50 protein-coding genes and 1 pseudogene (2 of these 51 running past the window's edge) are annotated in these 56945 nt (G+C 65.0%); 25 read left to right on the top strand and 26 right to left on the bottom strand.

Going from position 1 to position 56945, the window contains the following annotated elements; all coding sequences use genetic code 11:
• On the top strand, nucleotides 1-399 hold the 3' end of the coding sequence (locus tag DAAJ005_RS16540) for a DUF4394 domain-containing protein (RefSeq protein WP_151848062.1). 504 nt of this gene lie to the left of the window's left edge; only the last 399 of its 903 coding nucleotides appear in the window; its start codon lies off the left edge, out of view; its stop codon occupies nucleotides 397-399.
• A gap of 270 nt (nucleotides 400-669) precedes the next feature.
• Nucleotides 670-1206 carry a 5-formyltetrahydrofolate cyclo-ligase gene (locus tag DAAJ005_RS16545; protein ID WP_151848063.1) on the top strand — a complete coding sequence of 179 codons (537 nt, stop codon included), beginning with the start codon at nucleotides 670-672 and terminating at the stop codon, nucleotides 1204-1206.
• 7 nt (nucleotides 1207-1213) lie between these two features.
• On the opposite strand, the gene DAAJ005_RS16550 is transcribed toward DAAJ005_RS16545, so the two are convergent.
• A complete protein-coding gene (locus tag DAAJ005_RS16550) occupies nucleotides 1214-1744 on the bottom strand; it encodes a GNAT family N-acetyltransferase (protein ID WP_226342492.1) in 531 nt (176 codons plus the stop codon).
• 42 nt (nucleotides 1745-1786) lie between these two features.
• Complete coding sequence (locus DAAJ005_RS16555; protein WP_083653221.1) at nucleotides 1787-2179, bottom strand: lysozyme inhibitor LprI family protein; 393 nt, start codon at nucleotides 2177-2179, stop codon at nucleotides 1787-1789.
• A 118-nt stretch (nucleotides 2180-2297) separates the two neighbouring features.
• Between DAAJ005_RS16555 and DAAJ005_RS16560 the strand changes: the two genes are divergently transcribed.
• A complete protein-coding gene (locus tag DAAJ005_RS16560) occupies nucleotides 2298-3344 on the top strand; it encodes a metallophosphoesterase (protein WP_226342493.1) in 1047 nt (348 codons plus the stop codon).
• Entirely contained in the window at nucleotides 3341-4012 is a 672-nt protein-coding gene (locus tag DAAJ005_RS16565; protein WP_151848064.1) for a hypothetical protein, read from the top strand. The genes DAAJ005_RS16560 and DAAJ005_RS16565 overlap by 4 nt, the downstream gene beginning before the upstream one ends.
• Before the next feature lie 75 nt (nucleotides 4013-4087).
• Here DAAJ005_RS16565 and DAAJ005_RS16570 read toward each other — a convergent pair whose 3' ends face one another.
• Entirely contained in the window at nucleotides 4088-4333 is a 246-nt protein-coding gene (locus DAAJ005_RS16570; RefSeq protein WP_075831457.1) for a glutaredoxin domain-containing protein, read from the bottom strand.
• A 168-nt stretch (nucleotides 4334-4501) separates the two neighbouring features.
• The gene (infC, locus tag DAAJ005_RS16575) at nucleotides 4502-5170 is read right to left on the bottom strand and encodes a translation initiation factor IF-3 (protein WP_151848065.1); all 669 of its coding nucleotides are present in this window, start codon (nucleotides 5168-5170) and stop codon (nucleotides 4502-4504) included.
• 198 nt (nucleotides 5171-5368) lie between these two features.
• Here infC and DAAJ005_RS16580 point away from each other — a divergent pair, with 198 nt between their 5' ends.
• Both DAAJ005_RS16580 and DAAJ005_RS16585 read left to right on the top strand, forming a co-directional pair.
• On the top strand, nucleotides 5369-7375 hold the full coding sequence (locus tag DAAJ005_RS16580; protein ID WP_192930809.1) for an amylo-alpha-1,6-glucosidase: 2007 nt from the start codon (nucleotides 5369-5371) through the stop codon (nucleotides 7373-7375).
• Between the two features lie 98 nt (nucleotides 7376-7473).
• Nucleotides 7474-8151, top strand: a complete 678-nt coding sequence (locus DAAJ005_RS16585; RefSeq protein WP_075831459.1) for an NUDIX domain-containing protein — start codon at nucleotides 7474-7476, stop codon at nucleotides 8149-8151.
• Between the two features lie 10 nt (nucleotides 8152-8161).
• Here the strand turns inward: DAAJ005_RS16585 and DAAJ005_RS16590 are convergent, their stop codons facing one another.
• On the bottom strand, nucleotides 8162-8812 hold the full coding sequence (locus DAAJ005_RS16590) for a polysaccharide deacetylase family protein (protein ID WP_151848634.1): 651 nt from the start codon (nucleotides 8810-8812) through the stop codon (nucleotides 8162-8164).
• Between the two features lie 123 nt (nucleotides 8813-8935).
• The gene (locus tag DAAJ005_RS16595) at nucleotides 8936-10177 is read right to left on the bottom strand and encodes an MFS transporter (protein ID WP_226342494.1); all 1242 of its coding nucleotides are present in this window, start codon (nucleotides 10175-10177) and stop codon (nucleotides 8936-8938) included.
• 62 nt (nucleotides 10178-10239) lie between these two features.
• Here DAAJ005_RS16595 and DAAJ005_RS16600 point away from each other — a divergent pair, with 62 nt between their 5' ends.
• Entirely contained in the window at nucleotides 10240-10929 is a 690-nt protein-coding gene (locus DAAJ005_RS16600; protein ID WP_151848067.1) for a glycosyltransferase family 2 protein, read from the top strand.
• Here the strand turns inward: DAAJ005_RS16600 and DAAJ005_RS16605 are convergent.
• Complete coding sequence (locus DAAJ005_RS16605) at nucleotides 10874-12076, bottom strand: glycosyltransferase (RefSeq protein WP_151848068.1); 1203 nt, start codon at nucleotides 12074-12076, stop codon at nucleotides 10874-10876. The genes DAAJ005_RS16600 and DAAJ005_RS16605 overlap by 56 nt on opposite strands.
• Before the next feature lie 197 nt (nucleotides 12077-12273).
• Here DAAJ005_RS16605 and DAAJ005_RS16610 point away from each other — a divergent pair, with 197 nt between their 5' ends.
• A complete protein-coding gene (locus DAAJ005_RS16610; RefSeq protein WP_151848069.1) occupies nucleotides 12274-13299 on the top strand; it encodes a Sectered polysaccharide deacetylase in 1026 nt (341 codons plus the stop codon).
• 68 nt (nucleotides 13300-13367) lie between these two features.
• Nucleotides 13368-14180, top strand: coding sequence for a nitroreductase family protein (locus tag DAAJ005_RS16615; RefSeq protein WP_151848070.1), 813 nt, complete (start codon nucleotides 13368-13370; stop codon nucleotides 14178-14180).
• 149 nt (nucleotides 14181-14329) lie between these two features.
• Here DAAJ005_RS16615 and DAAJ005_RS16620 read toward each other — a convergent pair whose 3' ends face one another.
• Both DAAJ005_RS16620 and DAAJ005_RS16625 read right to left on the bottom strand, forming a co-directional pair.
• On the bottom strand, nucleotides 14330-14977 hold the full coding sequence (locus tag DAAJ005_RS16620) for a GNAT family N-acetyltransferase (RefSeq protein WP_226342495.1): 648 nt from the start codon (nucleotides 14975-14977) through the stop codon (nucleotides 14330-14332).
• Between the two features lie 263 nt (nucleotides 14978-15240).
• The gene (locus DAAJ005_RS16625; protein ID WP_151848072.1) at nucleotides 15241-18126 is read right to left on the bottom strand and encodes a GAF domain-containing protein; all 2886 of its coding nucleotides are present in this window, start codon (nucleotides 18124-18126) and stop codon (nucleotides 15241-15243) included.
• 297 nt (nucleotides 18127-18423) lie between these two features.
• Between DAAJ005_RS16625 and DAAJ005_RS16630 the strand changes: the two genes are divergently transcribed.
• A complete protein-coding gene (locus DAAJ005_RS16630; protein ID WP_151848073.1) occupies nucleotides 18424-19443 on the top strand; it encodes an aspartate-semialdehyde dehydrogenase in 1020 nt (339 codons plus the stop codon).
• Nucleotides 19444-19810: 367 nt separating this feature from the next.
• Entirely contained in the window at nucleotides 19811-20752 is a 942-nt protein-coding gene (locus tag DAAJ005_RS16635; RefSeq protein ID WP_151848074.1) for a dienelactone hydrolase family protein, read from the top strand.
• A 49-nt stretch (nucleotides 20753-20801) separates the two neighbouring features.
• Here the strand turns inward: DAAJ005_RS16635 and DAAJ005_RS16640 are convergent, their stop codons facing one another.
• Nucleotides 20802-22844 carry a hypothetical protein gene (locus tag DAAJ005_RS16640; protein WP_151848075.1) on the bottom strand — a complete coding sequence of 681 codons (2043 nt, stop codon included), beginning with the start codon at nucleotides 22842-22844 and terminating at the stop codon, nucleotides 20802-20804.
• Nucleotides 22845-23087: 243 nt separating this feature from the next.
• On the opposite strand from DAAJ005_RS16640, the gene DAAJ005_RS16645 reads away from it, so the two are divergent.
• Complete coding sequence (locus tag DAAJ005_RS16645; RefSeq protein WP_151848076.1) at nucleotides 23088-24845, top strand: proline--tRNA ligase; 1758 nt, start codon at nucleotides 23088-23090, stop codon at nucleotides 24843-24845.
• 72 nt (nucleotides 24846-24917) lie between these two features.
• On the opposite strand, the gene DAAJ005_RS16650 is transcribed toward DAAJ005_RS16645, so the two are convergent.
• On the bottom strand, nucleotides 24918-26942 hold the full coding sequence (locus DAAJ005_RS16650; RefSeq protein WP_151848077.1) for a hypothetical protein: 2025 nt from the start codon (nucleotides 26940-26942) through the stop codon (nucleotides 24918-24920).
• A 454-nt stretch (nucleotides 26943-27396) separates the two neighbouring features.
• A complete protein-coding gene (locus DAAJ005_RS16655) occupies nucleotides 27397-28518 on the bottom strand; it encodes a GGDEF domain-containing protein (RefSeq protein ID WP_151848078.1) in 1122 nt (373 codons plus the stop codon).
• Nucleotides 28519-28658: 140 nt separating this feature from the next.
• Here DAAJ005_RS16655 and DAAJ005_RS16660 point away from each other — a divergent pair, with 140 nt between their 5' ends.
• The gene (locus DAAJ005_RS16660) at nucleotides 28659-29297 is read left to right on the top strand and encodes a rhomboid family intramembrane serine protease (RefSeq protein ID WP_151848079.1); all 639 of its coding nucleotides are present in this window, start codon (nucleotides 28659-28661) and stop codon (nucleotides 29295-29297) included.
• A 73-nt stretch (nucleotides 29298-29370) separates the two neighbouring features.
• Here DAAJ005_RS16660 and DAAJ005_RS16665 read toward each other — a convergent pair whose 3' ends face one another.
• Complete coding sequence (locus DAAJ005_RS16665; protein ID WP_151848080.1) at nucleotides 29371-29982, bottom strand: VOC family protein; 612 nt, start codon at nucleotides 29980-29982, stop codon at nucleotides 29371-29373.
• Between the two features lie 69 nt (nucleotides 29983-30051).
• Between DAAJ005_RS16665 and DAAJ005_RS16670 the strand changes: the two genes are divergently transcribed.
• The 4 genes from DAAJ005_RS16670 to DAAJ005_RS16685 all read left to right on the top strand — a co-directional run bounded on the left by DAAJ005_RS16670 (nucleotide 30052) and on the right by DAAJ005_RS16685 (nucleotide 34412).
• Nucleotides 30052-30231 carry a hypothetical protein gene (locus DAAJ005_RS16670; RefSeq protein WP_151848081.1) on the top strand — a complete coding sequence of 60 codons (180 nt, stop codon included), beginning with the start codon at nucleotides 30052-30054 and terminating at the stop codon, nucleotides 30229-30231.
• A gap of 204 nt (nucleotides 30232-30435) precedes the next feature.
• The gene (locus tag DAAJ005_RS16675; RefSeq protein WP_151848082.1) at nucleotides 30436-32124 is read left to right on the top strand and encodes a long-chain fatty acid--CoA ligase; all 1689 of its coding nucleotides are present in this window, start codon (nucleotides 30436-30438) and stop codon (nucleotides 32122-32124) included.
• Between the two features lie 167 nt (nucleotides 32125-32291).
• Entirely contained in the window at nucleotides 32292-33299 is a 1008-nt protein-coding gene (locus tag DAAJ005_RS16680; protein WP_151848083.1) for an esterase family protein, read from the top strand.
• Nucleotides 33300-33419: 120 nt separating this feature from the next.
• Nucleotides 33420-34412: a peptidase C39 family protein gene (locus DAAJ005_RS16685; RefSeq protein ID WP_226342496.1), complete on the top strand. Its 993-nt coding sequence runs from the start codon at nucleotides 33420-33422 to the stop codon at nucleotides 34410-34412.
• Nucleotides 34413-34522: 110 nt separating this feature from the next.
• On the opposite strand, the gene DAAJ005_RS19460 is transcribed toward DAAJ005_RS16685, so the two are convergent.
• Nucleotides 34523-34807, bottom strand: a complete 285-nt coding sequence (locus DAAJ005_RS19460) for an ATP-binding protein (RefSeq protein ID WP_370519830.1) — start codon at nucleotides 34805-34807, stop codon at nucleotides 34523-34525.
• Here DAAJ005_RS19460 and DAAJ005_RS16695 point away from each other — a divergent pair.
• From DAAJ005_RS16695 to DAAJ005_RS16705, 3 genes are all read left to right on the top strand, one after another.
• A complete protein-coding gene (locus DAAJ005_RS16695; RefSeq protein ID WP_151848086.1) occupies nucleotides 34806-35642 on the top strand; it encodes a hypothetical protein in 837 nt (278 codons plus the stop codon). The two genes, DAAJ005_RS19460 and DAAJ005_RS16695, sit on opposite strands and share 2 nt — an antisense overlap.
• Before the next feature lie 69 nt (nucleotides 35643-35711).
• Nucleotides 35712-37412, top strand: a complete 1701-nt coding sequence (locus tag DAAJ005_RS16700; protein WP_151848087.1) for an adenine deaminase — start codon at nucleotides 35712-35714, stop codon at nucleotides 37410-37412.
• 825 nt (nucleotides 37413-38237) lie between these two features.
• Nucleotides 38238-40457: an NPCBM/NEW2 domain-containing protein gene (locus DAAJ005_RS16705; RefSeq protein ID WP_151848088.1), complete on the top strand. Its 2220-nt coding sequence runs from the start codon at nucleotides 38238-38240 to the stop codon at nucleotides 40455-40457.
• Nucleotides 40458-40881: 424 nt separating this feature from the next.
• Here DAAJ005_RS16705 and DAAJ005_RS16710 read toward each other — a convergent pair whose 3' ends face one another.
• Genes DAAJ005_RS16710 through DAAJ005_RS16720 form a run of 3 tightly spaced genes read right to left on the bottom strand, consistent with a single transcriptional unit; the run spans nucleotide 40882 to nucleotide 44578 of the window.
• Nucleotides 40882-42129 (bottom strand): glycosyltransferase, encoded by a 1248-nt coding sequence (locus DAAJ005_RS16710; RefSeq protein ID WP_151848089.1) that lies wholly within the window; start codon nucleotides 42127-42129, stop codon nucleotides 40882-40884.
• Nucleotides 42129-43106, bottom strand: coding sequence for a UDP-glucuronic acid decarboxylase family protein (locus DAAJ005_RS16715; RefSeq protein WP_151848636.1), 978 nt, complete (start codon nucleotides 43104-43106; stop codon nucleotides 42129-42131). The genes DAAJ005_RS16710 and DAAJ005_RS16715 overlap by 1 nt, the downstream gene beginning before the upstream one ends.
• 2 nt (nucleotides 43107-43108) lie before the next feature.
• Nucleotides 43109-44578, bottom strand: a complete 1470-nt coding sequence (locus tag DAAJ005_RS16720; RefSeq protein ID WP_226342498.1) for a UDP-glucose/GDP-mannose dehydrogenase family protein — start codon at nucleotides 44576-44578, stop codon at nucleotides 43109-43111.
• A gap of 520 nt (nucleotides 44579-45098) precedes the next feature.
• Between DAAJ005_RS16720 and DAAJ005_RS16725 the strand changes: the two are divergent.
• Nucleotides 45099-45891: pseudogene (locus DAAJ005_RS16725) on the top strand (IS5 family transposase).
• A 109-nt stretch (nucleotides 45892-46000) separates the two neighbouring features.
• Here the strand turns inward: DAAJ005_RS16725 and DAAJ005_RS16730 are convergent.
• Nucleotides 46001-46957, bottom strand: a complete 957-nt coding sequence (locus DAAJ005_RS16730) for a hypothetical protein (RefSeq protein WP_192930811.1) — start codon at nucleotides 46955-46957, stop codon at nucleotides 46001-46003.
• 281 nt (nucleotides 46958-47238) lie between these two features.
• Nucleotides 47239-49623: an NPCBM/NEW2 domain-containing protein gene (locus DAAJ005_RS16735; RefSeq protein WP_226342499.1), complete on the bottom strand. Its 2385-nt coding sequence runs from the start codon at nucleotides 49621-49623 to the stop codon at nucleotides 47239-47241.
• A gap of 809 nt (nucleotides 49624-50432) precedes the next feature.
• Between DAAJ005_RS16735 and DAAJ005_RS16740 the strand changes: the two genes are divergently transcribed.
• The 3 genes from DAAJ005_RS16740 to DAAJ005_RS16750 all read left to right on the top strand — a co-directional run bounded on the left by DAAJ005_RS16740 (nucleotide 50433) and on the right by DAAJ005_RS16750 (nucleotide 53185).
• Nucleotides 50433-51710: a glycosyltransferase gene (locus DAAJ005_RS16740; RefSeq protein WP_151848093.1), complete on the top strand. Its 1278-nt coding sequence runs from the start codon at nucleotides 50433-50435 to the stop codon at nucleotides 51708-51710.
• Nucleotides 51711-51760: 50 nt separating this feature from the next.
• Nucleotides 51761-51925, top strand: a complete 165-nt coding sequence (locus DAAJ005_RS16745) for an oligosaccharide flippase family protein (RefSeq protein ID WP_151848094.1) — start codon at nucleotides 51761-51763, stop codon at nucleotides 51923-51925.
• Between the two features lie 153 nt (nucleotides 51926-52078).
• Complete coding sequence (locus tag DAAJ005_RS16750) at nucleotides 52079-53185, top strand: oligosaccharide flippase family protein (protein ID WP_192930812.1); 1107 nt, start codon at nucleotides 52079-52081, stop codon at nucleotides 53183-53185.
• Between the two features lie 9 nt (nucleotides 53186-53194).
• On the opposite strand, the gene DAAJ005_RS16755 is transcribed toward DAAJ005_RS16750, so the two are convergent.
• From DAAJ005_RS16755 to DAAJ005_RS16765, 3 genes are read right to left on the bottom strand one after another with little or no spacing between them, the layout of a single operon-like run.
• The gene (locus DAAJ005_RS16755; protein ID WP_151848096.1) at nucleotides 53195-53797 is read right to left on the bottom strand and encodes a YigZ family protein; all 603 of its coding nucleotides are present in this window, start codon (nucleotides 53795-53797) and stop codon (nucleotides 53195-53197) included.
• A 5-nt stretch (nucleotides 53798-53802) separates the two neighbouring features.
• Complete coding sequence (locus DAAJ005_RS16760; protein WP_151848097.1) at nucleotides 53803-54405, bottom strand: NUDIX hydrolase; 603 nt, start codon at nucleotides 54403-54405, stop codon at nucleotides 53803-53805.
• Nucleotides 54406-54414: 9 nt separating this feature from the next.
• Complete coding sequence (locus tag DAAJ005_RS16765; RefSeq protein WP_151848098.1) at nucleotides 54415-55035, bottom strand: DUF4403 family protein; 621 nt, start codon at nucleotides 55033-55035, stop codon at nucleotides 54415-54417.
• A gap of 59 nt (nucleotides 55036-55094) precedes the next feature.
• On the opposite strand from DAAJ005_RS16765, the gene DAAJ005_RS16770 reads away from it, so the two are divergent.
• Nucleotides 55095-55409 (top strand): hypothetical protein, encoded by a 315-nt coding sequence (locus tag DAAJ005_RS16770; RefSeq protein ID WP_151848099.1) that lies wholly within the window; start codon nucleotides 55095-55097, stop codon nucleotides 55407-55409.
• A gap of 75 nt (nucleotides 55410-55484) precedes the next feature.
• Here DAAJ005_RS16770 and DAAJ005_RS16775 read toward each other — a convergent pair whose 3' ends face one another.
• The 4 genes in view from DAAJ005_RS16775 to folP are tightly spaced (at most 55 nt apart) and all read right to left on the bottom strand, a layout consistent with a single transcriptional unit that may run on beyond the window.
• Complete coding sequence (locus tag DAAJ005_RS16775; protein ID WP_226342500.1) at nucleotides 55485-55976, bottom strand: hypothetical protein; 492 nt, start codon at nucleotides 55974-55976, stop codon at nucleotides 55485-55487.
• 55 nt (nucleotides 55977-56031) lie between these two features.
• Nucleotides 56032-56559 carry a 2-amino-4-hydroxy-6-hydroxymethyldihydropteridine diphosphokinase gene (gene folK / locus DAAJ005_RS16780; RefSeq protein WP_226342501.1) on the bottom strand — a complete coding sequence of 176 codons (528 nt, stop codon included), beginning with the start codon at nucleotides 56557-56559 and terminating at the stop codon, nucleotides 56032-56034.
• Nucleotides 56556-56918 carry a dihydroneopterin aldolase gene (folB, locus tag DAAJ005_RS16785; protein ID WP_151848101.1) on the bottom strand — a complete coding sequence of 121 codons (363 nt, stop codon included), beginning with the start codon at nucleotides 56916-56918 and terminating at the stop codon, nucleotides 56556-56558. The genes folK and folB overlap by 4 nt, the downstream gene beginning before the upstream one ends.
• Before the next feature lie 13 nt (nucleotides 56919-56931).
• Nucleotides 56932-56945: the end of a dihydropteroate synthase gene (folP, locus tag DAAJ005_RS16790; RefSeq protein WP_226342502.1), read on the bottom strand. The gene runs 805 nt beyond the window's last position; the window shows 14 of its 819 coding nt (coding positions 806-819); its start codon lies beyond the right edge, outside the window — the gene reads right to left on this strand; it ends in the stop codon at nucleotides 56932-56934.

The following is a 56945-nucleotide window of genomic DNA, read 5'->3' on the forward strand; positions in this document are numbered from 1 at the left end:
CTGACCTCTGACGGCAAGCTGGCCTACGTTGCTGGCGACGTCAACGCAGGCAAAAACCCCAATCTGGTGGCAGCGGCCTACACCAACTCGGTGAACGGCCAGAGGCCCGACGCCACCGCAACTGCGCTGTACAGCATGGATGCCGACACCGATCAGCTCGTGCTGCATACGGTTGGTGCGGCGTTCAGCACCCTGAACACCGTCGGCAAGCTGGGCTTCGACGCCGTGGCCGGAGCCACCGGTTTCGACATTGCAGGACTCACCGAAGCCTACGCCACGGTGAATGTCGGCAACACGGTCACGCTGTACACCGTCAACCTGACCAGCGGCGCGGCCACCGTCAAGACCACTTTCCCCGGCACCATCAAGAATCTGGCCGTGACCCTGCCCACCAACTAAACTTCCAGTCGGGCGGGCAGGCTGAATTGAACGTGAACACAGGACAGGTCATGGCTGAAAAGCGTGGCCTGTCCTGCTTCGCATTTCTGCTGGCGCCTGCACCATGAAAAACTGCGCCATGAAAAGAAGATGAAGCCCCGACATGATCCAAAGCCGCCGCCGCTGCATATGGCTGTTCAGGAGCGCGTGTCCACCTGGGGAGGCATGCGTTCCCCTTTTTTTGGCTCTGGTCCGCCGCGAGCTTAAAATAAATCCATCTTGTCTGCGTTGATGCCTTCCAACAAAGCCGGGTGGCGCACCTGGGCGCGTGAGGAGCGGCAGGCACTCCCAAATCATTCGGCAGCGGTCACCGCCCACCTCGGCGCATTTCTGCGGCAGACGGGCGCGCGGCGGGTGCTGGCTTACCGCGCCCTGCCCGGTGAACTAGACGTGTCCGCGCTGGCCCAAGGGTTCGAGCTGCTGGCCTCACGCGCCCGCTTTAAGCCCACGCCGCGCCTGACGCTGCACCCCTGGGACACCGCCACCGAGATGAGCCGCTTCGGGGCCTTGCAGCCGCCCGCCAACGCGCCCGAAGTCCCTCTGAGCGATGTGGACGCCATTTTGCTTCCTGGCCTTGCCTTCGACATACAGGGTGTCCGACTGGGGTACGGCGGCGGGTTCTATGACCGTCTCCTTCCTGGTTTCGGTGGCCTGACCGTGGGCGTTATTCAGCGCGCCCTGATTGTCCCCCGCCTGCCTGCCGATGCCCACGACTGCCCGGTGGCGTGGCTGGCAACAGAGGACGGACTGGAGCGCACGCGGTGCTAGCCGCCTTTCACGAACCGCGCTGCGGGTGAGGCAGACGGTCTGCCGGGTTTCCAAAGTCGATCTCGAAGAACAGGAAGCCCTCCTGTCCGGCGTCGTCGGGGCGGTAGCCCATGCGGACGTAGGCGGGGCCAGCCTCGTGGGTGTTGGCATACCAGAAGACGTGACGTAGGGGCCGCGCCCGCGCCCAGTCCTCCACGGCACGCATCAATAGACGGGCCACGCCGCGCCGCCGCCATGCCGGAGCGGTGTACAGGTCCTCAAGCTTGGCCGTGCGGTGCGACTGGCCGGAACGCAGGTGCGGGCCATAATCGTGCAGCAGGGCGTAACCGATCACCTCTCCGCCGTCCGTCTCGGCCACCAGCAGGGGCCGCAGCGGATCGCCGCAAAACGAGGGAAAACGGGCTTCCAGCGCCACCTCATCCTCCACGAAGCCCATGTCCACCAGCATGGGTTTCAGGGCTGGGAAGTCGGCGGGGACGGCGGGGCGCACATGCATGGCCGTAGCTTGACGTGCGGTGGCCTGGGGCGCGTCGGTCAACTAGCTTACCGGAAGGGACGGGCTTATTGCAAAGTGGCGCGCTCAGCGCAGGCGGCTGGGCTGGCACCCACTGCTGTTGCATTCGCGCAGGCGGTCATTCAGGAAATTCAGGCGCTCGGTGGTGGTGTCCACGGCACAGCCGGTATACACCACGTCGCCCCGACTGGCGTCGTACTCCACACAGTCACGGTCTCGACGGACCAGCCATGCCCGCTGGGTTTCGCGCAGCCGTCCCTGCGCCGCCGGGGCCAGTTTCTTCAGCAACAGCGTGTAGGCCACGTTCAGATCGGCGTCGGCCCGCGTCAGCACCTTCATCTGACAGTAGACCTGATCGAAGGAGCCATTCGGGCGGTCACAGTTGTTCTGAGCGCCCGCCTGGGATGTCAGGGCCAGCGCAGTGCCGAGAAAGAGCGCGACTTTCAGGATGGGTTGCATGGGAACCTCCAGCCCAAGCGTACCGCAAGGGGTGAGGCAAACCCACCTCTTGAAACTTTGACGCCACACCGTAACGCCGCGCCCGCCCACACGCATCCGCCATCTGTAGCATGCGGGCATGTCACGCCGCCTTCTGCCCCTCCTGGGCCTGCTCCTGTCTGCCTGCGCTCCCGCTATCAGCGGCCCGGTGGGTCTCCTCCCAGACGTGACCGCCACGCTGGGCGTCCCCGATCCCGAACACCTGCGGGTGGTGGTCATGGGCGATCAGGGTACCGGGGACGGGGTTCAGCGGCGGGTGGGGGCGGCCATGCAGGCGGTCTGTAAACAGCAGGGCTGCGATCTGGGCGTGGGCCTGGGCGACAACTTCTACCCGGCAGGGCCGAGGGAGGCCAGCTCTCCCCTGTTTAAAACTAGATTTGCGGACATCTACGGCCCGCTGAATATTCCCTTTCTGATGGTGCCCGGCAACCACGACGAGAGCGGTCTTTTGGGCGGCGACGGCACCGACGCACGCGGCGCGGAGGCCGAAGTCGCTTACAGCAAACTGAACCCGCAGTGGGTCATGCCGGGGCGCACCTACCGCGCGCCCGTGGGTGCGGGACAGGGGGGAATGCTGGCCGAGTTCTTCGCGGTGGACACCACGCCGCTGGCCGCCTACCTACCTGTGCGCCGTGCCAATGAGCGGCCCGGAGGCCCGTGGGACGCCGCCCAGCGCGCGTGGCTGACCGGGGCGATCCAGAACAGTTCCGCGCGCTGGAAACTGGTACTGGGCCATCACCCGCTGTTCTCCAACGGCAAGCATGGGGACGCCGGGCGCTACGACGGTCTGCCCTTCGCCTTCCAGCGCGGGGACGCGGTGCGGGACCTGTACGGACTGGCCTGCGGCAAGGTGGACGTGCTGCTCAGCGGCCATGTCCACGCGCTGGAGGTCTTCGCGCCGCAACCCGAATGCCCCGGCACCTGGACCGCCGTTTCAGGGGCGGCGGGTGAGATCGGGGGCGGCAAAATCGGCACCCGGAAAGCCGTCGCCGAATTCTTCGGACAGCCCGGTTTTATGTGGCTGGACATGACACCACAGATGCTCACGATCAACATTTACACGGTGGCCACCGATGGCGTGCCGACACTGGCCGCGATGCAGGAGATCAGGAAGAAGGCCAATTGAGCCGCCCCCTCTTCAGACCGGGCTGGAAACCAGCCTTCTGCGGCCTGCTGATCTGGAGTTGTGGCGCAGCGTGGGCAGCCCCCGCCGCCACCTGCGACAACGCACTGAATCCGGTGCAGGCGGGCTGGGTCTGGACCTACCGGGTCACGCCGGGCGACATCAAAAAGCCCACCTCCAGTTATGCCCTGAGCCGGACAGGGGCGGGCGCGGAGTTTCAGGAACAGTCCATGAGCGCTGGAAAGCCAGTCAACACCACCAGATTCAGTTGCGCTGCAGGCGCGCAGACCAGCCTGACGCCCCCGCAACTGGGCGATATTAAACTGACCCGAGCAGCGGTCAGGGGGCTGGGCATCGCCGCTGCGCCGGACTGGAAACCGGGCGCGACATGGAGTCTGATCTGGGATCTGGAAGGACGGCAGAGCCTGTTGAGTGGCAAGGCCACCATCACGGTGCGGCGGCAGGTGATCAACCGCGAGAAGGTCACGGTTCCTGCCGGAACATTCGATGCCTGGAAGGTCAGGGGCAACCTGCGCGTGGTGGGCAAGCTGGGACCCGTGCCCCTCAACCGCGATCTGGGCGAGTTCGAAGAATGGTACGCCGAGGGCGTGGGGCTGGTGAAATCCAGCAGCAGCTACAGCGTCACGGAGCTGATGACCCTCAAAAAGTAGCGCCCAACAGCAGTGCCCAGCAAAAACGGTGCGGCCCTGCAATAGGCCGCACCGTTCGTTTTGCGAGGGTTGAGCTTACAGTCCGGCTTCCGCCAGGAACGCGTCCAGCTTCTGCGGGCGAAAGCCGCTCAGGCTGTGGGCCACGTCGCCGCTGACCAGGGTGGGCACGCTGCGGCGGCCACCGTTGACGCTCATGACGTACTCGGCGGCCTTGTCGTCCTGCTCGATGTTGATTTCCTCGAAGTCCAGGCCCTTGCTGGTCAGGGCGCGCTTGGTAGCGGTGCAATCGGGGCACCAACTGGTGGTGTACATCTTGATCATGGAAGATTCCTCCTGTGAGTGATGCGGACGAGAGGCAGGAATCACCTCTGCCCGGTACTGTAGTTTACAAAATAAAGCGGAAACGAAAAGTAGGCCAGTTCAGTAAAGGCGAACGGCCCACCGCAGGGGCAGGCCGCCTTTCGCCTTTGGAATCAGATGCCGCCAGCGTTACGCCGGAGTGGAGGCTTCGGCGGGAGCGTCTGCTTTGGGGGCCTGTGCTTCTGGCTGAGCAACAGCCTCGGCAGGAACAGCCGCAGCGCCGGAAGGTGCAGACGCGGCCATCTCGCCGTCGTCTTCACGCTCTTTCTTGGGGGCGGGCGCAACTCGGGGGGTCATGATCATGTTCATGTCCATGCCCATCATGCTGGGGTTGCTTTCCGGCACACCGATGTCGGCCAGCGTCTCGGCCACGCGCACCAGAATGCGTTCGCCCAGTTCCGGGTGGGTGCGTTCACGGCCACGGAACATGATGGTGACCTTGACCTTGTGGCCCTCTTCCAGAAAGCGGCGCACATGCCCGGTCTTGGTGTTGAAATCGTGCCCGTCGATCTTGACCCGGAACTTGATGGCCTTGACTTCCTGACCACGCGCCCGCTTGCGGTTTTCTCGTTCGTTCTGCTGCTGCTCGAAGCGGAAGCGGCCATAGTCGAGCAGACGGCAGACGGGCGGCACGGCCTGGGGACTGACCATGACCAGATCCAGCCCCGCCTCACGCGCCATGTTCATCGCGTCGCGCGTGTCGATAATGCCCACCTGCTCACCTTCCCCGCCAATCAGACGAATCTGACGGACGCGAATCTGCTCGTTGACCTTATGATCTTTCGCTATATTCATCACCTCCGCGCGCCCCCTGCACGCTGGCAGCGTCATTTCTGACGGGTTAGGGCGGCTGAACCCGCATTCACGTTGAAAGCTGTGACGGGTAAACATGTCAGTTTACCACGCAGGTCTGCCGTCTCTTTGTGGGGATGAACTTTCTGTCAACAGCAGCGCCACATGTGCCGGACAGCCCGCATCTTCTGCCATGCTTCGCCTATGGACCGTTCCTTCCCCCCTGTGGCCCCCGCCCACATCCACCGTTACGGCCCCCTGTCTGCCCGCAATCCCGATCTGGAAGTCCTCCTGACCGATGGCCTGGGCGGCTTTGCCCTCAGCAGTGCGGCCGGAGTGCCGACGCGCTGCTACTCGGGTCTGGTGGTGAGTCAGTCGCCGCCGGTGCAGCGCTTCACGCATTTGGTCTCGCCGCTGGAGATTCTGCAAGTGGGCAGCCAGAGGCACAGTCTGCACGCCCTGGAACTCGCGCCGGGCGTCTTTGAGGGACGCGGACTGGAGATCCTGGGCGGCGCGACCCTGCATGACCTGCTGCCCGAACGGGTGCAGATGGTGGGCGGCGTGCGGATTTCCCGGAGAACCGTCAGCCCGGCCCACGCGGGCGCGGCTGTTTACCTGTACTCGGTGGACTCGCGCGAGTCAGTGACGCTGACGCTGGGCGGCTATTTTGTGGACCGCGACATGCACCACGTCCACATGCAGGCCCCCGAACTGAAATTTGAGGCGAACGGTGAGAACGTGCTGGTGCGCGGCGAACGGACCACGCGGGTCAGGCTGCACGCATCGGGGGTGGAGGTCACAGGACTTGACCCAGACCCTTTCCCCCAGCGCGTCTACTACCGCCACGACGCGGCGCGCGGCGAACCCGATCACGAGTACGTGCGCGGCGCGGCGTTGTGGGAGGTCCGCTTTCCAGCGGGCGGCGGTCAGGTGGCGCTGGTGGTCCAGGGTCTGACCGACACCACCCCCGACATTCCCGATCCCTGGCTGGCCTACGAGCAGGAGGCCACGCGGCGACGTGAACTCGCAACGCTGGCCCAGCAGACGTGTGGAGTGACCGACGATCTGGTGGCGACGCTGGCGGTGGCAGCGGACGCCTATCTGGTCCGGCGCAACAGTCCAGCGGGAACCAGCGTCATCGCGGGCTATCCGTGGTTTGCCGACTGGGGCCGCGACGCCATGATCTCGCTGACCGGCCTGACCCTGTTGACCGGGCGTTTTGCTGAGGCCCGCGACTTGCTGCACACCTTTTTAAGCACCCTGCAACGTGGCCTGATCCCCAACCACTTCCACGAAGACGGGCAGGGCGCGGGCTACAACACGGTGGATGGGGCTTTGTGGCTGGCGGCGGCGCTTGAACGCTACGTGACTGCCAGCAACGATCTGGACTTCGCGCGGGGAGCCTTGCCGCAGTTGCGCAGGCTTTTGCAGTGGCATCTGCGCGGCACCGATCATGGCATCCGCGCCGATCCGGTGGACGGCCTGCTACTGGCTGGGGAAGCAGGCGTGCAACTGACCTGGATGGACGTGAAGATCGAGGACTGGGTGGTCACGCCGCGCCACGGTAAACCGATTGAGATTCAGGGCCTATGGATCGCGGCGCTGGGAGCGGAAACACGGCTCTCGGAGGCGCTGGGAGAGCCGCCAGAACTTGCGGAGGCATGGGCGCAGGCGCGCGGCAGCTTCGGGCAGTTCTGGGATGGGCAGGCGTTCGCCGACGTTCTGGACACGGACGGCGTTCTGGACCTCAGCGTGCGCCCCAACGCCGCGCTGGCGCTGGCCCTGCCCGACACCCCTGCCACGCCTGAACAGGTGGAGGCCGCCGTCCGCCAGACCGAAAACGAACTGCTGACGCCACTGGGGCTGCACACCCTCTCGCCGCATGACCCGCGTTACCGGGGCAACTATGGCGGCCCACAGGTGCTGCGCGACGCGGCCTACCACCAGGGAACCGTGTGGCCCTGGCCGCTGACCGCGTACCTGGAACTGCTGCTCTCACGCGGCGAGGTCACCCAGGCCCGCGCAGCACTGGACGGCCTGAGCGGTCATGTCTGGGAGGCGGGCGTCGGCCACGTTTCGGAGGTGTTTAGTGGGGATGCGCTGCTGCCCGGCGGCTGCCCCTTCCAGGCGTGGAGCGTGGCCGAACTGCTGCGCGGGCAGGTGCTGGTGTCGCGGGCCGAGAAGAAAGAGGCCGCCCAAAAGTCAGGTTAAAACGTGTCTCAGAGCTGATTTCTCCCGAGACCACATCACACTTATGGCTAGACACCCCCACTTGACGTACACCTGACACTAACCCTAGGATCACGGCTATGACTGGCCTCGCCCTTCCACCTCAGGCCACACAGGTGGGGCTGGCGGTGGACATCGCGGCCTTTGCCATGCACGGCGGCGAATTGAATGTTCTGCTGGTGCAGCGTGGCCAGTTGCCGCACGCCCGCGACTGGGCGCTGCCCGGCGGTTTCGTACAGCCCGGCGAGGAACTGCACGAGGCCGCGTTGCGCGAATTGCGGACCGAGACCACCGTGCAACTGGAACCGCGCCACCTGGAACAGTTCTATACCTTTGGCGAGGTGGGCCGCGATCCGCGCGGACGCATCGTGAGCGTGGCGCATCTGGCGGTGCTACCCCACGGCACGGTCAGCGTCAGCGGGGGCGGCCATACGCTGGAAGCAGAGTGGCTCAGCGCCCACCGCCCGCCCCGGCTGGCCTTCGATCATCAGGCGATCCTGACCCGCGCCCTGCTGCGGCTGCAATTGCGGCTGGAATACGCCAATCTGGCGCTGGAATTCCTGCCCGACACCTTTACACTGCCCGAACTTCAGGGCGTCTACGAGGCGATTCTGGACCGCCAACTGGACAAGCGCAATTTCCGCAAACGTTTGCTGGCCCAGAGCATCCTGACCCCCAGCGGCGAGCGCAGAAGTGGTGTCGGACGGCCCGCACAGTTGTACCGGCGTGCGAAGAATGTCCGTGTAGCGGCACTGTAGACGGGGCAACTTACCCTCCGTAGCTCGCCCAGACTCTCTTTAACCCCTGCCGCAGCCGAATGCGTTGCATGGGGAGTTCGGCCAGAGTGCTGGCTTGCAGCCCGCGCGCTTTTAAGCCCTCCAGCAAAAGCGTCAGCAGTTCAGGCGTGACCGCCGGGCCGTCGTGTAGCAGGACCACGCTGCCGGGGCGAATGCGGGCCAGGGTCTGCTGGGCCAGGGTGGGCGCGTCGGCGTCGGTCCAGTCGCGGCCCTCCACGTCCCAAAGGGCAATTTGACGTCCGGCCAGCCACGTCAGGGGGAGGGTCAGCGGGCTGTGGCCCCCGTAGGGGGGGCGGTACAGCAGCGGCCCAGTCTGCCCGGCGCGTGGATGCCACCCGATCTGCGCCCACTCCTGCCAGGGCGTCAGCAGCATCGCGTGCCGGTGCCAGCGCCCGTGCGCCTCGACCTGATGCGGGCTGTCCAGCAGCTTTTGCAGGAGTTCAGGATGGGCCTCGCAGGCAGGCGCGGTGACGAAAAAGGTGGCGCGGGCGGTGTGCTGCGCCAGAATCTCCAGCAGTTCGGGGGTGCGCGGCGAGGGACCGTCATCGAAGGTCAGCGCCACCCGGTCTGAATCCTGTGGACCACCCCCCAGCGCGCCCCAGCCTGCCGCGCGGCCCAGCACATCGGCCAAGACAGCAGCAGTGGCAAGGAGTCCGAGAGCAGAGAGCAGCAGTAGAAAAGTGGACTTTGGTGGAGCGGAGCCACTGATCAAGCGTGCTTTCGTCCTGGCAATCTTTCCCACCGCCTACGCCCCACCCTCCGGCCCCGTCTCCTGCCGGGTGGTCAGCATGCGGCGGAAGACCACGTAACCCAGCGCAGTCAGCAGGGCCAGTGCGGCCCCCGTGATGAACGGTCCAGTCGGCCCCAGCGTGCGGTAGGCGAAGGCCCCCACCAGCGGCCCCAGCGAGGTGCCCACATTTTCCACGGTCATCAGCGCGCCCCAGGCGGCGGGGCGCTCGGCTTCAGGCAGGCGGCCCGTGACCAGCGCAGCCCAGCCGGGCATGATAAAGGCGTAGCCCACGCCCACCAGCGCGGCCAGCACAAAAAGCGCCCACATAGGCGGCGTGGTGGCAATCAATCCCAGGCCCAGGCCCAGCAGCGCGAAACCCAGGGTCACGGCCAGCCGGGCGCGGCCTCCATCGGCCACCTTGCCAGTCAGGGGCAGGCTGCCAAAGGCCACCGCGCCCCCGGTGCCCAGCAGCGCCACCATGCCCCAGTAGGTCAGGCCCAGATCGCGGTACAGCGTGAACAGCAGCGGTCCCAGCAGGGTCATGGTCAGGGTCTGCATAAAGGCTGCTGGGAACAGCGGGGCCAGCGCGCCCACCGCCGTTTTCAGGCGGGCACGGCGGTCCGGCGGGGTCTCGGCGGTAATGGCGCGGCGCAGACGATCCGGAACGAACAGAGCGCTGAACAGCGCCACCGCCAGCACAGACAGAACAATGGCGAAGACCAGTGCGCGGGGGCGTTCGGCCAGCGCGCCCAGCAGCAGAAAGCCCGCGCCAATCAGCGGCATCACGCCCAGACTGATCAGGGTGACCGCGCGGCCCTTGTGGCTGTCTTTGGTGGCGTCGGCGGTCAGGTTCATGGCCCCCGGCCACATGGCACTGAAGCCAATGCCGTGCAGCGCCGCCGCCAGCAGCAGCACCCAGGCGGTGTGCGTTTCAGCCATCAGACCCACTGCCAGCAGCGACAGGGCCGCGCCCGAGAGCATCACGGTCCGCACGCCAAAGCGGCTGATCAGGGCGCCCGACGGCCCGCGCATCACGGTGTCGCTGATGAAGTGGACCGTAAAGGCCGTGGCCGCCACCGCCACCGCATCCGCCTTGGGCAGCCCCAGCAGCGTGCCAGTGGCCTGCGGCAGGTAAGCCCCGTACAGTCCACTCCGCACAAATTCCGAGCAGGCCAGCACCAGCGCGGCCATCAGCACGCCGGGCAGCGTGCCGGGCTTGACAGGCAGGCGTTCTCGCAGGGCGGAGGCGGCGCTCACGGTTGGCCCCCCTTCCTTCTCCCCCCGGCGGGAAAGCAGGCCACGCCTGCTAGCCTGTGCCCGTGCCCGAGTTCTCCGTGATCATTCCCGCCCGCAACGAGGCGGCGTATCTGCCCCTGACCCTGCGGGCGCTGGAGGCGCAGCGCAAGCCCCCCGCCGAGGTGATCGTGGTGGACAACGGCAGTACCGACGACACCGTGGCCCTGGCACGGGCCTGGGGCGCGCGGGTGCTGCACTGCACCCAGCCCGGCGTGGCCCGCGCCCGCCAATGTGGTCTGGAGGCCGCCCACAGCGACTGGATCGCCACCACCGACGCCGATTCGCTGCCCAGCCCGCAGTGGTTGGAGCTGCTGGACGCGGCCACGCCGGACCGGGTGGGTCTCTACGGCCCGATGGGCTTTTGCGGGGTGGCCCCGCACTGGGCCTGGACGTCCCAGGTGGCCTACAGCGCCTTTCTGCACGCCTGCCGGGTGGTGGGCAAACCCAATCTGGCCGGGGCCAACATGGCCTTCTCGCGCCGGGCCGCGTTGCTGGCCGGGGGCTACCCCGAAGTGGAAGCCTACGAGGACGTGATGCTGGGGCAGGCCATCGCAGCGCTGGGCACGGTGGCCTACGTGCCGGACGCGCTGGTGCAGACCAGTGCCCGCCGCATGGAGCGGGGCGCGCTGCCCTTCGCGTGGCAGCACCTGCGCAACATCACGGGTCATACGCGAGGATACTTTGACCAGAAGGAGCCGCAACAGAAGCGCTGAGGCCGGGTTCCGCGGGAAACGGCATCTCGCGCGGCATGCCCAGCGCGGCGGCGTACACGTCCAGCACCCGTGCCGCCACGCCCGCTGGGGTGGTCCCCGAGGCGAACTCGCGCGCACCGGCGGACAGCCTTGCCCACAGCGCCGGGTCTCCCAGGATGGCCTGGGAATGGCGGATCATGGCGTTCACGTCCGCCGGGGCCACCAGATAGCCGCTGCGCTCGTGCGCCACGCTGCTTAACGTGCCGCGCGCACCCACTGCCACCACCGGCACGCCCATCAGCTCGGCCTCCTGCAAGACCAGACCCTGCGTCTCGGTGTCGCTGGCGAACAGGAACAATTCGGCTAAGCGGTAATACGCGCCGATCTCGGTCCAGGGCTTGACGCCCAGAAAGCTCACGCGGCCCTCAATGCCCAGGCGGCGGGCGTGGGCTTCCAGATGCACGCGCTCCGGCCCCTCGCCCAGCAGCACCAGATGCGTGTCGGGCAATTGCGCCAAGGTGTCCAGCACATGATCGAAACGTTTCTCGCGGGCCAGCCGTCCCACGCTCAGCAGGCGGCGTTTGCCAGCAGGCCAGGGATTCTCAATCGGCGGGGCGGCGTGCAGTACCCGCGCGTCAATGCTGGTGGGAATGACCACCGGATTGCGAACGCGCATGGCGTGCAGCACGTCCAGCACCCCGGCGGTGGGGGTAATCACGGCGTCGGCCCGGCCATACAGCAGGCCCATGACACGGGTCACGGCCCCGGTGTAGCGCTGCAAGGCCGTGACGCCCGGCACGTAATGGGTGTACGCCTCGATATGGGTGTGGTATGTCGCCACATGCGGCACATTCCACTTGCGGGCCAGCCGCGCCCCCGCCAGCCCCAATGTCAGCGGCGTATGGGTATGCACCACATCGTATTTCTGCGGAAAGTCCTTGCGCGTGGGCCACGCCAGCCGGTAAGTGGGCAGGAACGTGTAGCTGATGCTGGGCACGCGCCGCACATCGGTGCGGGTATCCACGTTGCCCGGAAAGTCGGGGGCCACCACTTCGACGTGATGCCCCAGCGCCCTTAACTCGTCACTCAGCAAACCCACACTGGTCACAATGCCGTTCTGATCCGGCAGAAAGGTGTCGGTAAACAGGCCGATACGGAGCGGTTTCATCCGTTCTCACCAGCGGAGTTCCATTCCGGGAGGGGCCATCCTGCTGGAGAAGGGGGAGTCTGATGCATCGCTAGACAGGAGAATACGACGCCGAACATGAGAGAGTCGTCCACCTTTGGTCTCATGTTGTGGCCCTCCTGAGCAGGTACAAGTCGGGCCACTTCGCCGGGGACGGCAAAACCCGCTACAGTCCCTCCATGAGTGCCGCACCCTCTTTCATGCTGTCTGCCCAGCTCCGCGCCGGGGCCTACGGCGCGTGGGCAGGCGGCCACCCCGGCGCACCCGAAGTCGGCGTGACGGTGCCCGTTCAGGATGAAAGTGAAATCCGGGCCGTTGTGGAAGTGCTGCTGAAGCTGAAGGCAGAAGTCACCCTGCTGGTCTCTCCGACCCTCGCCCGGCACGCACCAGACGCCCTTTACGCTGCCACACAGGCCGGGCATGAGATCGCCGGAATGGGTGAGTCAGAGCAGATCAGCGCGTTCGAGGTGGCTGCCGCTCAGGCCGTTCAAAGCTGGGATTCGGAATATCCGAGCCGCGCCAGCCTGCGCCTGCTGGCCGCACAGGGCGTTCATCCGCTGCCCCTGCCGCTGGAGAAGCCTCAGCCGGGGCAGACAGTGCGCGTGTTGCCGGGAGAACTGGAACAGAGGCTGCCGAAGATGCGGGCGCTGGGTTACCGCCCCGTCCCTGTACGCGACATTCCGGGCTTACGGCTGGCCGGACCGCGTGACCTGCTGCTGCACCTTTACACCCATACCGTAGAGGCCAATTTTGCCCGCAACCACGGCGTGATCGATCTGGCGCAGCGGGCCGACGCCGTGATGCGGGTGGCCGCGCTGGACCACGCGCCGGAGCCGCTGCCCTTGCCGCGAGACACCCCCACCGCCGAGCTGCACCTGCACTCGCCGCGCATCGTGGGGCTGGCCGGGCGAAGTGCGCTGACCGCCTACCGCGCCTATCTCCGCAGCCTGCGGGACGTGGCCGCCGCCATGCAGACGCTGCCCGAATTGCAAGGCTCGCGGGCGGTGTTCGCCGTGACGCTGTTTCACGCACAACTGGAACAGGGCGGCTTTGAGCTGTTGCCCCTGCCGCCCGCCCGCGCCCGCATCTATGGCCTGGGCTTTCGCGTGCTGCGGATCGTTTACGGCACCGCCCGCCCGCCCAGCGAGCCGCAACCGAAGATGGCCTGGATGACGCGGGAGGCATTTCTAGCGAAGTACGGGTGAGGGGCTAGAGGCGCACTGAACGGGCCAGAGACGTTGCACTGCCACTCAGCCTCACTACAATCTCCAACATGAAAACCGTGGCCCAGACGCTGACCGCACACCGCTCCATCCGACAGTTCAAACCTGATGAAATTCCTCAAAATGTTATTGACGAGGTGCTGCAAGAGGCCATCATGGGCACATCTTCGTCGGGGAACCTCAATAGTTACTCCATAATCGTGACCCGTGACCCGGCGCGAAAACGGCGGCTGTACGAATTGCACAGCGAGCAGGAGTTTGTCCTTCAGGCCCCGCTGGTGATCACCTTTTGCGCCGACTGGCACCGCACGCGGCAGTGGCTGAAGCTTCGTGGGGCGCGGGACAATTTCAACAACTTCCTGGGCTATCAGGTGGCCGCGAACGAGGCGATGCTGATTTCGCAGAGCGTGACGCTGGGCTTTGAGGCGCGGGGCTACGGCATCTGTTACATGGGGACCACGTTGCAGGCCATGCAGGACATCGCCGACTACCTGAACCTTCCCGAGACCTGCCTGCCCATCACCACCATCGTGGTGGGTGTCCCAGATGAGCAGCCAGAACGGCGTGAGCGCCTGCCGATGCGGGCCTATATCCACGACGAAACCTATCAGGAGCTTGGGCCATCTGATCTGGAGGAGCTGTATGCGGCGCGGGAGGAAAGTGGCTGGCAGCGGTACATGTCCATGCCGCATCTGAAGGCCATGTGCGAGGAGGGCGGCATCACCTCGCTGGCGCAGATGTACACCAGTCCCTACAAATATGACCCGGACGCTTACGCGGCAACGTCACAGAAGGTGCTGGAGGCGCTCAGGGGGCGGGGATTTTTGCCGGGTGGGGTGGAGGTCGGGCAGGATGAGCAATGAGGGTCAGGCGTTACGCTCGCGCTGACCTGACCACCCCTCAAAACTTCTGACCTGAAACAGAAAGTCGGCTCTCACAGGTTTTTTCTACGATGAAGCCCCTTTCCCAAAATCGCCCTCCAGTTGAGAAGTGATGAGGGTCATAGCGGTACTCACTTGATGTGCAAAACGTCTTTAACCCCATTCATGCCGATCAACTCAATATCGCTCCGACGACTCAACTCCCAGTCATCACGCTTGAGACGCCAGCGATTCAACACGGCTGGCTCGCCCCGCCGCGTGGCCCAGTTGCTCCCGTTCGGTTGGTAGCCCATGCTCTCGGACACACGGTTAGACGGCAGATTGTCAAAAAAAGCCTCACTGGCCGCTTCCGCCGCCCCAAATCCTTCGAAGGCAAGGTGCAGGATAGCGGCACGCATCTCACGTCCCAGACCTTGTTGCCAGGCGCTCGGAGCCAGCCAGGAAAAGCTGGTGACGGTCCGGCAAGTATCGAAATCCACGCCGATCAAGTCCTGCATTCCCACGGCCTGCTCGCCCAGCATGACCACAAAGTACAGACGCCAGAAATCGGGGCGAACGTTGCCCCGCCCCCGCCAGATGGACTGAAGCCACTTCCTTTCGCGTACTGGATTGTCTTCATACAAAGACATGGGATCATCGAATGGGTAAGGTTGTTGCGCGCCCACACCATCACGAACAATGGGAAGGAGCTGGGCCAGCAGTTCGTCCGTGGCTCCATGAAGCTCCAGCTTGGGCGTGGTGACTTTGAGGCTCAGTGGCGGATAGAGATCGGTGGGCACTACCGTAGGAGAACACGGTTGGCCCAGAGAATCCATATGCAAAACGGCTGATCAGGAAGCGGCACAGAGTTCGCGCACAAACCTGCGCCAAGAAATTTCTCCTGCTGCAATTCCCCTTCCAGGCGCGAGTCTGCTCTCCCCTTTCCATTCGTTAGTCGTCTGGCCGTTCCTCGTTTTGAGGGGGAGTCAGCGCGCTGACCTATGATCCTGCAAGAGCATCAATACAGGTAAATAAATTAGACATCTCTCGGGCCTGCTTAGCCCTATCCCGGCAAACTAAATCTCAACTTCGTTCCCTGCCCCGGCCCGCTGTCCACATTCAATTCTCCCCCGGCCAGAGCGACGCGCTCGCGCAGGCCCGTCAGTCCCAAGTGGCCCTCCTGGGCGCGGGCCTCGGCCTGCTGCGGGGTGAAACCCTGGCCGTCGTCGCTGATGACCACGTCCACGCCGCCTTCTCCAAAGATCACACGAATGGCGGCGCTGCTCGCCCCAGCGTGCTTGTCCACGTTGTTCAGTGCCTCCTGCGCCAGCCGAAAGATGGTGAGTTCGGTGGCCGCGTTCAGACGGCGGTCATGGCCCCCGACTTCCAGACGGGTGGGCGTCTGCGCCTGCCCCGCCAGCCATTCCAGCGCGGGCAGCAGCCCCAAATCGTCCAGCACACTGGGACGCAGGTTGCGGGCAAAGCGGCGCACGCTGTCCAACGCGGCGTTCAGGTCCGCCAGGATGTCGTCGGCGCGTTCCCGCTGCTCGCCGCTCAGCTCGCGCGCCAGCCTTGCCACCCGGCGGCCAGAGGCGGTCAACACCTGCGCGGTGTCGTCGTGCAGCTCGCGGCTGATGCGTTTGCGCTCTTCCTCCTGCGCCTGGGTGAACAGGGAGAGATAGGTGCGGAGTTCGGACTGGCGGGAGGTGGCGGCCTCTAGCGCCTGCCCGCGCCGGGTGATCTCGTCCGCCAGGGTCTGGAGTTCGGAGAGGTCACGGGCGACGAGCAACACGCCGGAATCCGGGCCAGCCTCAACGGCGCTCAGGCGCACCTCTAGGCGGTAAGGACCAATTCCAATCTCGGCGCGGCCCCCGGCATTGCGGGTGCGGGCAGCGTCCCAGGCGGCGCTCAGGGCGTCACGGGTGGCGGGAGTGGGCAATGAAAGCAGCCTCTCCCCCACCAGCGGCCCGGTCAGCGGTTCCAGCAGGCGGGAGGCGGCGGGGTTGGCGTAAGTCACGGTCCCGCCCGCATCCGCGCTGAGGATCAGGTCATGTGCGCCCTCGGCCAGTTGGCGGTAACGGGCTTCCTCTCGCTCCAGGGCAGACAGCAGGCGCACACGGGTCAGCGTCTGGGCCATCTGATCGGCCACGCTGCGGGCCAGTTGCAGAACGTGATCGCCGGGAGCTTCCGGGCTAGGATCATCGGCGTATAAGAATCCCAGCGGGTGGACGTCGTCGCCCAGGGGCACGATCAGCCCGCTGCCCGCCACTGGAAGGCAGGCGCGGCGGGGCAGGGGGCGGGGGCCGCGTCCCAGTTGGGCCTTCAACGAGGCCAGTTCTTCCGGTGTGGGCGGATACAGGTTGAACGTGGCGCAACGCAGCACCTCGCCCGCGTCGTCAGTCAGGGCGATCAGACCGCGCCCCGCGTTCAGGGCCAGGGTGGTCAGGCGCACCGCCCCGGCCAGCGCGTCATCGTCCTGACTCTCGCCCAGCACGCGGCCCACGTTCAGCAGCACGGCGGCCTCGCGCTCGCGGCGCAGTTCTTCCTCGTACAGGCGGGCATTTTCCACGGCCAGCGATGCCTGCGCGGCGAAGACCCCGGCCAGCGCCAGATCATCGTCGTCCAGCGGCAACGGCGCTTCCCAGTACAGCGTCAGGGTACCGAAGACCCCGGCGCGGGTAATCAACGGCAGGCCCAGCACGCCCTTGTAGGGGTAGCGGTTCTGGGCCAGCAACTGGCGGGTGTAGCGGCTGCCACCGCCGGAATTGGCGTTCGCCAGATCGTGGGCGGCCACCGGTTCGCGGCGCTGGGCCGCCCGTCCGGTCACGCCCGCGCCCATCTTGGCCCGCACGCGCAACACGTATTCGCTGGGCAGGCCCACGGCGCTACGGATGCTCAGGGTGCGCCCATCCGGCTGGGCCTCGTAGATGGCGGCGGCGTCGGCGCGGAAAAGAGGCATGGCCCGCTCCAGCACGCGGGCGAGTGTGTCTCCCAGGTGCAGGCTGCCCGCCAGCGCTGCCCCAGCCTCGCGCAGCGCCTCGGCGGCCTCGCGTTTGCGGGTCTCAATGCCGTACAGGCGGGCGTTGTCAATCGCCAGAGATGCCTGCTCGGCCAGCGCCAGCACCAGCCGGGCGTCGTCTTCGGTGGCCGTTGCACCGGGCCTGCGGCTGTCCACGTACAGCACCCCCAGCGGCTGCCCGCGTGCGCTGAGGGGAGCGATCACCGCCGCTTCGGGATTCAATTCCAGCAGGCCCTGGGCCATCGGTGAATCAGCGTCCCTGGCGCGTTCAAAGCGGATCGCCTCACCCCGGCGGATCAGCGTTTCCAGACTGACCGGGCCGACACCCACGCCTCCGGTGAACGTCTCATCAAAGCCGTGCGAGAACACGTCCCCCGTTCTGGCCCCGCCCTCGCCGAACTCATTGAACAGGGCCACGAACGCGCGCGAGAATCCCAGCGCCTGGGCCGCACTCTGGGCCGTGCGGGTCAGCACCTCGGCCAGATCCAGACTGCCCGCCAAACGGCGCACCAGGGCTTCCACCGTTTCGGCCACGCGTCCGCGTCCGCGCCGGGCCTCGCGGGCCTGCACGCCTTCCAGGGCCAGCGCCAGCAGCGGCACCAGCGCCGAGAGTTCCGCCACTCCTTCCGAACTGGCTCCCACGAATTCCAGCACTCCGTAGCCGAAGGGGAGGCAGACCAGCATGCCTTCCTCCAGCATTCCGTTTTCCGACACAGCGCCGCCGTCCAGCGCCCGCCGGGCCAGCGTGCCGTCGCTGAGGCCCAGGCCGCGTCCTTCCTGGGCCAGAGCTTCCAGGCGGCCCGCCTCCCCCTCGGCCACCCAGACCTGAACGCCGTGCGCCGCCGTGACCTGGCAGGCGTACTCCGCCAGCGCCGAGGCAAAAGCGCGGGCAGTCTGGGCAGCGGCGAGGGTGGGGGGCAGGGGGGTCATGGGTGGGGGAAGGGTCCAGACAGGTGACCAGAAAATAGACTTCCGGCAACTTCATTCTCGCACCTGTCCGCCATCCAGAAGAGGCCAGCACAGGGCAGCGCTGCCGAGGACGCCCAAGTACCGAGTAGCCGCACTTCTCTTCCGGCCTAGCCAGCCCGCTTGACCCGTCCGCCCTCAGCCTCTACCTTGCGTCTATGAGCCGCGCCGTTTTCACCACGATGACTCCGTAGCGGCGGCCTGTGTCACTCAGCCGCCCGCAGACCGCGTGGCGGATTTTTTGTCTCAAGGAGAACGATCATGCGCGTAGCCATTGTGGGAGCCACCGGAGCCGTCGGACACGAGTTGATGCAGGTGCTGGAAAAGAGCAGCCTGAAGTTTGACGAGCTGCTGCTGTTCGCCTCGCCGCGTTCGGCAGGCAGCAAACTGACCTTCAAGGGCCAGGAATTGACCGTGCAGATCACCCCGGAAGGCGCAATCGACGCCGACGTGATCCTGGCCTCGGCAGGCGGCGCGATCAGCAAGGAAAAGGCCCCGGCGTGGGTGGCCGGGGGCGCGGTGGTCATCGACAATTCCAGCGCCTTCCGCTATGACCCGCAGGTGCCGTTGGTGGTGCCGGAAGTGAACGGCGAGGCCGCGCTGCACCACAAAGGCATCATCGCCAACCCGAACTGCACCACCGCCGTCGCCGTGCTGGCCGTGGCCCCCATCCACCGCGAATACGGCGTCAAGCGCATGATCGTCTCTACCTATCAGGCCACCAGCGGCGCGGGCCAGAAGGGCATGGACGAACTGCTGACCCAGACCCATATGGTCCTGCACGGCAAGGAGGCCGGGCACGAGGTCTTCTCGCACCCGATTCCCTTCAACGTGATTCCGCACATCGATGCCTTTCAGGACAATGGTTACACCAAAGAAGAGATGAAGGTGGCCTGGGAAACGCGCAAGATCATCGGGGACGAGTCTCTGAAGATCAGTTGCACGGCGGTGCGGATTCCCACCCTGCGGACGCACAGCGAGGCGATCACGCTGGAGCTGGAGCGCCCCGCCACACCGGAAGCCGTGCGCGAACTGCTGTCCCGCTCTGCCGGTGTAGAAGTGCGCGACAACCCAGGGGAAGGGCTGTACCCGATGCCCCTGACTGCCAGCGGCAAATACGACGTGGAGGTGGGCCGCATCCGCGCAAGTCTGGTGTTCGACGGCGGCATCGACCTGTTCGTGGCCGGGGATCAACTGCTCAAGGGCGCGGCCCTGAACGCCGTGCAGATCGCGGAGTATTTGCAGGAACATGGTGCGTTGAAAGAAAAGCAGCGAGTTTAATACGGACTCCGATTAGAAGGTGTTGAAAACACCTGAAAATCCGAGCGGAGCGAGAGGGAGAAAAACGGGTTTCGATCCCTCCACTCCACGCCCGGAACCCGTATAAGACAACCCATATTCCCAACCCCTTTCCACAGCGGAGAGGGGCTTTGCGTTGCATGTCAGATGAGCGCCACGGTGCGCCCCAATCATCTGAACTCTGAAACCTGAGCGCCGCACACAGATCGAGGCTGGTCCGACGTGTTAACTTCAGGTCAGATCGTTTAACATCACGGCTTTTCGCCCCCCGTCTGTCTGGTATGGACTGAGGGCGTTCTTTTACCCCCGCCCAGGGCTGTGGCCCACCCACCGTCAGGAGGACTTGCACATGGCTGAAGACCGTCAGGATCTGTTCCGTTACGTTGTCGAGGAATTTGCAGAGGACTACCACGAGGGCGAGTTGCAGCGCCGCGAGTTCCTGCGCCGCATGACCCTGCTGGGCGGCGGCGTGATCGGCGCACGCGTGCTGCTGACCTCGCTGGGCATCGCCGGGATTACGGCCTCGGAACTGGCCAGCGCCCAGACTGCGCCGCCCCAGCCTGACCCGGCCAAGGGTGCAGGGATGGTTGATCCGCGTGATCCCGCCATTTCTGTTAAGCCCGTCACTTACGAAGCCAACGGGTTTACCAATCTGGCGTATCTGGCCCGCCCGGCAGGCAATACTCCCGCCCCCGGCGTGATCGTCATTCACGAGAACAAGGGCCTCCAGCCGCACATCCAGGACATCGCACGCCGTCTGGCCAAGGCCGGATACATTGCGATGGCCCCGGATCTGGTGTCTAAAATTGGCGGCACCCAGCAGTACATCGACACCGCGCAGATTTCCAGCTATCTGGCGCAGACCTCGGGCGACGAGCATGTGGCGAATCTGCTGGAGGCGGCCAAGGTCCTGAAAACCCAGCCGGGCGTGCAGGGCATCGGCGCCGTGGGCTTCTGCTTCGGCGGCGGCCTGACCTGGAGTCTCTCCACGGCGCTCCCGGAACTGAAAGCCGCCGTGCCGTTTTACGGTCCTGCGCCTGACGCAGCAAAGGTGCCGGACATCAAGGCAGCGGTGCTGGGCATTTACGGCGGCAACGACACCCGCATCAACGCGGGCATTCCAGCGCTGGAAACGGCCCTCAAGGCGGCGGGAACCACCTACGGGATCAAGATCTACGACGGCGCGGGCCACGCCTTTAACAACGACACCGGCGGCAGTTATGTCAAGGCCGCTGCCGACGACGCCTGGGCGCAGACGCTGGCCTGGTTTGACAAGTACCTGAAAGCGTAAACCTGTTGGTCAGGTGTGGGGGCCAGGGCAAACGCCTGCGGCCCCTCCGCTATTTTTTACCATCGTCCAGAAAGTAGCTGACGCCGCCCAGCCGCAGCAGCGTCAGCGACGGTTTGCTGTTGTCCAGCGCGTCGGCGGCCGCAAACAGTTTGACGGTGCGCCCATCGCCATAGGTCAGGGTGATGGTGTTGTCCGCAAAGGTATATTTTCCGCCCGCCGTGGCCGCCGTGTTCGACGCCCCCAGCACGTAGCCGCTGCCCGCCAGATTGGTAGATGAGCTGCGGTCAGACGAGAACTGCCCCTGAGGACTGAACGCCAGCGACCTGTTACTGACCGTGCCGCCGAGCGAGACACTGACGTTAGAGACAACGGTGGAAGTGTACTCGCCGCCTAACTTGAGGCCAGTGAGTGGCAGCAGCCGGGTGTACTTGCGGCCCCCGATGGTCACGGTGTTGCCCGATTGCTTGAAAGTCTCCGGCTCGCCCTTACCAAAGGTGATCTTGCCACCCTGCACGCGGTAGATTTCGCAGCGGGGCAGACCGTTGGGGTGGGTGCGGGAGCAATCGGCTTCGGCCAGGCTCACGCCCGGCTCACCCGTGTACACGTAGCCGTTCTCGTTAAAAAAGGCAAATTCCCAGCAGATATTGCCAGGACACTCGGAATTCATGACCATCGTAGAGCTAAAATCCGGCCCCAGTTGCAGACCCGGAATCAGGTTCCCGGCGCGGCTGTGAACCCAGTTGCCACTCAGTCCGCCGCCGCTCCTGGGCGGCGCAGGCGCTTGTGCTGCACCGTAGATGCTGGGCGGCGGTGTGGGTTTGACCACCATGCGGCAATCCACATTGGTACTTTTGGAACTGAAAATGCCGCCCCGAACACGGCGCAGGCTCACTTCGCGGCGTCCATACCCGTCCTCGGTGTAGGTGCCGCCCTCGCCCCCCAGCGGGCCACCGATAAAGTTCAGATCGCTGAAGCTGTAGTTCTGATCGCTGCGGAAGTCCACCGTGAAGCGCCCGCCCGCCTTGCCCACGCGGTACTGCCCACCCGAGAGCAGCTCCAGCATGCCGCCCGGCGTTCCAGTGCCGTCGCTGATCACACAGGGATAGTTGGCAGGCTTGGGCGTCTTGAGCTTGAATTCAAACAGCGCCTGGTTCTCGCGCGGGCCGCGCTGGTAGCACTCGAAGTTGATAGAACGCTCCAACACGTCGCTGCCCACACCCTTGAGCGAAAAATCCTGGCCGAAGTTGCCAAAATCCAGATACCCGTCTGCCCCATTCAGCGGGCCGCCCGTCCACTGCATCTTGCGGAGGCTGCCGTTCTTGACCACCTGCAACGTGCCGCCGCCATACGCCGTGCGGTATTTGCCGCCGGGCAGGATTTGCACGGTCAGCTCTGGCGTCAGGCTATCGCCCGCCTTCTTCTGATAGCAGCGGAATTCCTCGGGAATCACGGCGTCTTCAGGATTGCCGCCCGTCCCCACGAACTGCGCGGCGGTGGTGGGTTTCACGTCGGGCAGTGCCCCCTTGACTCCCAGGCCCAGCGGCCCACCCTTGCCACCTGCGCTGGGCTGGGCGGTCACTGGACGCGGCGCGAAGCGCACGGAAGTCAGCATCCCGGTCAAGGCAGGCAGAGCCTTTTGCGCCGCCGCCTCGCTGGGGGTAAACATAACAAGCGCCACAGCGGAATCCTGTCCCTGCACCAGCGCCACAACTACCGACAGGGCGCTGCCGTCCTGGCTCCGTACCAGCAGACTCTTCAAGGCCAGCGTGGCCCCGGACGGCATCCCCTGCGCCTGCACGGGTTCCTGGCTCACGATGGTGGACGTTTTGCCGAAGGTAGCCGCCAACGATTCCACGTACTGCTTTGGATCTGGCTGGTATTTCAGCTCCGGGAACACCAGCACAGTGGCCTGCTCCCTGCCTCCAGGGACGGCGGGAAAGTACAGACTGCCGCCCTCTGCCGCCTCCAGCGTCCAGCCAGGAGGCGTGGCAATGGTGACGTTCTGGGCCGCAGATGTCTGGGCCGCAGAAGCCGGGCAAAACAGCAGCGCCAGCAACAGCAGGCGAAAGGCAAGGAAAACGGGTAGACGCATGGAAACCTCCGGTGGCGGGACGGCGGGGTGAGGGGCTTGACCTGCTGCCAGACCTCATCTAACCTCATAACCATGAGCGAGCAGACGATCCCCCAGATGCAGCGGTCCAGCGACCTGCTGCGTATTGGTGCGGGCCTGCCCGTGCGCCCGCCGCCCTCTGGGGTGTAAAGACGTCATTTTGCCGGACGCGCGCATCTGTCGCGCCTGACCCGTCGTTTTTACAACTCAGAAGGGAGAAGAGAGATGCGCCTATCACAAGGTTCGTTCGTCACGCGGCGGGAAACGCCTTCGGAGGCGGACACGCGCGGCACCGAAATGCTGCTGCGCGCCGGATTTATCCGACAACTGGGCAGCGGCCTGTACGCCATGCTGCCGCCCATGACCCGCGTGCTGCACAAGTTGGAAGCACTTATTCGCCATGAGCTGGAAGGCGCGGCGCAGGAGGTCAGCTTTCCGCTGCTGCAACCCGCCGCGCTGTGGCGGAAGTCCGGGCGCTGGGACACCTACACCCGCGCCGAGCAGATCATGTTCGCCGTGACAGACCGTGCAGGACGTGAACTGGCGCTGGCCCCCACCCACGAGGAAGCCGCCGTGGCCGTGGCCCGCGAGCTGGTGGGCAGTTACCGCGATCTGCCCCTAAGCGTGTACCAGATCGGGCGCAAATTCCGCGACGAGCTGCGGCCCCGCGCTGGGTTGCTGCGGACACGCGAATTCGTGATGAAGGATGGCTACAGCTTCCACACCACGTCCGAGGATCTGGCCCGGACCTTCGAGGTCATGGGCGACGCTTACGCCCGCATTCTGACCCGGCTGGGCGCGGACTGGCGCGCCGCACAGGCCGACAGCGGAATGATCGGCGGGATCGGGAGCCGCGAATACCTGCTGCTGTCGGATGTGGGGGAAGACGAGGTGCTGTACACCGCCGACGGGTTGTACACGGCGAACGCGGAACAGGCTGTCTCACACGCCCATCCGGCCCCGGCCAGTCCGTTCACGACTTTTGGGCGCCGCCACACCCCCGGCACGCCTACCGTGGCGAGCGCCTGCGCCGTCCTGAGCTGCGAACCCGCACACATGATTAAAAACGTGCTGTACGAGGCCGAATATCTGAACGGCGATCAGACCTCTACCCGGCCCATCCTGGTCAGCCTGCGCGGCGATCACAGCGTCAATCGGGTCAAACTATGGAACGCCGTATCCGCGCGGGTAGATGGAACACTGACCGCGCTGGAGGTGGCGGACACGGCAAACTGGGCCACAAGTCTGCCGCTCGGCTACATCGCCCCCCACTTGCCAGACAGCCCGAATCGCACTTTTTTGCGCCTGTGCGACGGGGCGGCAGCAGAATCGAACAACTTCACCACGGGCGCGAACGAGACCGACTGGCATGTGTTGGGCGCGAACTGGGACGAGCAGTTCCGGCTGCCCGAAGTGGCTGATCTGCGGCAGGCGCAGGCGGGCGAAATGTCCACCCACGATCCGGCCCAGCCGCTCCTGTCGGCGCGGGGCATCGAAGTGGGCCACATCTTTCAGCTCGGCACGCGCTACACGGGGGCGCTGGGGATGACCTACGCGGCGGCGGACGGCAGCTCGCAGACGCCCACGATGGGCTGCTACGGCCTGGGCGTGACCCGGCTGGCGGCGGCGCTGGCCGAGCAATATGCAGACGAACGTGGTCTGGTCTGGCCCGCTGTCATCGCCCCCCACGAGGTCATCCTGACCGTGGTGGACATGAAAGACGCCGCCCAGGTCGAGGCCGCCGAAACCCTTTACACAGAACTCCGGGCTGCTGGAAGAGATGTCCTGCTTGATGACCGTCCCCTCCGGGCAGGCGTCAAATTCGCCGACGCGGACCTGACCGGCATTCCCTGGCGCATAACGCTGGGGTGCGGAGTGGCCGGGGGCCGGGCGGAAGTCAGGGAGCGGCGTGGGGGCGAGGTTCAGGAAATGGGGCTGGGCGAGATCACAGGCTGGCTGGGCAGGTCTATGGGCCAGTCCTGAGGCAGATATCCGAGCAGGGTCACCGAAAAAGAAGCTTCCGGTGACCCTGTTCCCTGTGCTGACCGACAAAATTTACGAGTAGCGCTGGAACCAGTCGGGCGGACTCACGGCATGTCCGTCCCGGTCGATGATGGACACTTCACCACGCCCGTTCTGGCCGCTGACCCGGATACGGTCACCGTCGAAGCTGGTAAAGCTCATGGACATCCGTTCGCCGTATTGAGCCGCCTGATCTTGCAGGACCGACACGGTGACCCGCTCGCCCATCCGCAGCGACGCGAAGTAATCGGTGTAGTAATGCACGCCCGCCATGTTCCGCGCGATGGCGATATTGCCCGCCAGCTTGTCCAGCTCGCCCTGAATGGTCAACTTGTCCGGCTCGCCCTGAGGGGTCAGTTTGGGCCAGTCAGGAGCCACCTTCAAGTCCGGGCCACCCCCGACATAAACCTCGCCGAAGCCGTACATATCTGGATTCATTGGGTTTGGGGAAGTCAACGGCCACTCCAATGGTGTCTCCCCGTCTGGTTCGTACATTTCAAAGAACGCCTTGAGGGCCGTGACGCAGGCTCCGGCCACCGTGGCATGCCCCGCGCCGTAGGCGGGATGGGTGGGCGACCCTTCCGGGAAGGCCATGGGCAGCAGGTAATTCTCTTCATCTTTGATTTTTGGCAGTCCAACTGCGGGGCGGTTTGGCTTGACAGCTCGGGCAGACAGGGTAGGCGACGTCTTGGTGTTAGCCGTGTTCATAGTGGCAATAGCTTCAAGAATATCTGCGGGCATCTTGCTGTACAGCGTCGCCAGGGCATCCCGCAAAGCCGGGTCAGGGATGTCATTTGGCTTGTGTGTCCACAGGGTGAGATATGCAGCGACCACCTCGGGCCGCAGGCGGCGGTGATGCATCCACTTTTGCCGCCAGACTGCCTTGAGCGCCCGCGTGGCGACTTCCGCGACCAGCGTGAGGACATGCGGACCTCCAAAGGTGACAAAGGCGTTGCGGGTTCGGCTGTGGCTCTCCGGCAGGCCCCGGTCAAACTTGAAGGGACTGCCGCCAGCGAGCATCAGCAGGCACGCCACCTGATAGGCCTGATACAGCGCGTCAAAATGCACGTAGGTGACAATGTCGCGCGGCGTGGTGATGAACTGCCGCTCCGGGCAGATCAGATCGAGGTTGTTAAAGTCCACGCCGTTTTGCGCGTCGAGCCACGCCGCCCAGGTCTGCATCCAATCGTTTTTAGGCTCGGCGGTGACCGTGCGCTGATCAACGACCTGCGCGCCGTAGTACACCAGACCCTGCTTCACTTCAGGCAAGGCCAGCAAGTGGGGGAGCGGAGGAGCATCTGGATCTGGCGGCCTCTGGTTACGGACCAGCGGGGGCGGCCCCTGGTTACCGACCAGCAGAAACTGCGAGAGCCACGGCCCCTTGTGCGACCCCGGCGTGGAGCCACGAAACAGCCCTTCTGGTCCGGTCAGGGGGCGGCGGCGGTCCCCCACCGCGCGGAAGGCATTGTCCGGCTTGAACCACGCCATGCCCTGCAACGCGTCTGTCAAGGTGCCTATCAGGTCGGCTTTGTCTCCCGTCCCTGCCGTGATGTCCGAGAAACTCTCGTCGCGCAGCAGGGCCATCACGTACAGTTCGGCCATCTCGGCGGCCAGTTCATCGCTCGCCAGCACCGGGGCGGGCGCAACAGCCAGCGCTCCGGCGTCCGCGCCCTCTAGGTCATAGACATGTCCGGCGAAGGGGCTGGTCAGTTTGCGGTGCTTCTTCCCAGCCGCTGGGCCGCCCATCGTATGCCTGGGATGGGTGGTCTCCGAAAAGTTTTCCCCGGCGGCAATGGCCTCAAAGCGTGCGTGATCCTGGTTGAGCAGCGCATCCACGTACTCGCGGTACGCGGCGGGTTCCACGAAGCCCCTGTTCGTGTGCGGCAGACCCTTATGGAAGTTGGCAGCGAAAGTCTCGCCATACAGGAGTTCTTCACCGTTGGCCACGCTGCGTGCCGTGCCACGGTCCGGCATTTTGCAGGCGTTCATGCGCTGCTTGTGAGACTCATCGGCGCGGGCTTGCTGATCGGGAACAGGAACTCCTAGAACTCCACTCATGGTCTGGCCTCCGCAAAGGAAATGTGAGCGTGTGATCTGTGCTGGAGCGGTGATTCACGGCGGGTCCATCGGCTCTCCGAACCGTTTCAAACCTCCCGTTGGGGGAATCGCCAGACTGGGCTGGCGGGCCTGCCATCAGCAGCGTGAGCAGGCCGGGTCTGGTGTTTCCAACTCCCAGTCATTTCCATCCTCCCGAACAGGAAGCGGCGTGGGATGACGAACCGGCCACGGGGGTTTCCCCGCCCGGAATGCCTGGCACGCCTGTTCTCTGCGCCCCGCTCCCTGTTATCCCTCACTATCCGCAGCAACCGTGATCAACCCATGATCAACTTCCGGCCCTAAACAGGAAAACCCTGCCGGGAGGAAAAGATCCGGCAATCTGGCAACAGATACAGGAAGCGGAGGCCGTAATCAGGACAGGGGAAAGAAAAAAATCAGCCCTAGCCACCCCGCATCAGCAGAGGGCGGACTCCTCCAGTTCCGCCTCACCCTGCACGACGGCCCGGTCCCGGCCCGAGGCTTTGGCCGCGTACAGGGCGGCGTCGGCGCGGGCCAGCAACCCGCTGAAATCCTCGCCTGTCCGGACACTGCTGGAGCCGATGCTGGCCGTCACCTGAAGGTGCTGAGGCCAGTTCCAGGCACGGAATTCGGCCAGCAGCCCTTCGGCGCGGACCCTGGCACGCTCGGGAGGCGTGCCCGGCATCACCACGATAAATTCCTCTCCTCCCCAGCGGCCCACCGTGGGCGACGGCGAACCTTTTTCAGTGGCGCAGTTTCGCAGCACCTGTGCCGCCGCCACCAGCACCTCGTCGCCGACGCCGTGGCCGTGGCCGTCATTGATGCGCTTGAAGTGGTCCAGATCGATCAGAAACAGCGAACCGGCCTGCCCCTGCGCCGCGTCCCGGAGCAGGGCCTCGACTGCCGGGTAGACGGCGTGGCGGTTGGGCAGGCCAGTCAGGGCGTCCGTGAAAGCCATCTGGCGCAGCAGTTCCTGGGTCTGGGTCTGGCTGGCGTACTGGGTACGGAACCACGACAGACCCCAGACCAGCAGGAACACCATCACGGCATTGAGCTGCACCCGCACCAGCCCGGAAGCGGACGATGCGGCGTAGGTGGCGGGCAGCAACCACGGCAGCAGCAGGCTGAAGGACAGATAGCTCAGGTTGAAGGGCGTGGCGCGGCGCGGCGGCAGGGCCAGAAAGGCCAGCACGCAGACACCGATCACGGCCCAGTACGGCCCGCTGTTGGGATAGGCCCCCGGCATCGCGGCGGCACCCAGGCTGACCAGCACGATATGAGCCATGCTCGCGGCGGCCAGTACCACAACGGAGGCCAGCTCAGCGACAATCAACGCCCGACCTGACAGCAGCCACCATAGGTTCAGCGCACTCAAACCCATCAGCACCGGGGCGACGTATTGCAGGTACGGTTCATGCAGGTTCAGCGCTCGTTGCATGACGACGCCGAACAGCAGCAGCGTCATGCCGCAGACCACCGCGCCGATGTACAGCCGCCGCCGGACCGTCTCGCCGTAGGGATCACGGCTCGGCAGGTGGAGATTGGCTTGCGGGTCCATGCTGCCCAGGATAGTCAATTCGCTCTTGCCCACACCTGACAGCGCAGTGGTTGGGGCCAGTAAAATCTGTTTGCCGCTCCCGCTCCACTGCACCTCATGCGCCCGTCCCGAAGACTGGGAGCATGAGGCAGACTGGGGATATGAGACCGTCCCCGCCCCCGGTTCGTCCCAGGCCTTCGCCACTTGCACCAGGCAAACCGCAGATCGGCCCCGCCCTGTGGACCACTGCCGCACTGATCGCGCTGATCTGGGTGCAGGAAATCGTCGATCTGTTCGGCTTTGGCGGGCGGCTGGACTACTACGGCATCGAGCCACGCGTGCCCGGCACCTTCTGGCATGTGCTGACCGCGCCGTTCCTGCACTACGGCTTTCCCCATCTGATCGCCAACACCGTGCCCCTGGCTGTGCTGGCCTTCATGAGCGCGGTGCGCGGTGTGGGGCGCTTTCTGGCGGTCACGCTGGTGGTGGCGGTGGTGGGCGGCGGGCTGGTGTGGCTGCTGGGGCGCGGCGGCAGCGTGCATCTGGGAGCCAGCGAACTGATCTTCGGCTATCTGGCGTACCTGCTGGGCGTGGGCTGGTGGGAGCGTACCCCTGCCGCGATTGGCGTGGCCGTGGTGGCCGCCGTGCTGTACGGCAGCATCATCTGGGGCGTGCTGCCGGGCAATCCGGCGGTGTCCTGGGAGTCGCACCTGTTCGGTTTTCTGGCGGGTTTGCTGGCAGCGGCGCTGCTGCATGGGCGCAGGCCGGGAAAGGGAACGCAGAGCCGTCTGAAAGTCTGAAAGCCCAAAGATGGGCGGTTTAGCGTTCAGGCCTTCCGACATTTAGACCGCCACTGAAAGGGGCTTCCCCCACTCAATCCAGCGTCACCAGTCCATTCGGCGTTTCCAGCACCGCGCGCAATTCAGGCTGCGGGGCCTCGTAGACCTCCACCTCACCCGTGAAGTTCAGGGTGTCCAGAACAGCACGCAGGGCATCCGGGGTGGGGCTGCCCAGTCGCAGCTTTCCCAGCCTCACCCCGGCATCGGTTAACCGTGTGGGGGGCGGGGGCGTGTGCCACACGATGCGGGACGGAGCGACGCCGTGCATCGGCAGCCCGCCGTCTTCAGGCACGGTCAGCGCCCAGCGGTTCTCGCCGCGTGAGAGATCCAACACCTCTGGCCCAGCCGTCAGCGTTTCCACCGCCGCCACCCAGTGGATCAACGCGGGTCCGTCTTCCAGCCGCGCTTTTATTTCTGGGGTGTCCAGCCCGAACCAGCGCGGGCGATTCGGGACAGGGGCACTGGGGTCAATGGCGATGACCTCCAGATAGCAATCCGGCCCCAGCGACAGCAGCGCGTTGTGGGTGCCGAAGTTGTCGTGTTTTCCGCCGTCCTGCATGGGCAGGTCCAGGCGGCCTTCGAGCCACGCGCGGCCCTCTTCCAGCGTGCGGGCGGCGATGACCAGATGATCCAGGGTGGCGGGCATGGGCGCAGCATACGCAGAATCGTGATTTGCAGTCTTGAACGGTGGCCCCGTCCACGCGCACGCTGGGGCATGAATCTGCTGCGCTGGCTTTCGGGGATGTTTCGCCGCGACACCCAGACTCCGCCACGTGACGATCAGGATGACGGCGTGGGTGTGCTGGTTCCTGCCGGACCGCGCCCGCTGCGGGGTGGGGCGCATGCCCAGCCGCCGAGGCCAGAGCAGAAGAGACAGGACACGCCGCGTAGATAAATTCTTGCCTGTCAAAAGACAATCCCGCCGTCTGTGGCGGGTTTTTTCGTCTCTCTGCCCCCACATGCCAGAAGAACGCACGCGAAAATACGCCTCCCGCGCCCGGCAATCTCTATACTCGGCCCAAACATCCCAGATTCCAGACCGGGTGGCCGCCAGAAGCCGCCGCCATTTTTCACCCTATCTCTCCACGGAGGCTCAACCATGCAAGGCAACATGATGGACGTTCAACTGACGGTCCCCACCATTCTGGAACGCATTCGCGGGCAGTACAAAACCCGTGAGGTGGTCAGCCTGCTGGCGGCGGGCCGCGACGAGGCGGGCAATCCGGTTGCCAAGAAGCACCGCATCAGCTACGGCGAGGTAGCGGACCGCTCCCTGCGGCTGGCAAACGGCCTGCTGGGGCTGGGCTTGCAGAAGGGAGACCGGGTGGCGACATTGGCCGTCAACTCCTTCCGGCATCTGGAAGCGTACCTGGGCGTGCCCAGCGCGGGTCTGGTGCTGCACACCGTCAACATCCGGCTGCACCCCGAACAGGTGGCCTGGATTCTGAACGACGCCGAGGACCGCGTGCTGATGATCGAGAACGTCTTCGCCGCCATGATCCCAGCGCTAAAGGCGGCCTGTCCCAAGCTGGAACACATCATCGTGATGGGACCGCTGCCGCAGCCCATGCCCGGCATCCACGACTATGACACCTTCGTGATGGGTGCGGAGCCTTTGTCCCGTTACCCGCGCCTGGACGAGAACGACGCAGCGGCCATGTGCTACACCTCCGGCACCACGGGGAACCCCAAGGGCGTGGTGTACACGCACCGCTCCACCGTGCTGCACTCGCTGGTCAGCGCCCCCAAGGACGCCCTGAACGTGGGCGAGGCCGACAGCGTACTGCCCATCGTGCCGATGTTTCACGTCAACGCCTGGGGCCTGCCCTACACCTGCGCCATGTACGGCGCGAAACAGGTGTTTGCCGGGGTGTTCAGCGATGGCAAGAACATTGCCACGCTGCTTCAGGATGAAGGCGTAACCGTCACGGCGGGCGTGCCCACCATCTGGATGGGCCTGCTGGGCGAACTGGACCGCGCGAAAGAGGCTGGAGAGCCGTACAGGTTGGACGGCCTGGAACGCCTGATCGTGGGCGGCAGCGCCGCGCCGGAATCCATGATCCGCGCCTTCCAGACGCGCCATGACCTGACCATGCTGCAAGCCTGGGGCATGACCGAAACGCACCCGCTGGGCACGGCCAGTAGCCTGCCCTTTGATGTGGATGCCGACAGCGACGAGGGCTTCAAGCTGCGGGCCAAGCAGGGCCGCACCGTGCCGCTGATCACGCTGGATATCGTGGATGCGGGCCGCAAACGCCTACCCCACGACGGCAAAACGATGGGCAACCTGATCGCGCGCGGCCCGTGGGTGGCCAACAGCTATTACAAGGGCGCGGGCCAGGACAACTTCTTTGAGCTGGACGGCGAACTGTGGTTTGACACCGGCGATATCTCCACGCTGGACGAGCGCGGTTACATGCACATTCAGGACCGCAGCAAGGACCTGATCAAGTCCGGCGGCGAGTGGATCAGCAGCGTGGACCTGGAAAACGCCATCATGGCGCACCCCGCCGTGGCGCAGTGCGCCGTCATTGCGATGGACGATCCCAAGTGGGACGAGCGCCCGCTGGCCGTGGTGGTCCCGCGCCCCGGCCAGAGCGTGACCCATCAGCAGTTGATTGAATTGCTGGAACCCCACTTCGCCAAGTTCTGGCTGCCCGACGCCACCGTGCTGACCGACAGCATTCCGATCGGCGCAACCGGCAAGTTCCTGAAACGTGAACTGCGCGAGGAGTACCGGGGCTACTCGGCTGGGAATTCGCCGCATCGGGCCGAGCAGACGGAGTAAATTGACGCCGTAAATTTTGCATAGGCAGCGCCGCCCCCACATCAGGAGGGCGGCGCTGTCACTGTCTCTGGATGAGCTGCTCTTGAACTTCCCCACGTTGTTCAGTCCAGACCCAGCGGTGTGGAACTGGGGGCCTCTCCCGCCTTCCAAAACGTAGAATCCCTCCCATGGCCGTTTCCGTCTCCGGGCAACTCGTGACCTTCAGCCCCCCACCCGGCGCAGTGGCTCTGGTGGGGGATTTCACCGACTGGCGTAAGCAGCAGCCTTTGCCCGTGCCAGCGGGGCAGCCCATCACGCTAACCCTGCCGCGCGGCGCGTGGGTGGAATACGCCTGGCTGGACGCGGCGGGCGTGGCGTTTGCGGACCCCGACAATGCCCAGAAATCCCTGAATCCGTGGTGGCCCTACCCGCGCGCGGCGGTGGTGGGCGAGTACACGCGGCACCCACTATGGCTGGCCCCGGAGGCGACGCAAAAGGGAACCGCCCAGCGCCTGACCTGGGAGGGCAGCGTCTTCCCTGGCACCCGCCGCGCCATCGTCTACACCCCTCACGGCTATATGCCTGGCACGCCGATCCCAGTTTATTACGTGCAGGACGGCGTGGCCTTTTACCGCACCGGCAAACTGGGCGAGGTGATGGACCGCGCGCTGGAGGCTGGACTGGCGACGGGCGCAGCCCTGGTGTTCGTGGAGCCGGGAGACCGCAACGAGGAGTACTACCTGAATGACCGCTACCTGAATTTTCTGACGCAAGAGGTGTTTCCGCGTGTGGAGGGCGAACTGGTCACGGTTGGGGAACGTGGGCTGTGGGGCGCGAGCCTGGGCGGGCTGATCTCGCTGTATCTGGGGAGCCGTCACCCGGAACTGTTCAGCCGCGTGGTCAGCCACAGCGGGGCCTTCATCGCCAGACCTGGGGCCACGGATTCGGCGGGCGTGATTGACACCACCGGGGCCGGGGAATGGTTGCTGGAGGGGTTGCGCCAGACTCCGCCCACGCACCTGAAAACCAGTCTAGATACCGGCGTACTGGAATGGCTGACCGGGCCGAATCGCCGCATGGCGGGCCTATTCGCTGATCTGGCTCTGCCGCACCAGTATCGCGAATACCCCAGCGGCCACAACTGGGTAACGTGGCGCGAGGCGTTGCCAGAGGCGTTTCTATATATGCAGGGCTGAAGCGTCCTCACCACCACCCACGCCATAGGCGGCATAGTCGCCCCATTCATGCGGAACTCTTTTCTCCTGGCACTGGGTTGTTCAACACTGACCCTCAGCAGCGGCGCGGGGGCGCTCACCATGACCTATCCCAACAGCACCACCACCATCCACGAACGGGCCGCCGACTGGGCAGGCGCGGAAGTTCAGGGCACGCAGCTTCACGCCGAGGCCGTCTCGCTGGCTCCGGGCGTCACGAATGGCACGCTGACTTCTGCCCCACTGAGCGCCCCGGCCTTTGATGAACTGGTGCCGTCGTGGAATGCCGTCACACCCGGCGCGGGCAGCGTGAGCGTGGAGGTCCGGGCGCAGACAGGGGCGGCCTGGTCCCGCTGGTATTCCTTTGGAACGTGGAGCAGCACGGAGGGCCGCAGCAGCCTGAATGGGCAGAAGGACAGCGCCGGGCAAGTCATGACCGACACCCTGCGCCTGACCAAAAAGGCCACGGCGTACCAGTACCGCGTGACCTTGCGGGGCGAGGGAACCACGTTGCGCCTGCTGGCCTTCAACACCTCGGACCGCGCCCGCCAGAGCGCCGGACTGGGGACGATCAGCGACAGAGCGGCGTGGGGCAAAGTAAACGACGTGCCGCAGCGTTCGCAGATGATCTACCCGGACGGCGGCGAGGTGTGGTGCAGCCCCACCAGCGTCTCCATGATCCTGGCTGCACGTGGTGTGGACGTCACCGTGCCGCAGGCCGCAAAAGCCACCTATGACCGCGCTTACGACGGCACGGGTAACTGGTCCTTCAATGCCGCCTACGCCGGGGCGCTGGGGATGCGTGCCTACGTGACCCGGCTGCCCAGTCTGGCCGCCGCCGAGAAATTCACGGGTGCAGGCTTGCCGATTGCCGTCAGCCTGGGCTGGAAGAAAGGCGAACTGCCCGGCGCGGCGATAGCCACCAGCAGCGGGCATTTGATGGTTTTAATCGGCTTCGATAAGGCAGGCAATCCCGTCCTGAACGATCCCGCCGCGCCCAGCAACGAAACCGTGCGCCGCACCTACCCGCGCGCCGCCTTTGAGAAGCTGTGGCTCTCGCACAGTGGCGGGCTGAGTTACGTGATCGGGGAGTAGGCGGAGGGCCAACTCGTCCACGGTCAGCCGGGGAACACGGGAGACAATATCCAGCCCATTCAGCAACAGGCCGCTGGTTGTGTCTGCGGAGCGCGTCCGCTCGGACAACTTTAGAGGACGCTCCTTTTCAGTTTCCCAGATGGGCGCACGGGCAGGGATTCATGGCGGCACTCTGCCAAAGTTGTGCTGGACGCAGGAAAGATCAAGACCCCCTGAAAAAACACTTCAGGGCATTCGTCAAGAAATGGCTCTCCCTTGTGGCTCAGGCTGACCTCACTTTGGAAGCGAGCAACGGCCCCGCCTCTCAATCCAGCATTCCAGACGGTGTGATGCGGCGAACGGTACGGCATACCCAGACCTTCAGCCCACGCGCCCTCTACACTCAACCCACGCATGGACTTTCCCACCACCTGCCCCACCTGTGGCCGCGAGAACCGCGCCGAGTACGCCGACAGCAGCGTGCATGACCTGAACTGCGCGAGGTGCGGGTCCGCCTACTGCGTGCTGGTGCGAAAGCAGAAGTTCGAGGTGCTGTTTGACCTGGGCACCCGCGCCCTGATGGACGGCTATGCCCGTGAGGCGGTGGCCAGTTTCGCGGCGGCGCTCGAACGCTTTTTCGAGTTCTATGTGCGTTCGTATGCCCTGGAACGCGCCTCGGACACGGCAGCAGATTTTGGCGAGGCGACGGCAGCGTTGACGGGCACCTGGCGGCATGTGGCCAGCCAGTCCGAGCGGCAACTGGGCATGTTCGCGCTGGCCTACCTGCTGCGCGAGGGCAAGGAGCCGGATTTCCTGACCCCCGCCGCCCTGGGCGCGGACTTTCGCAACCGCGTGATCCACCGGGGCGAGTTGCCTGCCCGCACCGATGTCGAAAGCTATGCCGCGCAGGTCTTTTCCCTGATCGACCGCCTGCTGACCGAACTGGGAGACGGCGCAAAACAGGCCGAACTGGCGCAGGAACAGGCGTTCGCCCTGCACATCGCCGCGCTGCCAGACGGCGTGACCGCCGTGTTCGAGGAACATCCTGGCATGTTCCGCGCCCGCCGTTTCGGAACGCTTGCGCCCATGCCCAAGCCCAGCAAGACGGCCACGCAACCCGCCCTGAGAAGTGGCATGAACGGCAGTGGGATGAACAGCGCCCGTGCGTACCAGCAGGCGCAGCAGCAGGCCCTGTTTCAGCGGGCGCTGGAGGAACGCGGGAAGTTGCTCAAGGGGTTCAAGGGCGGGTAGCGCCAGAAGGCGGCGGCGAGAAGGGAGCGGCGGTTGGACGCCTGAACCCCCGCGCCCCTAGACTGCCCCATGCAGTTTGAAAGTGACCAGCAGGGGGACCGGCGGCGACTGGTCCGGGTGGCGCGGGGCGAGGAGGCGGGCGATCTGCTGATTCGCAGCGCACAGGTGGTCCAGCCCGCCACGCGCGAGATTTTTGAGGCCGACGTGCTGGTGGCAGATGGGCGGGTGGCCGCTCTAGGCGGCACTGGCATGAATTTTGAGGCCGAGCGGGTGATTGAGGCACGAGGCGCGTTCCTGGCCCCCGGCTTCATCGACGGCCACATCCATATCGAGTCCAGCCTGCTGACTCCGGCAGGTTTTGCGCGGGCGGTGCTGCCGCGCGGCACGACCGGCGTGGTGGCCGAACCGCATGAGGTGGTCAACGTGCTGGGCGTGCGCGGTCTGGAATGGATGCTGGAGGCCGGACGAACTTCGGGCCTGCGTGTGTGGGCCTCTGCGCCGTCATGCGTCCCTGCCAGCGAATTCGAGAACGGCGGCGCACACGTCACGGCAGCGGAAACCGCCCGGATGCTGCGCGTGCCCGGCGTCCTGGGTCTGGCCGAGATGATGAATTACCCCGGCGTGCTAGGCGGCAACCCTGACGTCTGGGACATTCTGGAGGCGGGCCGCGCGGCGGGCGGGCGCATGGACGGCCACGCCGCCGGGGTGCAGGGCCGTGACCTGATGGCCTACGCGGCGGCTGGAATGCACTCGGACCATGAGGCCGCCACGCCCCAGGAAGCCCGTGAACGCCTGCGCGCGGGCCTGTGGCTGATGGTCCGCGAGGGTTCGGCGGCCCGCAATCTAGACGCCCTGCTGCCCGTACTCCTAGAGCGCCCGCGCCGCGCCATGCTGGTCAGCGACGACGTGAGCGTGGACGAATTGCTGGGACTGGGCCATATGGACCGCCTGCTGCGAACCTGCGTGGCGGGTGGCCTGCACCCGGCGGACGCGGTAGCACTCGTGACCTGCAACCCAGCGGAATACTGGGGCCTGCACGACTGTGGTCTGATCGCCCCCGGCTATCACGCCGACATGGTGCTACTGCGTGATCTGAAAGGTTTTGAGGTGCTGGAAACGTTCATTGGCGGCACAGAAGCGCGGCCTGGCGAGATTACCCCGCCCCTAGGCGGCGGCGGCGTGGATCTGGGGGCCGACTGGGACACGGCGACGTTTGACGTTCCCGCCCAGTGGCCAGTGATGCAGGTTTCCCCGGATCAAATCACTACGGAGCGGGGCGCACCTGGCAGCGCCAATTCAGAGAGTGGAGGGGCGCGCATGGTGGTGGCGGACCGCTACGGGCGCGGCCACCGGGCAGCGTGCTGGACCTCCGGCACGGGTATGGGCAGCCGGGGAACACTGGGCATCAGCATCCTGCACGACGCCCACAACGCCGCGTTCCTGGGCGGCAACGACGACGATGTGAGGGCAGCAGGCCACGCCCTGCGCGAGATGGGCGGCGGCGTGGTGGTGGTCTCGGGCGGCGCGGTTCAGGCCAGTCTGCCCCTGCCCTACGCGGGCCTGATGACCGATCTGCCCCCGCAGCAGGCTGCCGCCCGACTAGGTGAGGTCACCGCTGCTGCCCGCGCTCTGGGTTGTGTGCTGCCGTACCCGGTCACCACCCTCAGTTTCCTGGGCCTGAGCGTGATTCCATCCCTGAAACTGACCCCACGCGGCCTGCTGGACGTCGATGAGTGGAAGTTGCTGGCACCCACACCCGATCCTTTCTAGAACACATGTCCCGGAAGTGGGCACCCTGGTTTGCAAATCTCCGCCTGAGAGCGCAGCCAGGGGTCCAGATTCCGTCACTCCCCCGATCTCCGCCCCGTATGCCACCGCTTTTGGCACATCTGGCAACTTCATCAGGTGACTGAGAGACGCGCAGACGTGTGTGTTGCCGTCGGGTGATGCGGCGAAATTGCATAGAGCCGGACAGAGCAACCCTCCAGGTGCGAGTTCCGTCTCAAGCCCTCTGCTCCCCAACCCCATTCGTGGAGCGTCTTCGCGCATCTCATTTTGATCTCATATCTCATTAGAGACACATAAGAAGGGGAATAGATTCTAAATCCTAGATGCTGACTGCAATTTTTCATATGACATCTAAAATCATTAAAACCGAATCTGTATTCTCGCAATTACCTTTAAATTTTTGTAAGTGGTTCTACAGTTTTATTTTACACTCTATCTATTTAAATTGAGCCAGACTATTCTTACATTTTCCTTACTCGGCGAAAAATAAAGATCTTTGCTGGGAGAACGATCGACTTACGCCAGCCTCCAATTTTTTCTTACAGACCTCATACCAGATAGCCTTTAAAGGGAATAACCCTCCCCCTATACACCCGTTAAAAAGACGTTAAATCTTAATTTCTGTTAAAAATTGAGCAAAATGAGGCTTTCTGCTATGGATATTTCATAGATGAAGGTCTGGCCAAATCTATAGCGTGATGGCAGCCGAGAAGAACCCACCATCCCCCGGCGACCCACACGCCATTTTTATAGATCCTCCGAATCTGCCCCTTCCGTCGATGACGCGCCTTTCCCAGGAGAACCCACATGTCCCCCATCCACTCCACTGCTCCGCTGTCCCCGCTCGCCAGAGCCGCCCGTCCCCTGCGCTGGCTGGTGTGGTGTGCGCCCCTGATTCTGGCGGCTTGCTCGGGTCCCAGCGTGCCCCAGGAGCCGGTGGCCACGGTCACCACGCCGCCCGTCCAGGAAAGCGTGGCGCAGGACAGCCCAGCACAGGACAGCGTGTATGACGGCACGGACCGCTCCTGGACCGACACGGAAGCGGGCACCCGGCTGACGCAGGAATCGCTGGGGACGGGCAACAACATGCTGAGCAACTCGCCCTGGACAGCAGCCAGCAACGGTTGGGGACCCATCGAGCGCAACATGAGCAACGGCGAATCCGGGGCCAAAGACGGGCGCATGATGGCCGTCAACGGCAAGAAGTACGACAGCGGTTTCGGGACGCACTCCAATTCCTCGATGACCTTCAATATCGGCGGGGTGTGCAACCGCTTCATCAGCGACGTGGGGATCGACGATGAGGTGGGCGACAAGGGCAGCGCGGTGTTCCAGGTATACGCCGACGGCGTCAAACTGTTCGACAGCGGGAAGATGACCGGCGCGGACGGTACAAAGACCGTCAACGTCGACATCGCGGGCCGTAAGGAACTCAAGCTGATGGTCACTGACGCGGGCGACAACAACTACTACGATCACGCCGACTGGGGCGGAGCCATTCTGGTGGATTGCAACGCAGCCAGGGCCGTTGTTCCTGCGCCCGTCCCGACGCCGACTCCCCCCGCACCTGCGCCTGCACCTGCAACTTGGACCAGGATCGCCGGCGAGGGTGAGTCTTTCTCTGTCAGCGGAACGCAAAGGGTCAGATACGGCGCTGGCACCGCGTGGATCGTAAAAGACGTCACCTCCAGTGGCCAATGCACCAATGGGTTCTTCGGCAACGATCCGGCCTATGGCACGACGAAATCTTGCGAGATCAATGCACCTGCATCTGCGCCCGCTCCAATCCCTGCGCCCATTCCCGCTCCAGTCCCTGCGCCCATTCCCGCTCCAGTCCCTGCACCCATTCCCGCTCCAGTCCCTGCACCCATTCCCGCTCCGATCCCTGCGCCTATTCCCACTCCAATCCCTGCGCCGATCCCTGTTCCTGCGCCAATCGTGGTCAATGGACCGCTGGTGATCACCAAGGGCGGCACCTACAGCGGCGAGTACCTCAGCAACGATCCCTCTGTCCCGGCCATCAGAATCAAGACCTCCGAGCCGGTCATCCTGGAAAACTGCACGCTGCGTGGACGCGGCCACCTGATCGACGCTTCATGGACCTCGGCCAACCTGACGGTCCGCAACTGCAAGGGATACGGCCTGAACCCCAATGACCGCACCCGCATTCCAGGCCGTTTCCTTCAGGCCGAGGGCGTCGTTTCCCTGCTGATCGAGAACAACTTCATGGAAAAGACGGCTGGTATCTACATCAACAAATGGCAGGGCAACAAGGGCTTGCCCGTGAGCATCGTCATCCGCAACAACCTGGCCCGCAACATTGAGGGCCGCTACAGCGACGGCAACGGCGGCTTCCAGGACAAGTTCCACCGGGTCCAGTTCGTGCAGTTCAACGGCATGCGTGACATCAGCGGAGCCGAGATCGCCTGGAACCGCGTGGAGAACACGGCCCGCCAGAGCCATGTCGAGGACGTCATCAACATCTACGATTCCACCGGCACGGCCAGCAGCCCGATCCGCATTCACGACAACCTGATCAACGGTGCGTTCTCGGGCCGCCCCGACGCCTCCTACAGCGGCGGCGGCATCATGATGGGCGACGGCTGCAACTCCGGGTACACCGAGGCCACGGGCAACACCGTTCTGGAAACCAGCAACTACGGCATCGCCGTGGCAGGCGGCCACCACCAGAAGATCAGCGGCAACACCATGCTGGCGCTGGGCAAACTGAGCGACGGCACCCTGCTGGACGCCGACAGCGATTCCGGCTTCTACCTGCGCAACTACTGCCAGACGCCAAACGACGCCAGCACCGTGATCGCCGAGGGCAACACTGTGGGCTGGGGCACCCCGACGGCGAGCAACGCCGACGCCCGCTGGGACTGGTCCGTGACTGCCGGCGTGGAACGCAACAACAGCAGCATCCAGGCCGCCAACCGCGCTGTCAACCCGCTGCTTCTGGCGCAGGCCATCACCGCCTGGGAAAGCCGCGCCAAGGCCGCCGGAATGATCGCTGGCCCGCGCTGATCCCCACCGCACTGCCATTCAAAGGCACTGCCCAGGTCCCTCTCCCTTCGGAGGGGGCTTTTTCATGGTCTCTGTCTGCTGGTCGTCTACAGCTTCCGTCTGCCACGCGCCCACACCAGGACAGCGCATCTCCCGTTCACCAAGGGTCCACAACATTGTCAGGAACAGATGCAAATGATGCAGACTTTCCTCCGCAGCTCCCGAGATATGCGCGATACGGATTCCGTCTGTTTCATTAACAAACCGGGAAAGCACCAGTTCGTTCACTCCACGCCCGGAACCCCTCTTTCTCGCATCCGCTCGGATCTTCATCGTTTTGCAACCGATTCAATCGGAGTCCATACGAATGGCGCTGGGAATTAAGAAACCCCCTGCACGAACAGAGGGTGGAAAGATGTTCTTTGCCTGTTGTTGGGGCGAGACACTAGCCTTCCGTCTCGCCCAGATAACTTCGCAGCACGGCGTCCACGAACGCCTGGGGGGAATGGTCCTGCTGAAACCGGGCAGTTTCGGGGGCAAAGGCGGACACGTCGAAGTCCTGCACGCAGCGGGCCAGCGCCGCCGGATTTTCCGGGGCAAACAGCGCCCCCAGACTGTACGTTTTCACCGTCTCGGCCAGCACGCCCACATCGGCGGCCAGCACAGGCAGGCCCAGCGACGCGGCGATGATCAGCGGACCGCTCTGGCCCGCGAAATAGCGCCGGTATGGCAGCAGGCAGGCGTCGGCGGCCAGAAAGTAACCCTCCACAGCCTCGTCGGCGATGTATTCGAGGTGCAGGTGCAGCCGATCCGCGAGGCCCAGCCGCTCTCCCCGCTCACGGAACGCCTCGGCGTCGAAGGCGTGTGCGGAACCCGCCACCAGCAGATGGACATGGGAGGGAAGCAGGGCCAGGGCCTCCAGTGCCAGATCGCTGCCCTTGTCGTGCCGGGTCCCGCCAAAGGCCAGCAGCACCGTGGCCTGGGCCGGAATATTCATCTGCTGGCGCACAGCCTGCCTGGCCTGCTCACGTTCCTCGGGTTGAAATTGCAGCGGATGGGCAGGATGCGGCACGGCGTCCAGCTCTCCAGCTTGGACGCCGCTGATCAGTGCCCTGGAATGCATCATCACGCGCAGGCCCAGAGCGCCCAGTGCCCGCAGCAGCAAACGGTGGACCGGCTGGCTGAAACGGCGTGCCTCGAACTCTTCCAAGAAATAGGCCCAGTGCAGCGTCCCCCGCACCGCCATTGCGCGGTTTTTTCGGCCTGCCAGCGCCGCCACCAGCGGGGGTAAAAAGCTGTCCAGCCACAGCAGGTGTGCCGTATCTGCGCCCAGACCGCCAGCCATCCGCAGCGCCGCGCGCAGAAACCGCAGGTTCACACGGTCCCTTGCCACGCGGTTCAGGCGGTAGTATGCCGGGCCGCTGTCCGGCCCACTGCCCGAAAACAGCGGCAGAATATGGCCGGTGGCCTGCGGCACGGCCCGGCAGACCTCTTCCACGAAGGGTTCAGGACCGATGATGTGAACCCGGATGCCCCGGTCCGTCAGGCCCTGGGCCAGCGTGACCGCGTAACCGCCATGATGCCCTCCCCACAGGGGATCGATCAGCGCCACCACGCGCACAGCCCGGCGGAGTGCCGCTTTCCCACCCGCTGGTTTCTCAGGTTCCGCTGGTTTCTCAGATTCCGCTGGCATCACGCCTGCAACACCTGCTGGCGGAAGCTCTCCACCGTGCGCGTCAGGCCCGCGCGCAGGTCCACCCCCGGTGCCCAGCCCAGCAGCTCGCGGGCACGGGAAATATCAGGTTTGCGCTGGCGGGGATCGTCGGCGGGCAGCGGTTCATGAATGATTTCCAGACCCGGCTCGATCAACTCGCGGATCACCTGCGCAAACTCCAGGATGGTGTACTCGTCGGGGTTGCCCAGATTGACCGGGCCGTGGACCACCTCACTCTCGGGCAGGCCCATCAGGGCCACGATGCCGGCCACCAGATCGGTCACGTACTGGAAACTGCGGGTCTGCTGGCCGTCGCCGTAGACCGTCAGCGGTCCCCCGGCCAGCGCCTGCATCACCAGATTGGTGACCACGCGCCCGTCGTCGGGGCGCATGCGCGGGCCGTAGGTGTTAAAAATTCGGATCACGCGGGTATCCACGCCGTGGTGCCGGTGGTACGCGAAGGTGATGGCCTCGGCGTAGCGCTTGGCCTCGTCGTAGCAGCTCCGCAGGCCGTTGGGGTTGACGTGGCCCCAGTAGCTCTCGGGCTGCGGATGCACCTGCGGATCGCCGTAGACCTCGGAGGTGGAGGCCAGCAGAAACGTGGCCCCATGCGCGTGGGCCAGTTCCAGCGCGTTCTGGGTCCCCTGCGCGCCCACCATCAGGGTTTCGATGGGAAACTGCTGATAGTGCGGCGGACTGGCCGGGCTGGCAAAGTGCAGCACGAAGTCCAGCGTCTGGCCATCGAACGCGGCGGCCTTGTAGGGAATCCCCTCACTGACATCCGCCTGAATGAATTTGAAGTTCGGGTGATTCGCAAACAGCGCCGTGTTGGCGGGCTGCCCGGAGATGTAATTGTCGACGCCGATGACTGTGTGGCCGTCGGCAAGAAACCGCTCGGTTAGGTGGCTGCCCACGAATCCGGCGCTGCCCGTGAGCAGGATGTTCTTGGGGGCTATGGTCACTTTTTCGCCTGAGACGCGGTCTGCTCGTGGCTGACCTGGCTGGAACTGACCTGGCTGGAACTGATCTGATGCTGGCTGACCTGGCCCTGACCGCGCCGTCCGATCTGCTCCAGCGTGGCGGTGGGCAGCGCGACGCGCAGGGCATTGCGGGTGTCGATCACCAGCGGCTGACGCATGGTCCGCACCGCGCCGTTCCAGTCCATTTCGGTGTAGTCCTTCCACTCGGTCATCAGCAGCACGGCGTCCGCGCCGATCAGGGCGTCTGCAGCAGAGCTGGCCTCGGTGTAATTCAGATGGCCCCACTCGCGGCGGGCGCGCGGCATCGCCACCGGGTCATGCGCCACCACCGTCGCGCCCAGCTCGTTCAGGCGGGCTATGGCGTCGTGGGCCGGGGCGTCGCGCAGGTCGTCGGTGTTGGGTTTAAAGGCCATGCCCAGCACGGCCACGCGCTTGCCCTGAAGCCGGTGCAGATGCTTTTGCAGCTTGGCGATCACCAGTTGCCGCTGGCCCTGGTTGACCGCCACAGCGGCGCGCAGAATGGGCATGTCGTAGCCGTATTCCTCGCCGGTGCTGATCAGCGCGGAGGTGTCCTTGCCGAAGCACGAGCCGCCCCAGCCTGCCCCCGCCGACAGGAACTGCCGCCCGATGCGCGCGTCGCTGCCGATGCCGCGCGCCACTTCCTCGATATCGGCGTCCACACGCTCGCACAGCCCGGCGATCTCGTTGGCGAAGCTGATCTTGAGGGCCAGAAAAGCGTTGGCGGCGTACTTGATCATCTCGGCGCTGCTCAGACTGGTGGCCACCACTTCCGGGCGGGTATACCCCTGGGGCCGGGGCACATGCGCCGGGGCCTGGAAGTCCTGCTCGATCAGCGGGGCGTACAGTTCCAGCAGGCGGGACACGCCCGCGCCGTCGTTGCCGCCCAGCACCAGCCGGTCCGGGTACAGGCTGTCGAACAGCGCCGTGCCTTCGCGCAGGAATTCGGGGTTGCTGACCACGTTGTACTGGTGCTGCTTGTAGTCCGGGGCATTTTCCTCGATGATCCGCGCCACCCAGTCCCCGGTGCCCACCGGCACCGTACTCTTATTGACCACCACCTGCATCTTGCCATTCAGGTGCCGCGCCACGTCCTGCGCCGCCGCTGCCAGATAGCGCAGGTCCGGCTGTCCGCCCGGCAGCGGCGGCGTGCCCACGCAGATAAAGATCACGTCCGCGTCTGGAATGGCCGCCGAATAGTCGGTGGTCCAGTTCAGTCGGTCCCCGCACTCGGCCATCAGTTCGCCCAGCCCCGGCTCATAGATCGGCAATTCGCCGCGCACGAGCATGTCCACCTTGTCCTGATCAATGTCTAGGCCCATCACCTGATGGCCAAAATAGGCGAGCAGGGCGGCGGTGCCCAGGCCGACATAGCCCGTGCCCACGACGGCGACTTTCATGGGGGTGCGCAAGGTAGGGGAATGTGGCATGTTCAGAAATCTCCTCGGAGGGTGGGGGGGGAAAGCAGGGAGGGCACGGCGAAACGGCGGCAGTGAGAACGATTGGATCGACACAGGAGCGGTCTTCAAATGGCGGAACTGGTCAGATGGGGAGGGCCTCTCCCGTAGGTTGCAACTGGAAGCCACCCGCAATGCGGGCCTCGGCCCTGAGCATAAGGCCAGATCCATATGACTGGTTCCTACATGGTGAACTTAATCGATTGGGCGCTAACGAGAAGTAAATTGCCACGACCAGTCCGGCAATACTGGCAACCGTTTTAAAGGACCAGTCTCTCCGGCGGCCCGGCGGGAGAAAGCAGCGCCCCGCAGCCTTTCTCTCCTCTAAACCTACCCCTCAGGGCTTGCTTTTCCCTGTTCTGACGCCTTCATGAAGAGAGCAGCCCTGCGAGGAAACCGTGGGCATCTGTACCCCGAATCGTCCTCGTCTAGAGGCTGCCAAGAACAGGTTTGAAATTGGTAGGTTTAACTCTGGAATGAGCAGAATGGGTGGATGACCCGACGAGGCTACCCCAGCGACGTAGACGACAACACGTATCTGTTTCTGCTCCCGTATCTCCTGCTTAGCCCCAACGATGCCAGACAGCGGTTCCATCCGAAACGTTCTCAATGCGCTGCTGTGGGTGGTCCGCACGGGTGCACAGTGGGCCTCTCTCTCCAACGACTTTCCATCTGCGGAAACGGTGCGCCAACAGGCGCACCGCTGGTTTGAAGCGGGGTGCTTTTTAAAAGCTGCACACGATCTGCGCTTTCTGGCCCGCGTCGAAAAATCGCGGAACGGCGAGCCTACCGCGATCATCATCGACAGCCGGACCCTTCAACGTACGCCTGAAAGCGGGCACCGGGCCGGCTTCGATGGTGCCAAGAAACGCAAGGAAACGAAGGTGCATCTGGCGGTAGATCCGTTGGGTCATTTCCTGGCCGTGCTGACCACACCTGCCAACGAGCAGGATCGGGCACAGGTCTTTGACCTGTGCTTGGAGGTGCAGGCAGCTACGGGCGCAAACGTGGAGATGGCGTTCGCTGACCAGGGGGATACAGGCAAACAAACCGCTCTGGACGCTGCCGAGAGCGGCGTGGAACTGGTGATAGTCAAACATCCAGAGGCCGCCAAGGGCTTTATCCTGGTCCCAAAACGGTGGGTGGTGGAGCGGTCCTTCGCGTGGACGTCACGGTTTCGCCGTTTGGGACGGGACCTGGAACGGCTGTCGTCCACGCTGATGGGATTCCATGTCCTTGCCGCATGCGTTCTGCTCTGCAACAATCTCAAGCCGCTTTTTGTATAGGGTTCTTGGCAGCCTCTAGAGATCAGCTCTGGCCTTCACGAAACTGGCCGCCAGAAAAGAGCCGCCGAAGGCCAGTGCTTTCGGCGGCGCCCAGAGAGACGCTCTGGCGCTAGCGGTGCGGCACGGTAGAGGTCACGTTGCGGCTCTCGCTGGCCTCATGACGGTACAGGGAAGGGGCACCTTCGGGCGTGCTGTCCCAGTCCAGCACCTCAGCCTCTGTGGGCTGGCGACGGCTGCCCAGCAGCACCGCGCCGCCGCCCGCGAACAGCAGCGTCAGCAGGGCGGCCAGCGCTCCTGTGCGCAGGGGCCGGGGCGTCATGGGCCTGGCAGGATCGACGGCCTCGGCGATCACGTCCAGGGTGCCCGCCACACTCTGGCGCGAGGAGGTGATCACGGCCAGATCACGCACGATGGACGCGCGGGCCTGCCTGTTGACGTCATCGGTGCTGAGGCCGCCGGTCTGCGCGGTGCGGTCCAGCACGTCCAGTTGTAGCTTCAGGGCGGCGCGGGCCTGCTCCGAGCGCTTCTGGGCGCGCTGGATGTCCCACAGTTGCAGCGCGGCAACCGTGGAGTTGGCCAGCACGCGGGCCAGTTCGGGGGTGTTGGCCTGAGCGCTCAGGATATAGACGACGCCGCTGTTTGAATTGCTGGGGCTGTTCTTGTCGGGAACGATCTGCAACTTCTTGAAATTACCAGTACTCAGCTCGGTTTCAAGGTCAGTCTTGATCTTGGCCACCGCCACGGGCGCGATGCTGGCGGCCCGCAACCGGTTAATGACCAGCTTGACCACTGCCGGGCTGTGCAGGGCCTGCTCCAGCCCACCGCGCGGCAGGGGCGAGGGCCGCAGCAGACTGTCGTTCAGCGCGCTGCTGCCGTCCTGCTCGGTGAACATGCTGCTGGTGGCCTCGTAAACTTTGGGTTGTAGACCGGACAGCAGGAACGCGCCCACCCCCGCCAGCACTGTGACGCCCAGAATGGGCACGGCGGCGCGGCGCAGCAGACGGACCACCTGTGGAAATTCGAGATCGGGGCGGGTGACAGCAGGGCGGGGAGAGGGGCTTTGCATCATGGGTTTTCCTTTTAAAAGAGCGGGGCTTTAAGAGTCAGGGCCGATAGCACCCAGGGCTTGGAACAAACAGGAGCGTGCGGAAGTCAGGGCAGAACGCAGAGACAGCCTCGGAGAGCGTGGGCGGCAATGGCATTCAGGCTGTGAGGAAGACGCACCTGCTCCATGGCTCCCACCGCGTTCCTCCAGAACCGGGCAGATCGCCGGGGCTGTCCAAGTATCCTGTCCATTGCCCTGCCTCCTGTCTCACAACACCCTCCCTGGTCCCGGTCACACGGTTCTCAGCGCACGATCTCGATACCCGCAATGGAAGGGTAGTCCACCGAGGCGCTCAGGGTGAGATTCAGGACACCACCCGTGACCTGCACGTTCACGGTCTTGACCAGCGCGGTGTTGCCGTTCCCGGCCTGCTGCACGATATCCAGCTTAGGCAGCACGTTCTGACCCTCGGCCACCACGTCGAAGACCCGCTTACCCGCAGTGGTGTGTGCCAGATCGGCGAAATGCAGCCGGAGCGTCTGCGGGCCGTTTTCCAGCGGAATATCGAAGCTGATGGCGCGCGGCGTCAGGCTACCCACGTTGCCCCGGTAGGTGCGGTACAGCGTGTCGTTGGTGGTGCCCAGAATGTCGAGGGCCGTGTTGGGGCCGCCGTCTGGCTCATTCTTGGCTGTCTTCGGCGTGAACAGCGCGTAATCGTTGCGGTCCCGGTCCGAGAACCACACATTGCCCTGCGGATCGGTGAACTGGCCCCCAGCAGGCGTGAGGCCCACATCGATCAGGATGGAGGCGGGCTTGAGGTTGCCGATCAGGTAGATGTTGTCGTTGTAGTCGTAGTTGATGCCCGAGTAATCCATGACCAGCAGGTAACTGCCGGGCATGATCTGGCCTGCCCGGTCCCTGGCCTTGAAAAAGCGCACATGCTGGCCGCAGGGGTCTGTACACTTATTGCCCCGGTCCGCGTTCTGGTCGTTCAGCGTGGGATCGCTGCTCTCGCTGTCTACCCTGAAGCCAAAGGTGGCAGCCGGCAAGAAGGTGGCCACCGCCGGAGCGTTGGTGCCGTTCTTGCGGGGCAGCACCGACTGACCGTCGATGCCCGCCTGGGTCAGGATGGCGGGGCCGTCGCTGCCGCCCTTGGAAAACCATTTCAGGGTGGCTGCGTCGCCCTGGGTGTGGTAGGCGGCCAGTTGCTGAACGGTCACAGGCGCGGTGGCGTCGATGCGCTGCCAGTACGGCGCGATCACCTCGTCCCCCTGGGGAGCCACCCGGCCCTCCTGATTCACGTCGCTGCCCGGTGCAAAGGCCGTCTTGAAGCCGAAGCCGCCTTCCACGATCTCTTCCAGCGAAGGCTCCTGCCCGCTCTCGGACAGGCCCTGCCACATGCCCGCAAGCTGAATGACCTGCTTGGGGGCTGCCGCGTCGCTGGATTCCACGGTCAGGGTGCCGCTGTGGACCTTGCCGACTGGCGAAGTGCCCTGCGCCTTGAAAACGACCTGCACGTCCTGGGTCTTGCCCGGGGCGAGGTCCAGCGGCAGGGTCAGTTTGGGGTCCACCTCCCAGGCCCCCGTGATGGGCAGGCCCGTGACCTGCAAGGCACCGCTGCCCGTGTTGGTGATCCGCAGCGTGGCGCGGTCATGCACGCCATTGCTGGGTGGGGTGGCCAGCGAGCCGATGCGGCTGAAGACCAGTCGGTCCGCGAAGGGGCCGCCGTCCAGCGTTTGCAGCTTGGCCGTGCCCGACTGGGGCCGGGTGGCGCTGGCCGTGTTGCTGGGGGCCGAGACGTTCCCGCTCTTGTCCACCGCCACCACCTGATAGTACGAGGGTACGCCCTGCGGCGCGGCGGTGTCGGTGTAGGCGGAGGCCGTCAGCAGGGTGGTGGTCAGCACGGTGAATGTGCCACCAGTGCTGGACGAACGCGACACGCGGTAGCCCGCCAGATCGGGTTCGGAGTTGTCGGCCCAGTTCAGGGCAATGCCTCCGCTGGTGGCTGTGGCAGTCAGGCTCTTCGGGGCCACCGGCGGCGTGACGTCGGCTCCCGGAAGCACCTCGCAGCTCACCTGCGCGTCGGCCCAGTCGGCGTGGTCATATGCGATGCCGTCCCCGGCGTCCGTGACCACCAGCTTCAGTTCCTTGACGCCCTTGACGGAAACCGAGAACACCTTGGGGGCACTGACCCCCGTCATCGTTCCACTTGCGGCCAGCAGTTTGCCATCTCCATAAACCTGAAAAACCACGCTGCCCCGCGTTCCCACCTCTGCGTCAATACCCACGGTGGCGCTGAAAGTGGAGCAGTTGCCGTTCAGGGTGTAGGTCAGCGTGCTGCCCGCATGCACGCCGATCCCTTTGGCGAAGGTCTGGGTGCCGATCTTGAGGGGCTGGCCGTCGCCGGGCAGTTGACTGCCGTTACTTTTATTCAGCTCAATAGGTCCCCAGGCGTTGCTGGCCGAGCTGTAGCTCAGATCGGACAGGTCATTCCGGCCCTGGGTCAGGGGTCTGGGGGAGGCGTCTGCTTTGCCTGTCCAGGGATAGGACTGACCACCCGCGTAGGGGTCCGTGGGTTTGGGAGGATCGGACGGCTTGCAGCCGATCAGTAATCCTGTTCCCAGCAGCGCCAGCGCCATTCCTCTGGCCCATCTGGCCGGCCTCTTGTCCTGTATCTCTTCGCTCATGGTCTCCCCTTTTCGGTCCATTCCCTGTCCCGCCTGCGCTTCAGCTCGGTCTCGCCTTTCTATGCACCCACCATGCCCCATGTGCGGCAGGCCGGGTGTCTTGACATCATTTTTTGACAGTTGGTCTGATCAACATCTGCCGGGCCACGTCAGATACGGCCCATCCGGCTTCAGACTGCGGGCCGATGCGTAAATGTTTCGTTGCACACCGCCCCCACAGCACACGACTCCGAACATGGCAGTTCTGTCCGACTCTGGGGTGAGAAAGCACATGCCTTGTACGGATTCCGTCTGTTTCATTAATAAAAAGAGGCAGCGCCGGTTCGTGCCGGCCATCCCCGGACCCCACCCCACTCCTACTCGCGTCCGCCTGAATCAACCCATTTCGGCAAATGATTTCATTGGAATCTGTGTGACAGGCAGGTTGGCGGCGACTTCCGGACAGGAAACGAATGAGGAACATGCGCCCCCAGGGATGTACAAAACGAAAGCAATCCGTACCGTCCGGGCCAGGATGGGCGGCCCAGACAACCCGTGCCAGCCTCTGATCAGAATTCCGTGACTCCACAGACCAGAACAACGCCGCCTTGCTCCACGCTATATAGCGCCATTTTACCGTCTCCGCACGCGAAAAGAAATCGCTGCTCCTGCCGTCCACAGTCTGCCGCCGCTTGCCCCCTTCCAGGCATTTCTGCCTGCCCGTGGTTTACTTTCGGGTAACGCGCACGCGCCTATGCTGGCCCGCAGATGATGGCCCCTCCCCCCTCCTACCCTGCTGCACCTGCCCGCGCCCAACGGCCCACCCCCCAATGAAGGTGCTGCACCTGAGTACCAGTGACGGCGGCGGCGGCGCGGCGCGGGGCGCGTTCTGGCTGCATCAGGCGCTAGACGCGCACCTGGATTCGGCCATGCTGGTGCAGAACAAGGTCACGGATGATCCGAAGGTGACACAGGCCCGCCCAGCACTGGCCTCGAAGCTGGCGCGGCGAACCGAGCGTGTGGTGCGCGAGCGCCTGGGGCCGCTGGAATATTTCTCGCCCGCTGCCCTGAACCTGCCGCTGCACCATCAGGTCAATGCCCTGCGGCCCGACGTGGTCAACCTGCACTGGATCAACGACGGCTTCCTGAGTCCCGAGAGCCTGACGGGCATTCGCGCGCCGGTGGTCTGGACCCTGCGGGACCTGTGGCCCATGACTGGCGGCTGCCACTACGCCCAGGACTGCACACGTTTCGAGGCTGAGTGCGGCCACTGCCCGGCGCTCGGGTCCACGCGCCCGGACGACTATTCGCGCACGCTGCACCGCCGCAAGTCACAGTCCTGGAACCGCCGCCCGCTCACGCTGGTGGCCCTGAGCCACTGGCTGGCTGACGAGGCGAGGCGCAGTTCACTGTTCGCCGGACGCCGCACGGTGGTCATTCCCAATGCACTGGACACGGCAGTTTTCAGGCCCCAGGAGCGGCAGGCGGCCCGCACGGCATCCGGTCTAGTGGCGGGTCTGGACGTGGCGGCAGACCAGCGGCTGATCCTGTTCGGGGCCATGAATCCACTGAGCGACACCCGCAAGGGTTTTGCAGAACTGCGCCGCGCCACCGAGATCCTGGCCCGGCGGCCCGATGCCCACACCCTTGAGCTGGTGGTCTTCGGGCCGCTGTACGGTCAGACCCCACCGCCCATGTCCCTGAAGACCCATTTTCTGGGTTCCGTGGACGATGACCACGCCCTGGCCACCCTGTACGCGGGCGCGGACCTGACGGTGATGCCCTCGCTGGAGGAAGCCTTCGGCAAGGTAGCAATGGAATCGATGGCCTGCGGGACCCCGGTGGTCTGTTTTGATGGCAGCGGACCCGCCGACATCGTGGATCACCACGTCAACGGCTATCTGGCCCGGCACGGCGATGCGCCTGATCTGGCTGCCGGGATCGCCTTCCTGCTGGACCACCCCGAACCCCGCGCGCTGGAGGCTGCCGCGCTGGCGAAAGTCATGGCGCACTACACCTTCGAGCGGCAGGCCCGGATGTATTCAGACCTGTATGCCCAAGTCCTGGAAGAGACGCGGGAGCGCAGCAAAGCGGACGTCCGCGCATGACCAACCTCAAAAGCAGACCCGTCAATGCCATGAAATGGAGCTAACTGACCATGTTCATCGTCGCGCTGATGGGTCTGGTCTTCTCGGCCATTCTGTCGCGCCTGCTGAAGCCCAAGGAGTTTGGTGTGGTGGCCAGCGCCTACGTCTTGCAGCGCTTCGGCCAGTTCATCGACGATCTGGGCGTGGGTCAGGCACTGGTGCAAAACCCGAACTGAGCGGCGAGGACGTTCAGGCCGGGTTCACCTCCTCGGTGGGGTTGAAGCTGCTGGCCACCGTGGCTGCTGGCCCCGCTGGCTGGGGCGTACTACAGCATGCCGGACCTGCCCATGGTCTTCCGGGGCTAAGCCGCCGCATACATGCTAACCGCCATGGTGGTCATCTCGACCAGCCTGCTGCGCCGCCAGCTCAATTTCCGGCCTCTGCTGATCGGTGAGGTGGTGTCGCTGGTCATCGGTCACGGGCTGTTCGGGCTGGGGGCCGCCTACCTGGGTTTCGGCGCATTCAGTCTGGCGATCAGCGCGGTGGCGCAGGCCCTGATCCAGATGATCATCCTGTACGCCTACACCCGCCACAGCCTGCGCCTGACCTTTCGCCCGGAGTCCTACCGCGCGCTGTATGCCTTTGCCACCCGCGTAACAGTCATCAATTTTCTGGAATTCGTGAGTTCCAGCCTGGACACCCTGATGCTGGGACGGCTGTATCCCCAGGCAGAACTGGGCATCTACAAACGGGCCTACAACACGGTGGGCGTTCCGGCCCTGGCCTTCGCGACCAGCCTGACCCAGGTGCTGGCCCCGTCATTCAGTTCGATCCAGAGCGAATCCGAGCGCCTGCGGCGTGCCCACCATTCGGCCCTGGTGGCCCTGCTGATCGTCATGTCCTGCGTGGAGGGTGGCATTTTCGTGGCCGCCCCCGAAGTCGTGGCGGTGCTGTTAGGATCACAGTTCGTGGGGGCCGTGATCCTGGTCAAGATCTTCGGCCTGCTGGTGCCGTTCATGGTCTCCAGCAATCTGGCCGGGGTGCTGGCCGAGGCCACCGCGCAACTGCGGGTCAAGACCAATATCCAGGCCGTGTATCTGGTGGCCTTAGCACTGAGCTTCTGGACGGTCTACAGCCTGGGCGGCAGCGTGGAGGCCATTGCGCTGGTCATGCTGGGGGCCATCATCGTGCGAAATCTGGCCTTCGAGCTGATGGTCCGTTCCATCGTGGGGGGCGGGCGCGACATACTGAAATCCTACGGTGTCGGCGTGCTGTGCGGTCTGGGCACGGCAGCCCTCTTTTACGCCGTGATCGTGCCCCTGCGCGGTCTGGGGCTGTCGTTGCCCCTGCTGTTCATCGCTGAACTGCTGCTGGGCGGGCTGGCGCTGGGCGTGGCCATCTTCCTGGGGCCACCCAATGAACTCAAGTCTCTGGCCCTGCGCGCGGTGCCCGCCGTCACCAGCCGCCTGCGCCGCGTGACCGGAAAGGGAAGCTGAAGCCGGAGTTCATTCCACCTGCGCCTCACCGCGCGTCGCGTCCGCCAGGGCTGCCGTGAACGCCTCCACGTCTTCCGGGAAGAGGCCCAGCGACATCTCTATTCCCAACACGGTGTACTCCTCCTCGCCGCGCGCGGTGTCGAAGGTGTCCAGCAGATGGTACAGGGCACTCAGGTGCGGGAACGGCACGCGCACCCGCAGCGGCTGACGCGGGCGGACCTCCAGCCGGAGCGCCGTTCTCAGACATTCCGCCGCCGTCCCGCCGTAAGCGCGCACCAGACCGCCCGTTCCCAGCTTGACGCCGCCGTAATAGCGCACCACCACGGCCATGACGTGATCCAGTCCCTGGCCCCCGATGGCCCGCAGCATTGGCGCGCCCGCCGTGCCCCCTGGTTCGCCGTCGTCGTTAAAACGGTACTCGGCCCCAATCTGATAGGCCCAGCAGTGGTGCGTGGCGTCAGGATAGCGCGCTTTGACCGTTTCCAGGTACGCCAGGGCTTCGGGCGGCGTGTCGGCCCGCGCGGCGAAGGCCAGAAATTCGCTGTTCTCCACCACGGCACTGTGGCGGTGTTCCCCGGCCAGGGTGGTGAAGGGGGACGGGAGGTCAGACAAATCCACTACAGCAGCCCGCGCTCCACCAGATGCCGCCGCGCGTGGAACAGTGTCAAGCCGCTGGGACCGTCCTGAATTTCCCCGGCCTCCAGCATGCGGTACGCCTCCGGCAGCGGTAGCACCACGCGCTCGATGGTCTCAGTGTCCTCGTGGTGGGTCTCGCCCAGCGTCACGTTCAGGGCCAGCGCAGCGTAAAAGACCACGCCGCTGATGCTCGGCTGCGGGTAAAAACCAGGAAGCGGCACCCAGTCGTGGCTCACGCCGCCCACCTCTTCGAGCAGTTCGCGGGCGGCGGCGGGCAACAGGTCCTCGCCGCGCTCCACGCCGCCCGCGACGACTTCCATGATGCTGGCGCGCAACGGGTAGCGGTACTGGCGGATCAGCACCGCCTCCCCTGCCGCCGTGACCGGCAGCACGAACACGGCGCGCGGTCCACGCGGACGGTACTGGTACAGCGTTTCCACGCCCTCCCTCACCCGCACGCGGTCTTCCAGCACCACCCGGTAACCGTCCACCAGTTGGCGGCTTTCCAGCGTGTCCCAGGGCTGGGCGGCGTCTTCGGTCAGCGTGGCCCAGTTGGGATGAACGGACAGGGGAAAGTCAGGCATAGGTCCAGGCTAGCGCGGCGTTACCGTGACTGGCTGAGCGGGCGGCAGCAACCCGTCCGCCTTCAAGGTCACGCACAGGTCCCCACCTGCCACGGCGGTCAGCAGCAGCGCGTTGGGGGTGACTTCCAGCCCTGACACCATCAGGTGCGTGACCGTCCCCGTTACCTCGACCCCGTCCACAGGCGAGAAGGGAAGGCGGTTCTGCGCCTCGGCACGCGCCTGCGCCAGCCGGGGGCTAAGGTCCACGCGTGCCAGACGCGTCAGATATCCCGTCACACGGGCGTCGGCCAGCAGGCCCAGCAGCCGTCCGCTCAGGCCGTCTTTGTGGGTGTTCAGGGCCACGTCTTTCAGCGTCAGCACCTGCTCAGCCCGGTCCAGCACCGGGGTTCCAGACAGAGTGAAGGTGGCCTTCAGGCCCAGCAGCCCGCTGCTCTGGACTGAAACGGTGGCCTTGAGGCGCGGCCCGGCGGCGCTCAGGTGGATGTTCGTCACGCGCAACGTGGGCGCAGTCGGCAGTGGCAGCATGAAAACCTGCTCTGCCGCCCAGGCGGTGCCCAGCCGCGACAGTTCCGAATATGGCAGGAGAAGGGGCAGGGTCAGCGAGGCGGCGGGGTGGAGGTCTGGGGTCATCGGCCCCCCAGAGATAGCGCAAACGGCACCTGCCACGTACCCACGCTAGACTCTGCACCATGCGAAACGCGTATCTCACGGCGGCCCGGTCCCTTCAACTGGGCCGCGAGTGGGCCGTCGAGGGCGATCAGCCCCGCGCGCTGGAAGCCTACGCCGACGCCCTGGGTCTGCTGCGAACCCTGCCCCCCGAACGCACCCGCGACGTGCTGCTGGCCCACACCCACCTGGCCTTCTACCAGACCCTGGAGCTGATGGGCAGCCCCGGCGGCCAGTCCCACCTGCACCTGGGCGTCAGTTACGCCCGCAGCACCCGCGATCCGCTGGCCCGCGCCATCGCCGAGGAGTGCCTGAGCGGGCTTGATGTGGTGATGTAGCAAGCGCATTCTCCTGTCCGCCGACATAAAAAAGCCCTTTTCGCAGGGAAAAGGACTGGGTGAGCAGAACCTGACTTACTGTCCCGGCAACTGCAACTGCGCCTGCGTTTCCTGGCCCTTGGGGTGAACGCACTGCATGGGCAACTGGCCCAGCGCACGGGTCTTGGAGCCACTGTGGACGGCGATGGTGGCGGGCGCGGTCAGGGTCCAGCCGCCGCCGTCGATGTTCTCAGTGGCGCGAATGATCTGGGCGGGTTCGGCCTCCAGCTCAGCGCGCAACTCGTCGCCCTTGGCCAGCGGGGCGCTCTGTTCCACCAGCGTTTTCAGGGGAATGGCCTGACCCTGCGCGCCCACAGTCAGCTTCTCAGTGTCCTTCAGCAGTTCACGGCATTCCTCGATAAACTTGTACTTGCTGACGCCGTTGGCCTCACGGTCACTGTAGATCGGGTTGCTGCGGACGGCCACGGCGGTCACGAAGCCCAGCAGCGCCACGGTCAGCACGATGGCCACCCACAGCAGCGCGCGGCCCACGCCGCCATGACGTTTGTTGGAGGTCAATTCGCTCATATCGCTTCGTAGCATAGCGCCGCAACACACGGCAGACGGTAGGCAACGGTCAGATTCATGAAGAACTCAGCCAGTCCGTCGCTCCTATCCCAAGCCCTGACCCGTCCGTCCGCGCCAGCGCCTGCCCCACTGTCTCGCCCGTCTGCGGGTGCGCCAGCCCTGCGTTCAGATCTGCCAAGGGAGCGAGAACGAAGGCCCGCTCCCAGGCGCGCGGATGCGGCAGGGTCAGCGTCGGCCCAGCCTCCACGCGGTTGCCATAAAGAATCAGATCGAGGTCCAGCACCCGTGCCTCCCAGCGCTCGCGGCGTTCGCGTCCAGCGCGGGCCTCGGTGTCATGCAGGGCCGCCAGCAGTTCCAGCGGTGGGAGGCGGGTCCGCAAGCACAGCGCCGCATTCAGATAGTCCGGCTGACCCGGTGGGCCGCCGACGGGGGCCGTCCGGTACAGCTTTGAAATGCCACAAACCTCGCCCAGCAAACCGACCTCAGCCACGGCCCAGCGCAGGGTTTCCAGCGGATGACCCAGATTCGCGCCCAGAGCGATGTAGGCGTCCACATCCGAGTCGCTCGGGGCCGGGTTCCTCAAGGTGCAGGCTGTTCCAGCGTCAGCTCGGCAAAAACGTCGCGGAACACGCCGGGCAGCGGGGCAAACGGCTTATGCACGCGCACGGTCACACGGGCCAGCCTGGGCTGATCATTCAGGATGCGCCGGGCAATCCGGTCCGTCAATACCTCAATCAGTTGATGACGCTTCCCCGTGACTTCCTCCTGAATGGCGATGTAGACGGCGGCGTAATTGACGGCGGCACTCAGCTCGTCGGGCAGTCCAGCAAAATCGTAATACAGCTCGGCGTCCACCACAAAACGCGCGCCCAGCACGCCCTCAGTATCGTAAACGCCGTGCCGGGCATGAAATTCCAGCCCTTCCAGCACCACGCGGCTCATCCTCGGTTCCTCATCAGGGCAAGTCTA

The sequence above is a fragment of the Deinococcus sp. AJ005 genome (genome assembly GCF_009017495.1).
Classification (GTDB): Bacteria; Deinococcota; Deinococci; order Deinococcales; family Deinococcaceae; genus Deinococcus.

Coding starts and splice junctions, on each gene's coding strand:
- DAAJ005_RS16675 (WP_151848082.1), top strand. CDS start 30,436: ATGCAAGGCAACATGATGGACGTTCAACTGACGGTCCCCACCATTCTG.
- DAAJ005_RS16770 (WP_151848099.1), top strand. CDS start 55,095: ATGCGAAACGCGTATCTCACGGCGGCCCGGTCCCTTCAACTGGGCCGC.
- DAAJ005_RS16630 (WP_151848073.1), top strand. CDS start 18,424: ATGCGCGTAGCCATTGTGGGAGCCACCGGAGCCGTCGGACACGAGTTG.
- DAAJ005_RS16740 (WP_151848093.1), top strand. CDS start 50,433: ATGAAGGTGCTGCACCTGAGTACCAGTGACGGCGGCGGCGGCGCGGCG.
- DAAJ005_RS16605 (WP_151848068.1), bottom strand. CDS start 12,076: ATGAAACCGCTCCGTATCGGCCTGTTTACCGACACCTTTCTGCCGGAT.
- DAAJ005_RS16645 (WP_151848076.1), top strand. CDS start 23,088: ATGCGCCTATCACAAGGTTCGTTCGTCACGCGGCGGGAAACGCCTTCG.
- DAAJ005_RS16720 (WP_226342498.1), bottom strand. CDS start 44,578: ATGCCACATTCCCCTACCTTGCGCACCCCCATGAAAGTCGCCGTCGTG.
- DAAJ005_RS16700 (WP_151848087.1), top strand. CDS start 35,712: ATGCAGTTTGAAAGTGACCAGCAGGGGGACCGGCGGCGACTGGTCCGG.
- DAAJ005_RS16775 (WP_226342500.1), bottom strand. CDS start 55,976: ATGAGCGAATTGACCTCCAACAAACGTCATGGCGGCGTGGGCCGCGCG.
- DAAJ005_RS16580 (WP_192930809.1), top strand. CDS start 5,369: ATGGACCGTTCCTTCCCCCCTGTGGCCCCCGCCCACATCCACCGTTAC.
- DAAJ005_RS16625 (WP_151848072.1), bottom strand. CDS start 18,126: ATGACCCCCCTGCCCCCCACCCTCGCCGCTGCCCAGACTGCCCGCGCT.
- DAAJ005_RS16750 (WP_192930812.1), top strand. CDS start 52,079: ATGGTGGTCATCTCGACCAGCCTGCTGCGCCGCCAGCTCAATTTCCGG.
- DAAJ005_RS16560 (WP_226342493.1), top strand. CDS start 2,298: ATGTCACGCCGCCTTCTGCCCCTCCTGGGCCTGCTCCTGTCTGCCTGC.
- DAAJ005_RS16765 (WP_151848098.1), bottom strand. CDS start 55,035: ATGACCCCAGACCTCCACCCCGCCGCCTCGCTGACCCTGCCCCTTCTC.
- folB (WP_151848101.1), bottom strand. CDS start 56,918: ATGAGCCGCGTGGTGCTGGAAGGGCTGGAATTTCATGCCCGGCACGGC.
- DAAJ005_RS16670 (WP_151848081.1), top strand. CDS start 30,052: ATGAATCTGCTGCGCTGGCTTTCGGGGATGTTTCGCCGCGACACCCAG.
- DAAJ005_RS16640 (WP_151848075.1), bottom strand. CDS start 22,844: ATGCGTCTACCCGTTTTCCTTGCCTTTCGCCTGCTGTTGCTGGCGCTG.
- DAAJ005_RS16660 (WP_151848079.1), top strand. CDS start 28,659: ATGAGACCGTCCCCGCCCCCGGTTCGTCCCAGGCCTTCGCCACTTGCA.
- DAAJ005_RS16545 (WP_151848063.1), top strand. CDS start 670: ATGCCTTCCAACAAAGCCGGGTGGCGCACCTGGGCGCGTGAGGAGCGG.
- DAAJ005_RS16730 (WP_192930811.1), bottom strand. CDS start 46,957: ATGCAAAGCCCCTCTCCCCGCCCTGCTGTCACCCGCCCCGATCTCGAA.
- DAAJ005_RS16635 (WP_151848074.1), top strand. CDS start 19,811: ATGGCTGAAGACCGTCAGGATCTGTTCCGTTACGTTGTCGAGGAATTT.
- DAAJ005_RS16710 (WP_151848089.1), bottom strand. CDS start 42,129: ATGCCAGCGGAATCTGAGAAACCAGCGGAACCTGAGAAACCAGCGGGT.
- DAAJ005_RS16735 (WP_226342499.1), bottom strand. CDS start 49,623: ATGAGCGAAGAGATACAGGACAAGAGGCCGGCCAGATGGGCCAGAGGA.
- DAAJ005_RS16705 (WP_151848088.1), top strand. CDS start 38,238: ATGTCCCCCATCCACTCCACTGCTCCGCTGTCCCCGCTCGCCAGAGCC.
- DAAJ005_RS16570 (WP_075831457.1), bottom strand. CDS start 4,333: ATGATCAAGATGTACACCACCAGTTGGTGCCCCGATTGCACCGCTACC.
- DAAJ005_RS16745 (WP_151848094.1), top strand. CDS start 51,761: ATGTTCATCGTCGCGCTGATGGGTCTGGTCTTCTCGGCCATTCTGTCG.
- DAAJ005_RS19460 (WP_370519830.1), bottom strand. CDS start 34,807: ATGCGTGGGTTGAGTGTAGAGGGCGCGTGGGCTGAAGGTCTGGGTATG.
- DAAJ005_RS16655 (WP_151848078.1), bottom strand. CDS start 28,518: ATGGACCCGCAAGCCAATCTCCACCTGCCGAGCCGTGATCCCTACGGC.
- DAAJ005_RS16685 (WP_226342496.1), top strand. CDS start 33,420: ATGACCTATCCCAACAGCACCACCACCATCCACGAACGGGCCGCCGAC.
- DAAJ005_RS16650 (WP_151848077.1), bottom strand. CDS start 26,942: ATGAGTGGAGTTCTAGGAGTTCCTGTTCCCGATCAGCAAGCCCGCGCC.
- DAAJ005_RS16610 (WP_151848069.1), top strand. CDS start 12,274: ATGAGTGCCGCACCCTCTTTCATGCTGTCTGCCCAGCTCCGCGCCGGG.
- DAAJ005_RS16585 (WP_075831459.1), top strand. CDS start 7,474: ATGACTGGCCTCGCCCTTCCACCTCAGGCCACACAGGTGGGGCTGGCG.
- DAAJ005_RS16555 (WP_083653221.1), bottom strand. CDS start 2,179: ATGCAACCCATCCTGAAAGTCGCGCTCTTTCTCGGCACTGCGCTGGCC.
- DAAJ005_RS16695 (WP_151848086.1), top strand. CDS start 34,806: ATGGACTTTCCCACCACCTGCCCCACCTGTGGCCGCGAGAACCGCGCC.
- DAAJ005_RS16760 (WP_151848097.1), bottom strand. CDS start 54,405: ATGCCTGACTTTCCCCTGTCCGTTCATCCCAACTGGGCCACGCTGACC.
- DAAJ005_RS16680 (WP_151848083.1), top strand. CDS start 32,292: ATGGCCGTTTCCGTCTCCGGGCAACTCGTGACCTTCAGCCCCCCACCC.
- DAAJ005_RS16665 (WP_151848080.1), bottom strand. CDS start 29,982: ATGCCCGCCACCCTGGATCATCTGGTCATCGCCGCCCGCACGCTGGAA.
- DAAJ005_RS16615 (WP_151848070.1), top strand. CDS start 13,368: ATGAAAACCGTGGCCCAGACGCTGACCGCACACCGCTCCATCCGACAG.